The organism is Pseudohongiella sp., assembly GCF_011050365.1.
GTDB lineage: Bacteria > Pseudomonadota > Gammaproteobacteria > Pseudomonadales > Pseudohongiellaceae > Pseudohongiella.
Window position 1 is genome coordinate 1 of sequence record NZ_DRFV01000011.1, and the last position, 57,671, is coordinate 57,671.

General features: G+C 56.2%; 45 protein-coding genes, 1 tRNA gene and 1 pseudogene (1 of these 47 running past the window's edge). 30 read left to right on the plus strand and 17 right to left on the minus strand.

The annotated features are described in order from the left end of the window. The 4 genes from ENH71_RS09630 to ENH71_RS09645 form a co-directional block, all read left to right on the plus strand. On the plus strand, positions 1–278 hold a 278-nt coding region (locus tag ENH71_RS09630), incomplete at its 5' end, for an IS3 family transposase (RefSeq protein ID WP_294135342.1). Between the two features lie 153 nt (positions 279–431). After that, positions 432–1,238: an FRG domain-containing protein gene (locus ENH71_RS09635; protein ID WP_294135340.1), complete on the plus strand. Its 807-nt coding sequence runs from the start codon at positions 432–434 to the stop codon at positions 1,236–1,238. Between the two features lie 62 nt (positions 1,239–1,300). Continuing rightward, entirely contained in the window at positions 1,301–1,834 is a 534-nt protein-coding gene (locus tag ENH71_RS09640; RefSeq protein WP_294135338.1) for a hypothetical protein, read from the plus strand. A 32-nt stretch (positions 1,835–1,866) separates the two neighbouring features. Beyond that, positions 1,867–2,310: a hypothetical protein gene (locus ENH71_RS09645; protein ID WP_294135336.1), complete on the plus strand. Its 444-nt coding sequence runs from the start codon at positions 1,867–1,869 to the stop codon at positions 2,308–2,310. Between the two features lie 80 nt (positions 2,311–2,390). Here the strand turns inward: ENH71_RS09645 and ENH71_RS09650 are convergent, their stop codons facing one another. The 6 genes from ENH71_RS09650 to ENH71_RS09675 all read right to left on the minus strand — a co-directional run bounded on the left by ENH71_RS09650 (position 2,391) and on the right by ENH71_RS09675 (position 7,937). Continuing rightward, positions 2,391–3,605 (minus strand): tyrosine-type recombinase/integrase, encoded by a 1,215-nt coding sequence (locus tag ENH71_RS09650; RefSeq protein WP_294135334.1) that lies wholly within the window; start codon positions 3,603–3,605, stop codon positions 2,391–2,393. Positions 3,606–3,779: 174 nt separating this feature from the next. Next, a tRNA-Phe gene (locus tag ENH71_RS09655) sits at positions 3,780–3,855 on the minus strand. A gap of 106 nt (positions 3,856–3,961) precedes the next feature. Then, positions 3,962–4,237 carry an oxidative damage protection protein gene (locus ENH71_RS09660; RefSeq protein WP_294135332.1) on the minus strand — a complete coding sequence of 92 codons (276 nt, stop codon included), beginning with the start codon at positions 4,235–4,237 and terminating at the stop codon, positions 3,962–3,964. Between the two features lies 1 nt (position 4,238). Then, positions 4,239–5,339 carry an A/G-specific adenine glycosylase gene (gene mutY, locus ENH71_RS09665; protein WP_294135330.1) on the minus strand — a complete coding sequence of 367 codons (1,101 nt, stop codon included), beginning with the start codon at positions 5,337–5,339 and terminating at the stop codon, positions 4,239–4,241. A 2-nt stretch (positions 5,340–5,341) separates the two neighbouring features. Beyond that, on the minus strand, positions 5,342–7,369 hold the full coding sequence (locus tag ENH71_RS09670; protein WP_294135328.1) for an AsmA family protein: 2,028 nt from the start codon (positions 7,367–7,369) through the stop codon (positions 5,342–5,344). Between the two features lie 178 nt (positions 7,370–7,547). Continuing rightward, entirely contained in the window at positions 7,548–7,937 is a 390-nt protein-coding gene (locus ENH71_RS09675) for a DUF4168 domain-containing protein (RefSeq protein WP_294135326.1), read from the minus strand. Positions 7,938–8,377: 440 nt separating this feature from the next. On the opposite strand from ENH71_RS09675, the gene hisB reads away from it, so the two are divergent. The 5 genes from hisB to putA are packed head-to-tail and all read left to right on the plus strand — an operon-like array spanning position 8,378 to position 14,400. Further along, positions 8,378–8,980, plus strand: a complete 603-nt coding sequence (hisB, locus tag ENH71_RS09680) for an imidazoleglycerol-phosphate dehydratase HisB (RefSeq protein ID WP_317622405.1) — start codon at positions 8,378–8,380, stop codon at positions 8,978–8,980. Between the two features lie 43 nt (positions 8,981–9,023). Next, positions 9,024–9,677 (plus strand): imidazole glycerol phosphate synthase subunit HisH, encoded by a 654-nt coding sequence (gene hisH / locus ENH71_RS09685; RefSeq protein WP_294135324.1) that lies wholly within the window; start codon positions 9,024–9,026, stop codon positions 9,675–9,677. Between the two features lie 56 nt (positions 9,678–9,733). Continuing rightward, on the plus strand, positions 9,734–10,510 hold the full coding sequence (hisA, locus tag ENH71_RS09690; protein ID WP_294135321.1) for a 1-(5-phosphoribosyl)-5-[(5-phosphoribosylamino)methylideneamino]imidazole-4-carboxamide isomerase: 777 nt from the start codon (positions 9,734–9,736) through the stop codon (positions 10,508–10,510). Positions 10,511–10,512: 2 nt separating this feature from the next. Next, positions 10,513–11,295, plus strand: coding sequence for an imidazole glycerol phosphate synthase subunit HisF (gene hisF / locus ENH71_RS09695; RefSeq protein WP_294135319.1), 783 nt, complete (start codon positions 10,513–10,515; stop codon positions 11,293–11,295). Between the two features lie 45 nt (positions 11,296–11,340). Further along, complete coding sequence (putA, locus tag ENH71_RS09700) at positions 11,341–14,400, plus strand: bifunctional proline dehydrogenase/L-glutamate gamma-semialdehyde dehydrogenase PutA (protein WP_294135317.1); 3,060 nt, start codon at positions 11,341–11,343, stop codon at positions 14,398–14,400. Between the two features lie 2 nt (positions 14,401–14,402). On the opposite strand, the gene ENH71_RS09705 is transcribed toward putA, so the two are convergent. The 4 genes from ENH71_RS09705 to gpmI form a co-directional block, all read right to left on the minus strand. After that, positions 14,403–15,464, minus strand: coding sequence for a divergent polysaccharide deacetylase family protein (locus ENH71_RS09705; protein ID WP_294135316.1), 1,062 nt, complete (start codon positions 15,462–15,464; stop codon positions 14,403–14,405). Next, complete coding sequence (locus ENH71_RS09710) at positions 15,461–16,891, minus strand: S41 family peptidase (RefSeq protein ID WP_294135314.1); 1,431 nt, start codon at positions 16,889–16,891, stop codon at positions 15,461–15,463. The genes ENH71_RS09705 and ENH71_RS09710 overlap by 4 nt, the downstream gene beginning before the upstream one ends. 94 nt (positions 16,892–16,985) lie before the next feature. Then, the gene (locus ENH71_RS09715) at positions 16,986–18,287 is read right to left on the minus strand and encodes a murein hydrolase activator EnvC family protein (protein WP_294135312.1); all 1,302 of its coding nucleotides are present in this window, start codon (positions 18,285–18,287) and stop codon (positions 16,986–16,988) included. Further along, entirely contained in the window at positions 18,284–19,828 is a 1,545-nt protein-coding gene (gene gpmI / locus ENH71_RS09720) for a 2,3-bisphosphoglycerate-independent phosphoglycerate mutase (protein ID WP_294135310.1), read from the minus strand. Before gpmI ends, ENH71_RS09715 begins: the two co-directional genes overlap by 4 nt. A 165-nt stretch (positions 19,829–19,993) precedes the next feature. Here gpmI and ENH71_RS09725 point away from each other — a divergent pair, with 165 nt between their 5' ends. Both ENH71_RS09725 and secB read left to right on the plus strand, forming a co-directional pair. After that, positions 19,994–20,599, plus strand: a complete 606-nt coding sequence (locus ENH71_RS09725) for a rhodanese-like domain-containing protein (RefSeq protein ID WP_294135307.1) — start codon at positions 19,994–19,996, stop codon at positions 20,597–20,599. 57 nt (positions 20,600–20,656) lie between these two features. Next, the gene (gene secB, locus ENH71_RS09730; RefSeq protein ID WP_294135305.1) at positions 20,657–21,163 is read left to right on the plus strand and encodes a protein-export chaperone SecB; all 507 of its coding nucleotides are present in this window, start codon (positions 20,657–20,659) and stop codon (positions 21,161–21,163) included. Positions 21,164–21,173: 10 nt separating this feature from the next. Here the strand turns inward: secB and trmL are convergent, their stop codons facing one another. Continuing rightward, entirely contained in the window at positions 21,174–21,638 is a 465-nt protein-coding gene (trmL, locus tag ENH71_RS09735) for a tRNA (uridine(34)/cytosine(34)/5-carboxymethylaminomethyluridine(34)-2'-O)-methyltransferase TrmL (RefSeq protein WP_294135303.1), read from the minus strand. A gap of 129 nt (positions 21,639–21,767) precedes the next feature. On the opposite strand from trmL, the gene ENH71_RS09740 reads away from it, so the two are divergent. From ENH71_RS09740 to ENH71_RS09810, 15 genes are all read left to right on the plus strand, one after another. Continuing rightward, the gene (locus tag ENH71_RS09740) at positions 21,768–22,712 is read left to right on the plus strand and encodes a type IV pilus biogenesis protein PilM (RefSeq protein WP_294135301.1); all 945 of its coding nucleotides are present in this window, start codon (positions 21,768–21,770) and stop codon (positions 22,710–22,712) included. Beyond that, positions 22,712–23,320, plus strand: coding sequence for a PilN domain-containing protein (locus ENH71_RS09745; RefSeq protein ID WP_294135299.1), 609 nt, complete (start codon positions 22,712–22,714; stop codon positions 23,318–23,320). The genes ENH71_RS09740 and ENH71_RS09745 overlap by 1 nt, the downstream gene beginning before the upstream one ends. Next, on the plus strand, positions 23,320–24,015 hold the full coding sequence (locus ENH71_RS09750; RefSeq protein ID WP_294135297.1) for a hypothetical protein: 696 nt from the start codon (positions 23,320–23,322) through the stop codon (positions 24,013–24,015). Before ENH71_RS09745 ends, ENH71_RS09750 begins: the two co-directional genes overlap by 1 nt. After that, a complete protein-coding gene (locus ENH71_RS09755) occupies positions 24,008–24,391 on the plus strand; it encodes a hypothetical protein (RefSeq protein WP_294135295.1) in 384 nt (127 codons plus the stop codon). Before ENH71_RS09750 ends, ENH71_RS09755 begins: the two co-directional genes overlap by 8 nt. 79 nt (positions 24,392–24,470) lie before the next feature. After that, on the plus strand, positions 24,471–26,204 hold the full coding sequence (locus ENH71_RS09760) for a pilus (MSHA type) biogenesis protein MshL (RefSeq protein WP_294135292.1): 1,734 nt from the start codon (positions 24,471–24,473) through the stop codon (positions 26,202–26,204). A 23-nt stretch (positions 26,205–26,227) separates the two neighbouring features. Beyond that, positions 26,228–27,148 carry an ExeA family protein gene (locus ENH71_RS09765; RefSeq protein ID WP_294135290.1) on the plus strand — a complete coding sequence of 307 codons (921 nt, stop codon included), beginning with the start codon at positions 26,228–26,230 and terminating at the stop codon, positions 27,146–27,148. Positions 27,149–27,192: 44 nt separating this feature from the next. After that, positions 27,193–28,494 (plus strand): tetratricopeptide repeat protein, encoded by a 1,302-nt coding sequence (locus ENH71_RS09770; RefSeq protein ID WP_294135288.1) that lies wholly within the window; start codon positions 27,193–27,195, stop codon positions 28,492–28,494. Between the two features lie 12 nt (positions 28,495–28,506). After that, positions 28,507–30,279, plus strand: coding sequence for a GspE/PulE family protein (locus tag ENH71_RS09775; RefSeq protein WP_294135286.1), 1,773 nt, complete (start codon positions 28,507–28,509; stop codon positions 30,277–30,279). 3 nt (positions 30,280–30,282) lie between these two features. Beyond that, positions 30,283–31,584: a type II secretion system F family protein gene (locus ENH71_RS09780; protein WP_294135284.1), complete on the plus strand. Its 1,302-nt coding sequence runs from the start codon at positions 30,283–30,285 to the stop codon at positions 31,582–31,584. A gap of 19 nt (positions 31,585–31,603) precedes the next feature. Next, entirely contained in the window at positions 31,604–32,254 is a 651-nt protein-coding gene (locus ENH71_RS09785) for a type II secretion system protein (protein WP_294135282.1), read from the plus strand. A 345-nt stretch (positions 32,255–32,599) separates the two neighbouring features. Further along, the gene (locus tag ENH71_RS09790) at positions 32,600–33,391 is read left to right on the plus strand and encodes a type II secretion system protein (RefSeq protein WP_294135280.1); all 792 of its coding nucleotides are present in this window, start codon (positions 32,600–32,602) and stop codon (positions 33,389–33,391) included. Positions 33,392–33,527: 136 nt separating this feature from the next. Then, positions 33,528–34,085, plus strand: a complete 558-nt coding sequence (locus ENH71_RS09795; RefSeq protein WP_294135278.1) for a pilus assembly FimT family protein — start codon at positions 33,528–33,530, stop codon at positions 34,083–34,085. After that, on the plus strand, positions 34,078–34,653 hold the full coding sequence (locus tag ENH71_RS09800) for a type IV pilus modification PilV family protein (protein ID WP_294135275.1): 576 nt from the start codon (positions 34,078–34,080) through the stop codon (positions 34,651–34,653). The genes ENH71_RS09795 and ENH71_RS09800 overlap by 8 nt, the downstream gene beginning before the upstream one ends. Next, the gene (locus ENH71_RS09805; RefSeq protein WP_294135273.1) at positions 34,631–35,479 is read left to right on the plus strand and encodes a type IV pilus modification PilV family protein; all 849 of its coding nucleotides are present in this window, start codon (positions 34,631–34,633) and stop codon (positions 35,477–35,479) included. Before ENH71_RS09800 ends, ENH71_RS09805 begins: the two co-directional genes overlap by 23 nt. Continuing rightward, a complete protein-coding gene (locus tag ENH71_RS09810) occupies positions 35,469–35,927 on the plus strand; it encodes a hypothetical protein (protein WP_294135271.1) in 459 nt (152 codons plus the stop codon). Before ENH71_RS09805 ends, ENH71_RS09810 begins: the two co-directional genes overlap by 11 nt. A gap of 21 nt (positions 35,928–35,948) precedes the next feature. Here the strand turns inward: ENH71_RS09810 and ENH71_RS09815 are convergent, their stop codons facing one another. After that, the gene (locus ENH71_RS09815; RefSeq protein WP_294135269.1) at positions 35,949–36,242 is read right to left on the minus strand and encodes a hypothetical protein; all 294 of its coding nucleotides are present in this window, start codon (positions 36,240–36,242) and stop codon (positions 35,949–35,951) included. 199 nt (positions 36,243–36,441) lie between these two features. Between ENH71_RS09815 and ENH71_RS09820 the strand changes: the two genes are divergently transcribed. Together ENH71_RS09820 and ENH71_RS09825 are read left to right on the plus strand one after the other, a co-directional pair. Next, positions 36,442–47,547, plus strand: coding sequence for a glycine-rich domain-containing protein (locus ENH71_RS09820; protein WP_294137776.1), 11,106 nt, complete (start codon positions 36,442–36,444; stop codon positions 47,545–47,547). 176 nt (positions 47,548–47,723) lie between these two features. Continuing rightward, positions 47,724–48,794: a S1C family serine protease gene (locus ENH71_RS09825; RefSeq protein ID WP_294135259.1), complete on the plus strand. Its 1,071-nt coding sequence runs from the start codon at positions 47,724–47,726 to the stop codon at positions 48,792–48,794. Positions 48,795–48,813: 19 nt separating this feature from the next. Here ENH71_RS09825 and ENH71_RS09830 read toward each other — a convergent pair whose 3' ends face one another. Next, positions 48,814–50,769, minus strand: a complete 1,956-nt coding sequence (locus ENH71_RS09830) for an ATP-binding cassette domain-containing protein (RefSeq protein ID WP_294135255.1) — start codon at positions 50,767–50,769, stop codon at positions 48,814–48,816. Between the two features lie 109 nt (positions 50,770–50,878). Here ENH71_RS09830 and ENH71_RS09835 point away from each other — a divergent pair, with 109 nt between their 5' ends. Further along, positions 50,879–51,580 (plus strand): response regulator transcription factor, encoded by a 702-nt coding sequence (locus ENH71_RS09835; protein WP_294135252.1) that lies wholly within the window; start codon positions 50,879–50,881, stop codon positions 51,578–51,580. Next, positions 51,577–52,887, plus strand: coding sequence for a sensor histidine kinase (locus ENH71_RS09840; RefSeq protein ID WP_294135249.1), 1,311 nt, complete (start codon positions 51,577–51,579; stop codon positions 52,885–52,887). Before ENH71_RS09835 ends, ENH71_RS09840 begins: the two co-directional genes overlap by 4 nt. Here the strand turns inward: ENH71_RS09840 and ENH71_RS09845 are convergent. The 4 genes and pseudogenes from ENH71_RS09845 to glnG form a co-directional block, all read right to left on the minus strand. Further along, a complete protein-coding gene (locus tag ENH71_RS09845) occupies positions 52,884–54,818 on the minus strand; it encodes a GldG family protein (RefSeq protein WP_294135246.1) in 1,935 nt (644 codons plus the stop codon). The two genes, ENH71_RS09840 and ENH71_RS09845, sit on opposite strands and share 4 nt — an antisense overlap. A 9-nt stretch (positions 54,819–54,827) precedes the next feature. Further along, the gene (locus tag ENH71_RS09850) at positions 54,828–55,562 is read right to left on the minus strand and encodes an ABC transporter permease subunit (RefSeq protein ID WP_294135350.1); all 735 of its coding nucleotides are present in this window, start codon (positions 55,560–55,562) and stop codon (positions 54,828–54,830) included. 89 nt (positions 55,563–55,651) lie between these two features. Beyond that, positions 55,652–56,317, minus strand: a pseudogene (locus ENH71_RS09855) (ATP-binding cassette domain-containing protein); the annotation flags it as partial. Positions 56,318–56,427: 110 nt separating this feature from the next. Then, positions 56,428–57,671, minus strand: partial view of a nitrogen regulation protein NR(I) gene (gene glnG, locus ENH71_RS09860; RefSeq protein ID WP_294135241.1) — the 3' portion only. It continues 178 nt past the right edge of the window; the window shows 1,244 of its 1,422 coding nt (coding positions 179–1,422); the start codon falls outside the window, past its right edge — the gene reads right to left on this strand; its stop codon occupies positions 56,428–56,430.

A 57,671-nucleotide genomic window follows, 5' to 3' on the forward strand; every position in this document is an offset into this window, starting at 1 on the left:
TTCGCAGCGGTGATTATCAAAATTTCCTGAAGCGAAATACGCTGATCTGTTCCATGAGTGCAGTTGGACATTGTGGTGACAACGCAGCATGCGAAGGCTTCTTCGGAATGCTCAAACGGGAACGCGTAAACAGACGGAAATACCGGACATTAGATATAGCCAAAGCAGATATATTTAATTACATTGAGCGCTTTCACAATCCTCGGATGCGGCGAAGGCTAGCGAAGAGTGATTTGGAGTTCTCAGCCTTTTTAGAAACGTCCGTGGAAACGGGGTAGAACCCGAATGATATTTCTATTACGGAAAAGTCCTTAATCCGACAAGCGTAATAGATTCGCCCTAGTGGTGGGCTTGGCGTCTTCTCGCTTGTTCGTGGTTTCCGGCTTCATGCCCTGTTTGCACTCTTTACGCACTCCTTAATGTGAGGTCTTATGAATACAAGGGAAGTTCAATCAATATTCGAGCTTTTGGAGCTGATAAATAAAGTAACACCATATTGTGATCTTTGGTTCAGGGGGTCATCGAGACTTGATTTCGGATTGGTTCCCGGACTCATCTGGCGTAATGACTTGAACTTTGAATCGAACTATATTAGTAAATTTCTCGTTGGTTATCAGTCCTATTTAGGTAAGGCTTTGGAGAATCCGTGGGAGCAATATGCGCTAATGCAACACCATGGTCTACCGACAAGGCTGCTAGATTGGTCGTCTTCACCGCTGAGTGCATTATATTTCGCGCTACATCAGGACTCTCGCTGGCAAGGTGATAGAGTAGTTTGGGTGCTTAATCCCGCTTCTTTTAATGAGTATTTCCATGGTTTTGATTCAATAGTATGCCCCGCTGCCATGGCTAGTACTGCAATAATGAAGGGTGACTCAGCAGTAGAGGGTGAATTCTGGGACCTAAATAGCTATCTCCCAAAGTTGTTGGACAAAGATGACCATTACGAGCTTCCGGTGAGTCCCATTGCAATGGAATCTCCCTTTTCTAACAGAAGGCTTGCCTCGCAACATGGGCGATTTACACTACATGGGTCAAACAGTGATAGCCTCGATATTCAATTAAGAGAATGTGATAATAAAAGGGTTCTGGCTGCGTTTGTTCTGAAAACCGAGGGGAAATTGAAAGAATTTAAAGATCAGCTTTATGGGTTAAAGATTAATGGTGAAACTATCTATCAAGATCTAGATTCAATGGTTAAGGAGATAGTACGACAAGAAACGCGCCATATCTTATGAAGCTTTTGGAAATCAAACAGGCAATAGTAATCGTCGCTGAATAAATTTCTTATGGGTATATGATGGCGAAGCTAAGAAGACTAATAAATGGCCAGAAAATATCGTTTGATACCCACCAGGCTGGTGACGGACAGCAAGTTAATTGGAGAAATGTTCATCTTGAGAAAAGTGCGATTAACAAGCGTGGTAAATTGAGAGTCCCGTTATTAAGCGAGGAGAAGCCGACAAATAGAGGTATGAAAGAGAGGGACTTTCTTAAGATGGCGAAGGAAGTGAAAAAGGAGCTTCGAAAAAATAGAGATCTGTTGAATGATCTCGCGAGATCCATAGCCGAGGTGGTCTTTAGGTACGGACAAGGCGAAGCTACAATTCAAGATGCTCTGGAAGCCGCTAGAAAGCTGGCTGACTATTTTGATATTAGTGAGGAGCTAGTTGGGCTTTCGAAGGAGTACTTTGAGAAAGAGCAACTAGTTAAGTTCACGAGCTACCACATCAACCCAGCGCGCAATGTACTAGTTCGTATAGTCCAAAGTTATGATTACGTGGAAGTTGGTCAGCTTACCGCTGAAGAGGTTGAGAGTGAGATTTTGAATTAAAGAATTGGTTATCATTTGGGAGTTTTTACACAATGATTTTGCTTTATAAAAGACGAAAATTCGATACACGGCTTGAAGCAACTTGGGCTGCTTTTTTTGATTTGGCGGGTTGGAAATGGAAATATAAGCCTGAACCAATAAGAAACTGGCAGCCGAGCTTTGGGGCTTCTTTCTTTTGTGAACATTCTGAATGTGATGGGAGCCATACTATTTTGATTTCTGTCCTACCAGTAGAATCTTTAGATGGACTTGAGGGCCACCCAGCGTTGTCATATTCATATTCAGTACCAGGTACTGATGCTGATGGTGGTGCCTTGTTTGGTAGCGGCCCTGCTGCCACTAAATGGGAAATCGCCCACGGATCCGGGGGCGGTCTAGAAGACATATATTTTCGTGTGGATGATGCCGACGAAATCTGGAAGAGGGCTTTGACTATAGTGAAACGGATTCACTATCGCGCCAAGTTGGCGGGATAGTGAATTCCGCAAGGATGCGTCCCATGTACAGGCTTTTCTCATGGCAGTTGAGCACTGAATAGATGCACAAGCTGTGCTTCTCAAGCTGACCGAGGTATACCCTGTTGCATTACGAGATCCAGGTAGTCGGACCACCACTGCATCATGTCACGACGCTCAGGTAGGTGTTCAGCGCGGTTGTAGGCTGCGCGGATTTGGTTTCTGTCGACATGAGCAAGCGAAAGCTCTATCAGCTCGGACTTATGTCGATGTTCATGCAGTATGGTGCTCCCCAGCGCCCTGATTCCGTGAGAGACGAACTTTGACTTGTACCCCATACGCTTGAAAGCAACATTCGCAGTTTCCGAATTGATATGTCCACTTACATTATTCCTGCCTGGGAACACATATCGTCTATGTCCACTCAATGGTTTCAAGGTCTGCAGAATTTCGATGGCCTGTCGAGTCAGTGGCACTATGTGATCCCGTTTCATCTTCATTTTTTCATTTGGTATAGTCCAGGTCGCTCCTTCGATGTCTATTTCGCTCCATTCCGCTGACGCTGCTTCACCGGGGCGTACCAGAGTATGGAGCATCCAGTGGATCAGGCTTTTCGTTTCGAAGGACATTTTCGACCGCTCAAGACAGTCGAAGAATACTGGCAGTTCTTCTGCTTTCAGTGTGGGATGGTTCTTTGACGAGGGGGCGGGAAATGCTTTTCTAATGCCAAAGAGGCAATTGCCGGCGATTAAACCTGTATTGACAGCATAGTCCATGATTTCATTGAGCCATCTACATAGTTTCCTGACTGACTCCAGGTGCCCGTTGTCAGCAACTGGCTTGAGGACTTTTATGACCGCCGGCGCAGAGATTCGGGAAATCGGAACACCTGCAAGCTCGGGGAGTATGTGCAGACTAATGGAATTCACCATTCTTTTGAGGTACGCGTCAGATATGGTGGCGCGTTTAACCTCCAGCCAGCGATCATAAACGACTGCGAAGGTGAGCGACATCGACGCTCTTGCATGGTCTTCTGCTTCCTCTCTGAGGGCCTTGGGGTCATTTCCCGTCGCGAGAAAGACCAGATACTTATCCCTCTCGGAAATAGCGGCCTTGAGACTAACAGAGGGGTACAGGCCGATACCGAGGTTGGTCCTTTTTCCCGTATATGGCTTGGTATAGTTGAATAACCAGAGCTTCGAGCCATTCGGCTTCACTCTGAGCTGCAACCCCTGGCCAGCAGACAGGTTATACTCTTTTTCTTGGGGTTTCGCGTACTTAATTTTGGTATCTGTGAGGGTAGCTACTCTCGGCATGTCAGTTCTCCTTTGTAACATTCCCCTTTATTTATTCAATCGTGTTACTAAGGGTGTTACAAAGATTCCTGGCCGGTGCTGGATCTCATTAGACGACTACGGACCCCAAAGTCTCGTTAATCAAGAGATTAAGGGGATTGAGTAGACGTTAATGGACTGTGCTGGACGCTTAGATGGTGCCCAGGGGCGGAATCGAACCACCGACACGAGGATTTTCAATCCTCTGCTCTACCAACTGAGCTACCTGGGCTTATGCTGTCTTGCCTTGTTGGGTAAGCCAAAAAAGGGCTGCGGTCACAACAAGGCGCGTATTAAAACCGTTGCGGCGGCCTTAGTCAAGTCTCAGGATCAGAAACTTATTCGGAATCCGGGGCGACATAACCGCTGGCGCTATCAAACGACTCATTGGCAAAGAAGCGATCCATCTGTTCCTGCAGATAGCGCCGATCGTCGGCCGCAGCCATGCTCAGGTGCTTCTCATTGATCAGCATCACTTGCTGCTTCTGCCAGTCCTGCCACGCCTGGGCCGACACATTGTCATAAAGCTCCTGACCCTTGGCGCCGGGGTAGGGTGGCATGGCAAGGCCGGGTAGCTCTTTCTGGTATTTTTTACAGAATACGGTGCGGGTCATGTTAGTCCTGTTGTCCTGAGGTCAGTGGTGTTGCTGCCTGTAGTGTAAGTAAATGTTCACGTTGCTGACCGGCAAAGCGGTCCAGCAATTTTTTGACCGGTGCCGCCAGGCCCAGCTTCAGCGAATGGTCCAATGGATACCACAGGCTGCCCGCAGAATCCAGACACGAGCCGGCGTCACCGGCGCGCACCAATACCGGTGTTATGTCGAGATGGAAATGGCTGAAGGTGTGGCGTAGTGTCGGCCATTGGTCTGCCCGCTCACCGCCATAACGCTGCAGCCAGGCAGACAGGGCTTCGTCATCACTGCATTCGGGCAGGCTCCATAACCCGCCCCAGAGGCCGGTGGACTGGCGTTGCTGCAGCATGACGGTGCCATCGTCCTGATATAACAGGATCATGTAGGTTTGCTTTTTTGGCAGGGTTTTTCTGGGCTTGCTGACCGGTAGCTGTGTGGCGATACCAAGCCTGAGCGCCTGGCATCCCGTCTGCAGCGGGCAGCGCGGACAATCCGGTTTGCTGCGGGTACAGACGGTTGCGCCCAGGTCCATCATGGCCTGGGTATAGGCCGCCACCTGTTGTTGCGGTGTGGTGTCCCCGGCAATCTGCCACAGCTGCGCCAGCGTTTGGGTTTCCCCGGACCAGCGTTGAATGGCGTGGTAACGACACAGCACACGTTTAACATTGCCGTCGAGAATGACGCCGCGCTGGCCCATGGCCAGAGCCTGAATCGCACCTGCAGTGGAACGCCCGATACCGGGCAGGGCGATCAGAGCATCGATATCCTGCGGGAACTCGCCGTCATGCTGCTCGCATACCATCTGAGCGGTTTTGTGCAGGTTGCGCGCGCGGGCGTAATATCCCAGACCGGTCCACAAATGCAGCACTTCATCCGGCGGCGCTGCTGCCAGCGCGCGGACGTCGGGAAAGCGGGCCATAAAGCGTTGGTAGTAGCCGATGACGGTGCTGACCTGGGTTTGCTGCAGCATGATCTCGGACACCCAGACGCGATAGGGCGAGGTGTCATGCTGCCAGGGCAGGTCGTGACGACCGTGCTGGTGATACCACTCCAGCACGGCGTCGCTGTTTATCAGGTCCGTCAAAATCAATTCTGCAGCAGGTTCTGGATACGGTTACGTAATCGCTCGACCTGCTCGCCTACGGCTTCGCTGGCGCGCTGCTGAATTTCATCGCGGGCGATGGCTGCGAACACCTCACGCACGCGCTGCAGGTCCGGACTGCAGTATTGCAGGGCGGTATCGGTGAATGCTGCTTCACAGCGCACCGGCCAGGCGACATTCTGAAAATCTTCATTGACCCGCAGGGTCTGCAGCGCGGGTTCGCCCAGCACAGTGAAGTCGACCCGGTAGTCGAATTCGCCGGCTGCCAGATCAAGGCCGCCGGTGCCGCTGACGTTAAAGTTGTCCAGCTGCAAATTCAGTTCCTGATTTTCAGTGAAGCCGTCGTTAAAAAGCAGGTAGGCTTCGGCGTTGCTGAAGCGCACCACGTCAGGCCATTGAGCTGCGATGTTGCCGCTGGGGCTGAGCACAGAGATGGCGGAAAATACCCGCTTCAGCAGCGTGATATCCACGGAGCTATCATTGACCTGCAGGGTGCTGGCGCCATCAATGCTGTCGAGCAGGGCGTTGACGGTGTCGCCCTGCATCATGTGAGTGGTGCTGGCATTGAAGTTGCCGGTAAAAAAATCAAGACGCGGCAGGTCATCGGTCAGCGCGCTGGCGCTGATGCCGGTGAGTGCGGTCTCTATAGCCAGTTGTGCCGGAGAGCTGGTGGCATTCAGGGTCACCGTGGCGTCCAGTTCGCCATCGTAGAACCCGATAGGCTGGGTATCGATGTTGAGCACACCGTTTTGCAATAACAGACCAAATTGCACTGGCGAAAACTGCAGACCGGAGGCGGTCAGCGACGCTATTGTGTGTTCGCCGCGCACGTCCATGCTGCGCAGCAGGTCGAGCGGGAGTGGCGAGTCGTTATTGTCGGTGGCGACTGCGCTTTGCGCCGTATTCTGCCCGCTGGCTGTTGCGTCAGCGCTGGCCGATGCCGGCTCCTCTAAAGACGCCGGTAACAGGCTGTCAAGATCAATGGCGCCGGTATTCAGATTATAGGCCAGCAGTGCCTGACGTGTGTCAGTGGCGAACAGGTAGTCGCCGCGCAGCTCTGCAGTGGTGCCGTCCAGGGCCACCGTCAGTCCTCCCAGAGTGGCGCCGGCAGCATCACCGTTGGCTTCCAGGGTCTGAATGGTGAACTGCTGTTGGTTCGGTGCCGGCATGCTGTCTTCATCTACAACCATGAAGTTTGCCAGCAAATGACTCAGATTGAAGGTGTTGCTGCTCAGGTTGGTCTGCCAGCGCATATTATTGCGGAAATCGGTCACACTGACGTCACCACTTAGCACCAGCGGGCTGAGCGTAAAGCGCATATCGTTGAGGTCAATATTGCCGGCGTTGAAGTCGACCTGCGCAGTAGAGGCCAGATCCAGGGTCAGGTCCTGACCACCGGTTTCGTTGATCAGGCGCATGCTCAGCTCAAACGGGAACGGACGATTCTCCAGGTTGGTGTTCTGGCTGCGGAGATCGATATTTTGCAGGCGAGTGTCGATATTGCTGCTCAGATCGCGAATCGCGACGCTGGCATTGATCACCCGGATATCGGCAATATTGATGTCGATGGGCAGTTCATTGCTGCCCGTAGCCGGTGCGGTGACGGGCGCTGCTTCGGCGGTGTTGACCAGCCAGTTGGCCTGGCCCTGGGCATCGACAAACCAGTTAATGTACAGATCCTCGGCGACAAACTCCTGCACGGCCAGGTTGCCGGAGAGCAGGCTGCCGATGTCCAGCTTCAAGGCGATACTGGAGAATGATGCCAGTTCCTGGGGCGTGACCCCGTTGCGCAAACTGACATCCGCTATGCTCAGCCCGAACACCGGCCGAAAGGTCCAGTCGATGTCGCCATTGATACGGAGTTGCATGCCGGTTTGCTGCGATGCCGCCGCCTCCAGCGCAGGTTTGTAGCGGTTCGGATTAATGACCGTGAACAGCACAACGGCAAGCACCAGCGCAAACGCTGTCAGGCCGACCAGCAGAAAAATCAGATATTTAAATAGTTTTGACATAGATTTCGACGTCCCATACCGCGCTAAAGGGAGAAGGACTCAAAAGTTTAACGGATTAATGTAACCAATGCACTGCTCGCTGTCGCAGCCGCCGTGGTCCACAGGCCGACACAAAAAAGCCCGCGAACAGAATTCGCGGGCTTTTCAGTAGCCCGGTGCCCAGGCGTAAAGACTGACGTTACGACTCCATTTCTTCGGCAATCGCGCTTTCCAGCTCAGCCATCAGGTCTTCGTCAGCAGCCGCCAACTGAATGATCTGGTTGTACTGCTGAATGCTGATTGCGTTTGCAGTCACCGCGTCCTGCATCTCGCGCTGGGCTTCCTGCTGCAGCATAGTGGCCTGCTCCTGATCAGTGACCGTTTGCAGTCGCTCAGCGTAATCCATCTGAATTGTCATGATATCGCCGTATGCGGCGACAAATTTCTGTTTCATGTCGGCGTTAATGTCTGCCGCGCTCTGCGGAACATCTGCGTCTGCGGCGGCGGGCGCGGGCTGCTGCGCATGGGCCACGCTGGCGGCGAAGATGAGTGCGAACAGGGCGGGCAAGCTGAGTAGCTTCTTAAGCATGAATAACTCCTTGACGTTACGGTCACCGAAATTAGCCAATCGCGGGCAGTGTGTCAGTACTGCTTTTCACTAAGTTTGTTTAAATACAACAAGTTATGGCGATTTTTGGTAGCGGTGAGTGTGTGATGGTGTGCGTTTAAGCACCTTGCATTGCATGCATTACGTTAATGCATTTACGAATGGTTCGTAGTCAGACCATACTAGCTGTGCCAGTGAATGTCCAATTGGCAGGCGAGTGTGCACGCGGCTATCAGCTGCACGAGTACGCTAAAATTAGGGCTTTCTGCCGCGATGTCCGGTTGCTTCCGGCGCTATGCACGACAGCAAAGCTGGCCCCTGGGCGGTGCAAAGGCTTATAATGCGCGCGCATTTTCACGATTCTTACTTGACTGGTTTACCCGACCAGCCAATCAGCGCGGGATTTATCCATGACCACACCCATGACCACAGAAAAGCCAGATCGTCAGGCCAGCGTAGAACGCAATACCAAGGAAACCCAGATTCGCGTGAGCGTGAATCTTGATGGTAGCGGCGAACTCAAATGCCAGACCGGCCTGCCATTTCTTGACCACATGCTGGATCAGGTGGCGCGCCATGGTCTGATTGACATGGATATTCACGCAGTGGGCGATCTGCAGATTGATGCCCATCACACGGTTGAAGACCTGGGCATTACGCTGGGTCAGGCGTTTTACCAAGCGCTGGATCGCAAAGGTATCCGTCGTTACGGGCACGCCTATGTGCCGCTCGATGAAGCCCTGTCACGCGTGGTAGTGGATTTCTCCGGCCGTCCCGGCCTGGAGTATCACGTGCCGTTTACCCGCGCCTCGGTCGGTGGCTTCGATGTTGATCTGTTCTACGAATTCTTCCAGGGTTTTGTCAATCACGCACTGGTAACGCTGCACATTGACAACCTTCGTGGCATGAACAGCCACCACCAGGTCGAAACTGTGTTCAAGGCCTTCGGCCGCGCCCTGCGTATGGCGATGGAAATTGATCCGCGCAGCGCCGACGTTATTCCGTCGACCAAAGGCAGTTTGTAAGCAGGCAGTTGGTAATAAATCCGTCAGTGGGACCTCTTGTACAATGAACAACGTAGCCGTCATCGATTATGGCATGGGCAATCTGCATTCTGTTGCCAAAGCCATGGAAAGCCTGGGTAGCGACGTCCGCGTCGAGGTTACCAGTGATGCTGCGCGTATCCTGGCTGCCGACCGCATTATTTTCCCCGGCGTAGGTGCCATCCGCGATTGCATGGCAGAAATACGCAGACTGGGTGTCGACGCCATCGTCAGTGATGCATTGATGCAGGGCAAACCGGTGCTGGCAATCTGCGTTGGTATGCAGGCATTGATGGACAGCAGTGAAGAGAATGGCAGGGTAAACTGCCTGGGTCTGCTGCCGGGTTCGGTCAAACGCTTCGGTGGCGAACACAGTCTGCTTGATGCCGACGGTCAGCGCCTGAAAGTCCCCCATATGGGCTGGAACTGTGTGCGGCAAAAAACATCACATCCGCTGTGGCACAATATTGCTGACGACAGCAGGTTCTATTTTGTGCACAGCTACTACGTCGCGCCTGATGATAGTAGTCAGGTGGCAGGTATCACAGAATATGGTCATGATTTTGCCGCCGCGCTTAACAAAGACTCATTATTCGCCGTGCAATTTCATCCGGAGAAAAGTCAGCATTGCGGGTTGCAGTTGCTGAACAACTTTCTGCATTGGGATGGCAAGCTCTGAACTGCGTGTCCCGGGTGGTGCGCGAACTCCAAGTATCCGAATTCAAGGTGTGAACAATGCTGGTAATCCCCGCAATCGATCTTAAAGATGGCCAATGTGTGCGCCTGCGCCAGGGGCGCATGGAAGACTCCACGGTATTCTCCGATGATCCGGTAAAAACGGCAGGGCACTGGCGTGAACAGGGCGCGCGTCGACTGCACCTGGTGGATCTGAATGGTGCCTTTGCTGGCGAACCGGTCAACGGCGGCATCGTGGAAGCGATCGCCAAAGCCTACCCGGACCTGCCCTTGCAGATTGGTGGCGGTATCCGTGATCTTAAAACCATCGAGTATTATCTTAATGTTGGCGTCAGGCATGTGATCATCGGTACGCAGGCCGTCAAGCATCCGCCGTTTGTGGCGGAGGCCTGTAAAGCGTTTCCGGGCCACATCATTGTGGGACTGGATGCCAGGGATGGTTGGGTCGCCACCGACGGCTGGGCCGAAGTGTCCACAGTGAACGTTGTTGATCTGGCACACCAGTTTGCCAACGACGGTGTGGAAGCGATTATCTATACCGACATCGCCCGTGATGGCATGATGCAGGGCGTTAATGTTGAGGCCACTCTGCGCCTCGCGCGCGCCTCGGTGATTCCGGTTATTGCCTCGGGCGGCGTCAGTCGTATGGCAGATATCGAAGGTCTGTGCGAAGTCGCTAAAACTGATACCGGCGCTGGCATCATGGGCGCGATTACCGGTCGGGCGATTTACGAAGGTGCACTGGATCTGGCGCAGGCGCAGGCTTACTGCGACAGCCATGCAAACGGCGCCGGGCACATGAGTGGTGGAGTGTAAGCATGGCACTGGCAAAACGCATCATACCGTGCCTGGACTGCGACAAGGGTCGTGTGGTCAAGGGCGTCAAATTTCTCGATATCCGTGACGCCGGAGACCCGGTTGAAGTTGCCAGGCGATACAGCGATGCGGGAGCGGACGAGATTACGTTCCTGGATATAACCGCCTCCAGCGAAGGTCGCGAAACCACGGTTAAAACAGTTGAAGCCATTGCCAGTCAGGTGTTTATCCCACTGACAGTGGGTGGCGGTATCCGCACTCTGGATGATATCCGCACCATGCTCAACGCCGGTGCCGACAAGGTATCGATCAATACCGCTGCTGTCACCAATCCCGAGTTTGTCCGTGAGGCAGCCCAGCGCTTTGGCTCGCAATGCATCGTGGTGGCGGTGGATGCCAAAAAGGTCAGCGCCGGTGGCGAAGCTGATCGCTGGGAAATCTTCACCCACGGTGGCCGCAATCCAACCGGTCTGGATGCCATTGATTGGGTACGGCGCATGGTTGACTATGGTGCCGGTGAGATCCTGTTGACCAGCATGGACCGGGACGGCACCAAGATCGGTTTTGATCTGGCGCTGAACCGGGCTGTCAGTGATGCCGTGGATGTGCCGGTGATTGCGTCAGGCGGCGTCGGCAACCTGCAGCACCTGGTAGATGGCGTGCTTGAAGGTGGCGCCGATGCGGTGCTGGCGGCGAGTATTTTCCATTTCGGCGAATTCAGTATTCCGCAGGCGAAGCAGTTTATGGCCGAGCAAGGCATCACCATGCGACTGGATATAAGCTGACGCGTTGCGTAAAGTAGGGTTTTGGATTTCCGTCCGGAGGTTCACGTGCGCTACTTTGAATTGCCACTGGTGGCATCCGCTGCGTACCAGCCGGTCCTGAAAGCTTACCGTGTAGACGAGACCTCACACGTGCGTCGCCTGTGTCAGGCCTTGCGCAATTCAACGGCAGACAAAAACCACATTCGAGAGCAGGCCAGTGAGCTGGTCGCAACCGTGCGTGCCAACCGCGCCAGTGGTTCTGGTGTCGATGCCCTGATGCAGGAGTATCAGCTATCCAGTCAGGAAGGCGTGGTGCTGATGTGCCTGGCAGAGGCATTGCTGCGAACGCCGGATGAGGCAACCGTCGATCGCCTGATTGAAGACAAACTGGGCAGCGGTGACTGGCACAGCCATCTGGGCAACAGCGAATCGCTGTTTGTGAATGCTTCCACCTGGGGGCTGATGCTGTCGGGCAAAATCATTCAGCCCGCGCTGCCGGCAGAGCAGGGCAACAGCATTTTTCGCCGCCTGGTGCAGCGCGCCGGTGAGCCCCTGGTGCGTCAGGCGGTGCGTCATGCCATGCGCATCATGGCGCGTCAGTTCGTCATGGGTCGCACGGTGGCGGAGGCGCTTGAGCGCTCGCGCACGGCGGAAGCAAAACACTACCTGCATTCCTATGACATGCTGGGCGAAGCGGCGCGCACGCGAGCTGACAGTCTGCGTTATCTGCAAGCCTATACCTCGGCCATTCACGCCATCGGTGCCAGCGCGGTCGGCCTTGGTCCGGTTAAGGCGCCGGGTATCTCCATAAAATTATCGGCGCTGCATCCAAGATTCGAAGTGTCACAGGCGCGGCGGGTGATGGCTGAGCTGGTGCCCCGCGTGCTGGAGCTGGCCAGTCTGGCGAAACAATACGACATCGGCCTGACCGTTGACGCCGAGGAAGCTGACCGGCTGGATTTGACGCTGGCTGTGTTTGAGCAGGTGGCAGTGCACGCGTCGCTGGCCGGTTGGCAGGGTCTGGGCCTGGCAGTGCAGGCTTATCAGAAGCGGGCCTTTGATCAGATTGACTGGCTGGCAGACCTGGCCCGGCGCGGCGAGCGTCGCCTGATGATTCGTCTGGTCAAGGGTGCGTACTGGGATACCGAGATCAAGCGGGCACAGGAACACGGACTTGCCGGCTATCCGGTGTTCACCCGTAAACAGAACACTGATGTCTCCTACCTGGCCTGCGCACAGAAGCTGCTGAGCTACCGCTCGCAACTGTATCCTCAGTTCGCCACTCACAACGCCTACACCGTGGCCGCTATTCTGGAATACAACCGGGGCAATGATGATTTCGAGTTTCAGCGACTGCATGGCATGGGTGGTCCGTTATACGATCAGCTGATCCACGCCGACGAATCCGGTCCCCGTTGCCGGGTTTATGCACCGGTCGGCAGTCACCAGGATTTGCTGCCGTACCTGGTACGGCGGTTACTGGAAAATGGCGCCAACACGTCCTTTGTTAACCGTATTCTCGATGACAACACGCCGATCACCGAGCTGGTCGCTGACCCGCTGGAGCAGGTGTTGGCGCTGACTCATGTTCCGCATCCGCAGATCCCCCTGCCAGTGCAGCTGTACCCGGATCGTCGCAATGCGTCAGGGCTGGATGTGTCGAGTTTCCACACGCTGAAAAAATTGCAGTCAGACTGGCCGGAGAACAGCCTGTCAGATGCGCCGGCGTTATCGTCGAACAAGGACATCGACACCGCGCTATCGACGGCGACCGGCGCTTTTACCGACTGGGTTGCAACCGATGTTGATGTCCGCGCGCGATGCCTGGAGAAAACGGCCGACTTGCTGGAGACACGGATGCCGCAACTGATGGCCTTGTGTACCACAGAGGGCGGCAAAACCGTCACTGATGGCATCGCCGAAGTGCGGGAAGCGGCCGACTTCTGCCGCTATTACGCACAGCGCGCGCGGTGGGATTTTCAGCCACGTTGTTTGCCAGGCCCCACGGGTGAAGACAATCAATGGCGATTGCGCGGCCGGGGTGTGTTTGTCTGCATCAGCCCGTGGAATTTTCCGCTGGCGATATTTCTGGGTCAGGTCAGCGCTGCGCTGGTCGCTGGCAATACCGTAATTGCCAAAGCTGCTGAACAGACACCGCGGGTCGCTGCGGCAGCGGTTGAGTTGTTGTATCAGGCCGGCATTCCGCGAGATGTCCTGCATCTTGTGACAGGTGGCGCTGAAACCGGTGCACGTCTGGTCAGTGACAAGCGCATTGCCGGGGTGGCGTTTACCGGATCAACGGCTGCGGCCACCGCCATCAATCGCAGTCTCGCCGCTCGCAATGGTCCGATTGCGACGCTGATCGCGGAGACCGGCGGCCTCAATGCCATGCTGGTGGATTCATCGGCACTGCTGGAACAGGTGGTTGCCGACGTGTTGCTGTCCGGATTTCAGAGTGCAGGTCAACGCTGCTCGGCGCTGCGAATCCTGTTGGTGCAGGATGATATTGCTGACGATCTGATCGCACTGCTGACTGGCGCCATGGATGAGCTTTGCATCGGCGACCCCGCTGAGCTGGCGACAGATGTCGGCCCGGTGATTGATGACGATGCCCTTGCCATGCTGAATCGGCATGTCGCTTATCTTGACAGCAACGCAACGTTGCGCAAACGGGTTGAGTTGCCGCCGAACAGTCCCGGAAAACCGAAAGAGTCCTGCTTTTTTCCGCCCCAACTATACGAAATTTCTCAACTGAGTCAGTTGCGTGAAGAGGTGTTTGGACCGATTGTGCATTTGCTGCGTTTTCGTGCGGACGAGATCGACTCGTTGGTAGATGCCGTCAACGCCACCGGCTATGGTTTGACCTTTGGCATCCACAGCCGTATTGATAGCCGCGCCCGGGCAATCGCGGCGCGCATTCGGGCGGGCAATGTCTACATCAATCGCAACATGATCGGCGCGGTTGTCGGGGTGCAGCCATTTGGCGGTAATGGTTTGTCAGGTACCGGTCCCAAGGCAGGCGGCCCCCTTTATCTGACGCGTTTTGCCACCGAGCAGTCAGTCAGTACCAATACTGCGGCAGCAGGCGGCAATGCGTCGTTGATGACCCTGGGAGATGCTGACTAGATCTACGGCTGCGTAAGCAGCGCTGATGCCGGCACCAGCGTAATATTGTGTGCAGGCAAGGTGTCGATGGCCTGTTCCAGGTACTCCAGCGTGGCCGGATAAGGGTGCCCGATGGCAACAGCAAAACCCTGCTGTTGGGCGATCGCGACCGCGCGCTGAAACTCCCGATCGATGGCCTCCGCCGTGGCTTCATTATCGAGGAAGACATGGCGCTTCAGGGCAGGTACCTGATTGTCGATGGCAACTTTTGCGGCGACACTCTTACCGGTAGTCATGCTGTCGACAAAAAACAGATCCTGGGCCTTCAATTCGCGCATGACCCATTGCATGGGTTGTTCTGCTGCAGTCAGCTCACTGCCCGTATGATTATTGACGCCGGCCACATGAGGAATATCGGCGATGGCTGCGCGCAGAGTACGGATAAATTCAGCTTCCGTCAGAGTCAGTGTCAGACCGCCTTCGCCCAGGGCCATGCCTGCGAGGTTGCTCATGGGTGCGTGCAGCATCACTTCCTTGCCAGCGTCGTGAGCCATCTGCGCCAGCGCTTGGCCGTGCGGAGTAAATGGCAGCACCGCATAGGTCACCGCGCCGGGCAGGCCGACCGCGCGTTCGCCAGCTTCGGCGTTGTAACCAATATCGTCCAGGATGATGACCAGCCGGTGAGTGGGCAGCGCTGTGGCATTGACCCCGGCCGTTGTTTCGACTCCGGTGCCGGTCACGTCGGCAAGCACTGGTGCATCTGCTGGCGCCGTCACGGGCGCTGGTGCGTCCGGCGCAGCAACCGGGGTTGTGGCTGTTTCAGTGGTGTTCCCGGTGATGCTTTCGAGAGCGCTTTCGATGGTGCTGCCGTTAGCGCTTCCGGCGTCCCGGGCTGCGGCCACGGGTTCGCGCTGTTGATCATTGGCGGCGTCGCCATCAACCAGAGTCACCATCAACACCAGCCCAAGCAGCAGCGCCGCCGCCACTGCAATATGGGTATTGCCCGGTTGTGCCGAAAATTGCTGCCAGGCGTTTTTGGCTTTGTCGAGATAAGGGCCAATCAAGGTATCGGGTTCAGTGTTCATTCGTCACTTTGACGACGTTGTCGTCCGCTCGCCATGATATGCCAGCCCTTGAGCAGGGTCAGCGCTTCATTCAACTGATAGTCACTGACCACAATCTGTTCCGTGCTGGTAATGGGGGTGGGCCCATCGCTGGTGCTCTGCGCATCAGTCGCGTTTGGCAGATGGCCTTCGAGATCGCGTTCGGAATAAACACCGCGCCGGGGCATGCGACGGGTTACCAGCGCTTCATCAACCACGATGTCGGGCTCGATCCCTTGCGCCTGAATGGAGCGGCCCGAAGGCGTGAAATACAGCGATGTTGTCAGTTTTAGTGCGCGTTCGTTGTTGAGCGGCAGCACCGACTGCACTGAGCCCTTGCCAAAGCTGCGCGTGCCCATGATCACGGCCCGGCCCATATCCTGCAATGCGCCGGCGACAATTTCCGCCGCTGATGCCGACCCGGTATTGATCAGGACCACCATCGGAACACCGTCGCTGGGATCATCGACGTCGGCAAAATAGTCGCCCTCGGAATCACCAACGCGGCCTTCGGTATAAACAATCTGTCCGCTGGAGACGAATGCATCAACGACCTGCACCGATGCCTGTAGCACACCGCCGGGGTTGTTGCGCAAATCCAGTACCAGACCGTTGAGTGTGCCATCGGACGCTTTGATTTCTTCCAGGGCATTAACCACTGCTATCCCGGTGTTGGTGCGAAACTGCGCGATACGGATGTAGGCAAACCCCGGCTCCAGCATGCGATGGCGAACACTGTTGGCGGAAATCACTTCGCGGGTCAGCGTCAGGTCAATGGGTTCAGATTCAGTATCACGCATAAGCGTAATGTCGACCTGGCTGCCGGGTTCGCCGCGCAGCAGTTCCACGGCGTCGTTAATCAGCATTTCGCGTACCGGTCTGCCGTTGATTTCCACGATCAGGTCGCCGGGCATGACACCGGCTCTGGCGGCGGGTGTGTCATCGACGGGCGTAATGACTTTGATGTAGCCGTCTTCTTCACCGATTTCGATGCCCAGGCCACCAAACTCGCCTTCGGTGCTTTCCTGCAGGTTGTCGTAGTCGTCGGAGCTCAGATAGGCGGAGTGGGGGTCGAGCCCGGCCAGCATGCCGCGGATGGCATAATCGATCAGCGTTTTGTCATCAATGTCGGAGACGTAAGCGGTGCGAATGGCTTCCAGTGCCTCGGCAAACAGCCTGACTTCCTCAATGGGCAAAGGCCGCACTGAGCTGTCTGCGCTGATGTTGTTGGTGGCACCGGCCTCCGGCACAGGCTCAAGCTCTTCCAGTGTTATGACATCCAGGTCAGGGTCAGTGGTTGCCTGCGCCATGGCAATGCCGGGCGAGCTCATGGCGGTGACGAACGCGCCGAACAGCAGCGTGCGCTGAATGAAAGTGACTGCGGCGATGGCGGTGTTAGGTGACGACATGTCTGCTCCTGCGATCTTGTAGTTACATGTTAAGACCGTCCTGGTCGGCATTCTATGCGCTTGGGCCGGCGCTGGGTAGCGATTGATGACTCTGTCAGTCGCCGGGTGTAAGCCAGTCCTGCGGATCCAGTGTTCTGCTGCTTTGCCGGATCTCAAAATACAGCCCCGGGCTGCCATTGCCGGCATCGGCTCCGGATAATGCCAGCGCCTCGCCCCGGTTAACCCAGTCTCCTGTGCTTTTGGTGAAATCCTGAACATGGGCATACAGGCTGATGAAGCTGTTGCCATGATCAATCACGATAAGATTCCCCGATCCGCGTAACCAGTCGGCAAACACCACGCGGCCATTGTGTACGGCCCTGACGGTGTTGCCAGCGTCGGCGCCAATGATAATGCCCTGGCGTTGCAGGCTGCCACCAAAGCGTTCACCAAAGCGGGCCAGCACATCGCCGGTGACCGGCCAGGGCAGCTGACCACGGGCATCCGCGAAGGGCATGGCATCTTCCGGGGAGGGAATGTCTACGATGATGCGGTTGATTTCATCGATCAGTTCCTGCAAGTGCGCGCGGTCGGCGAGCAACTGCTCCAGTTCATTGCGGCGGGTTGCCATATCCGCGTTGAGACTGGCAATAAGACGGGTGCGCGCCTGTTGATTGCTTTCCAGTTCCTCTCGCTGCGTTGCCAGTGCGGCATTGGTTGCTGCCAGCGTTAGCTGCGCCTGATCAATTTCGTCGCGGGTTTGCGCCAGCGCGCTCAGGGTCTGCTGGAACCGGCGTATCTGCTGCAGGCGGTCTTCGTTGAAGGCATTGAAGTAGACCAGCATGCGCTGCGCGGTGGAGGGGTCCTGCTGCGTTAACAGCAACTGCAATTGGCTGCTGCCGCCGCTGATGTAGCTGGCGCGAAGGGCGCGAGCGACGATTTCGCGCTGGGCTTCGGTGTCTGCGAGCAATGTGTCCTGCTGCTGGTTCAGGCTGCCGAGTTCTGCGTCCAGTCGTGCAATGTTCTGTTGATTGTCAGCAATATTTTCGCTGATGGCGTCGATGCGCTGATTCAGCTCGCTGAGCGCGGCTTCTTCGCTGGAACGCTGGCTGCGCGCCTGCTGCAGCCAGGTTTCGATCTGCCCGATGCTGTCGTTAATGGTGGCGAGTTGTGCTTCGGTGGCCTGGCCTTCTCCTGCTGAAGGCTCTTGTTGCGCTGAGGGCTCTTGTTGCGCTGAGGGCTCTTCTTGGGCTGAGGGCTCCTCTTGCGCTGAAGGCTCTTCTTGGGCTGAAGGCTCTTCTCTCGCTGAGGGCTCTTGCGCTAGCGCTGGCGGTATGGGGACGCACAACACCAGCAACAGCGTGAGAAAGACTCGCGGTTGCCGGGCGATTGTGCGGAGCGCAGCGTGGTTCGTCATGGCGCCATCAGCACATGGCCGGTCATTTCCGCCGGCACCTCCATGTCCATAAGTTTTAGCAGTGTCGGCGCGATATCAGACAGGGCACCCTCCCGGGTGAAGTGCCATTGACGTTGGCCGACATAAACCAGCGGCACAGGACCGCTGGTATGCGAGGTCAGTGCCTGGCCTGACTCGGCATCCATCATCTGTTCAACGTTGCCGTGATCGGCAGTGATCAGGCACTGACCACCGGTGTCGCGGATCGCCGTCATCAGGCGGCCCAGACACACATCAAGGGTTTCCACGGCCTTGACGGCGGCATCAAAACTGCCGGTATGGCCCACCATATCACCATTGGCGTAGTTGCAGATGATGGCGTCATATTTCCCCGAGCGTATCGCTTCATCCAGCTTGTCGGTGACTTCCGGCGCGCTCATCTCTGGCTGCAGGTCATAGGTGGCGACATCGGGAGAGGGAATCAGAATGCGGTCTTCGCCCTCATAGGGTTGTTCGCGTCCGCCACTGAAAAAGAACGTGACATGCGCATACTTCTCTGTTTCGGCGATCCGCAGCTGCGTGCGACCCTCGCTGGCCAGGTACTCACCGAGGCTGTTGTGCAATGTTTGTGGCGGGTAAGCACAGCTGGCGAACTGTTTCAGGTCGGCTGAATATTCCGTCAGCATGACAAACTCGGCAAGTTTGGGCGTAGACTTGCGTTTGAAGCCATCAAAACCCGGGTCGACAAAGGCACTGGTCAGTTGGCGGGCCCGGTCGGCACGGAAATTCATGAACACCATGCTGTCGCCGTCCCGCATCGGCACTGCTGTGCCAATGCGGGTGGCTTTGACAAACTCGTCGTCTTCGTCGCGGGCGTAGGCGTTATTGAGGGCGTCCGCAACCGAGTCCGCCTCATGGCTGGCTTCACCCTGCGTGATCAGATCGTAGGCACTCTGCATACGATCCCAGCGCTGGTCCCGGTCCATCGCAAAATAACGGCCAATCACCGACACGATGCGGCCCAGGCCAGCGTCCGTGAGCGCTTTCTCGGTCTTTTGCAGCGACGCCATGGCGCTGCGCGGGGGCATGTCGCGACCATCCAGGAAAGCGTGCACGTATACCTGTTTCACGCCTGCCTCCTGCGCCAGCCTGATCATCGCCAGGATGTGGTTTTCATGGCTGTGAATGCCGCCGGGCGAGAGCAGGCCCATGATATGCATGGCTTTATCGTTGGCGGCGGCGGTGCGGGCAGCATTGCTCAGCACAGTATTGTCGAAAAAATCGCCGGTTTCGATGGCCTTGTCGATCATGGTCAGGCTTTGATAGACCACGCGACCGGCCCCCAGGTTCATATGACCCACCTCGGAGTTGCCCATCTGGCCGCTGGGCAGGCCGACGCCGGTTCCGGAGGTGGTGATCAGAGTATGCGGGCACTCGCGCCAGAGCTGGTCCCAGACCGGAGTGTTGGCGGCGGCAATGGCATTGGAGTCGGTTTCTTCACGATAACCCCAGCCATCAAGAATCAGGAGCAGGGCGGTGCGACGAGGTGTGGAATCAGTCATGAACAGTAATTTCCCGTGGTTTGGCCTGGTGCTTCAAAAGCCCGTATTATCGCGGAAACTGCGGCAAAGTACCATTGCCGGCCACAGCCGTGTATACTTCGCAGCCTTGTAACTGCGTAACACCGCATTGATACCACATCGGGATATTTCAGGGCTTTAGGCGTCATGGAGCAGATTTTAGAATTTATTGGTAACAACGTGATACTCGTGGGTGTCTGGATTGCGCTGGCGCTGGCGTTGATTATCTATCTCAGCAAGTCCGGTGCGCAGGCGATCGGCCCGCAGCAGGCGGTGATGCTGATCAACCGCAATGATGGTGTGGTGCTCGATATCCGTGACAAAAAGGATTACGACACCGGCCATATCGTTGATTCGGTGCACATTCCGCACACCAAACTCAGTGCGCAGCTCGCCGAGCTGGAGAAACTGAAATCCCGGCCCATTATTGTGGTCTGCAAAATGGGGCAGCATTCGGGAGATGCCTGCAAGATGCTACTCAGTGCCGGTTTCGAACAGGTCGTGCGTTTGCGCGGCGGTATGGCCGAATGGCGCGGGCAGAATCTGCCTTTGGTACAAAAGGCAGTGAAAGAAAAGGCTGCCAAAACCAAAACCGGCAAGGCCAAGGCGAAACCGGGCAAGAACAAGGCCGCTGAACAGGCACCAGCGCAGCTGGATCAGCCTGACAAGGCCGCGCCGGACGAGACCGGGCAGACAGAGCTCGGGCAAAAAGAGGTCGGGCAAGAAGAGGTCAGGCAGGACGACAACAAGTAGTACCGTAGCTTTTCACTTAATCCATAAACGACATAACGCAAGAGAGACTGTTTTATCATGGCAGAGAACGAAAACAACCAGAATGGTAACGCGGCCGCCGCTCAAGGCGACCAGCAACAGGGTCCGATGTTTGCACTGCAGCGCATCTATCTGAAGGACACCTCTTTCGAATCCCCCAAAAGCCCTGATGTATTCAAGGGTCAGTGGGCGCCCAAAATCACCTTTAACCTGAATACCAGCAACGAAAAACTGGCTGACGGCGTTTATAACGTTGTGCTGCGCCTGACGATCGAAGCCAAGCAGGAAGATGCCATTGCTTTCCTGGTTGAAGTTCAGCAGGCCGGTATTTTCACGCTGGATCGTTTCAATGAAGGCGATCTGGAGCGGGCACTGGCGACCGTATGCCCGAACATTCTGTTCCCGTATGCACGTGAAACCATTGATGCACTGGTGGTGCGTGGCAGCTTCCCGCCCGTCATGCTGGCGCCGGTGAATTTTGACGCGGTTTACGCGCAGTCAAAAGCACAGAAAGAACAGCAGGATCAGGCTGCGCCACAGGCGTGATTTGATCCTGTTACGTCAGGCCGGTGAAACCGGTCTGACGTAACGCCTCATACAGGCCAATAGCCACTGAGTTGGACAGATTCAGGCTGCGGCTGTTGGGCTGCATGGGGATGCGCAGGCGTTGCGCCTCCGGCAAGGCATCCCGGATGTCTGCCGGCAAGCCGCGCGTTTCCGGTCCGAATAACAACCCATCCCCTGCTTGATAACACGCCTGGCTATAATCAAGCGTTGCCTTGGTAGTGAACGCTAACAGTCGCTGCACGTCAGATTCGTTGGTGAACTGCTCCCAGCTCTTCCAGCTTTGCACCTGACTCAGTTCGTGATAATCCAGGCCCGCGCGTCGCACACTTTTTTCATCCAGGTTAAACCCCAGCGGCTCGATCAAATGCAGGCGCGCCCCGGTATTTGCCGCCAGCCGGATGATGTTGCCGGTATTGGGCGGGATCTCGGGTTGGTATAAAACGATGTGGATCAAGGCGGGATTCGATCTAATCTGTGAATTCGACCCCAAATATACCCCTGAAGCGCGGCTTTTGCTATAGAATCTGGCAACTTAAGCTTTATAATTCAACAATTTTGAGTACTTGTGAAAGAGGGCGTTTTTTTGCTGGCATGGTTTGGGAACAAAAAGCGCGCAGAGGGTCTGGTCGGATTGTCGATCACTGATCAGCGTATCGCGCTGGCTCATATCACTCGCAAGCGGGATGACGTGTTTCTGGAGAACTGTGTTCGCCGCGGTATTGCTGATGGCTCTTCAGCGCGCCAGCAGTTGGCCGACATAGTGGTAGAGGCGGGGCTGGCAGGCGCCCAGTGCAGCTGTGTACTGGCGCCGCGCGATTACAATATTTATCTGGTAGAGGCGCCGCAGGTAGCAGATGATGAGGTCAGCGCGGCCGTGCGCTGGAAAATAAAGGACCTGCTGGACATGCCGGTGGATCAGGCCGTGATTGATGTATTTGCCCTACCCGAAGATGCATTCCAGGGGCGGAGCAAAATGGTGTATGCAGTGGCAGCCTCCCGGACTTCTGTGGAGCAGCTGATTGACACTGTGGATCGCGCAGGTCTTGATTTGCAGACGATTGATATACCGGAACTGGCCATGCGTAATATCAGTTCCCATGTGATGGATGATCGAAACGGCCTGGCATTTGTTTCCCTGAAGGAAAGCGGCAGCACAATGAATGTCAGTCGCGACGGCAAGCTCTACCTGACCCGGAAGATCAATACGCTGGTGGGCCCGGACGCGTTGCTACAGGACGATTGGGAAATGGTCAGGGATCGCCTGGCGCTGGAGATTCAACGATCGCTCGACTACTACGAAAGTCAGATGGGACAGAATCCGGTAAGCCAGATCATGATCGCGCCCCGCTTGAAAGATACTGAATCGATGATGAACAGCCTGGGCGAGGCGCTGGCGGCACCGGTCGGCGTGTTGGATTATGCGGTTGAGCTGGCGTCGCCGGAAACGATCACGCCTGAGACTAAGGGGGCTTGCATGATGGCAATTGGTGCGGCCCTGCGCGTAAACCTGCATGAGGGGCGGCAGTAATGTCTGTGGCTACCCAGCAAATCAATTTATTGCTTCCCGAGCTGCGGCCGAAACGGGACTGGTTGACTGCATCGCGCCTGGTGGTTGCGCTGATGGCTGTCATTGGCGTGCTGGTTCTCATCAGTACCTGGCATGGCTGGCAGGCTGGCCGCCTGGACGCGGAATTGGTAGCCGCCCGGCAAGCGCTACAACAACAAAGTGAGCGCACTGAGGCGCTTGAGCGCGACGTGGCGAGTCGGGCGACCGACCGCGAACTGGTTCGGGAAATGGAAACCCGCGAGCAGCGCCTGGCGCAGACACGCGAATTGTATGAGTTCATGAGTACCACAGCGCTAGGGAATCTGACCGGCTATTCCGAGCATCTCAAGGACTTGTCGCGCGCTTCATTTCAGGGGCTCTGGCTGACACAGATCAGTATTGCCGGCGATGCTACCAACGTCACCTTGCGAGGCAGCGCCCAAGAGGCCGCCATGCTGCCTGATTTTGTCGGGCGACTGAGCATGGGCGAGAGCGAAATTAGCAATCAGCGCTTCAGCCGCTTGACGTCGACCCGCACGCAGGGAACCACCGGTGCCCAGGTTTACGATTTTGTGCTGGAGACCAACTGATGAGTGCAATGCAACGGTGGCGTGACCTGGAAGACAGATTTAATGATCGCTCGCTGGCCGAGAAGAGCCTGATCAGTGTGCTGGTTCTGGTCTGCCTGGTGTGGGCGGTCAGTGCCTGGTACCTGACGCCCCGGATTGAGTCCAATGACCGGTTGATGCAGCAGATCACGGTCGCAGAGTCTGAGCGTGTGCTTATGCAACAGCGCGAGCGGCAAGCAGAAATTTCAGCCGCAGAGGACCCCAATCAGGCCGCGCGCGTGCGCATTGAGCGGGCCATCGCGGCACAAGCGGATTTGCAGGGCGACATCGAACAACTGGCCGGCAATCTGGTAACGCCGCAGTCAATGACGCGTCTGCTGACGTCAATGCTGGAGAATCAGCCCGGACTGGACCTGGTGCGCGTGGAAAACCGCGAACCCGCGCCGATGCGCCAGGGCGTCGCTAACCCTGCGCCGGGCAATGACGCCGGGCAGGACAGGGACTCAGATGGCGGCGGCCAGATATTCAGGCACAGTCTGGTGCTGGAGCTGGAGGGTGATTACCTGAGCCTTATCGTGTATCTGCAGAGAATCGAATCGTTTAATGAGCGGTTTTTCTGGGATCAGATCACTTTCCAGCGCACTGAATGGCCGACAGGTCTAATGACGCTGGAGCTGCACACTCTGAGCACCGAGGAGGGTTTTGTTGGTGTTTAGAGCTATAACATGGCTTTTCCTGCTGGCGGTGTTCCAGACACAGGCGCAGGCACAAAGTGTCACGGTCATTATTGATGGGGAGGTGTTTCGGGATCCGATGCAACCCCCTTGGGCCATTTTGCCCAGCATCAATAACGTTGATGAGGTGGCGCCCGAAACAGGGCCGCGACTGAGCAGTCTGCAGCTGACCTTTGTCCGCTCTGGCGGATTGGCGCCGGTAGCGGTGATAAACGAGACCCAGGTGACGGTCGGCGATGTGATAGAGGGGGCCCCGGTGGTTGATATTCGGCCGGGAGAGGTTGTTCTGCTAATTGACGGTGAAGAACGGGTGCTGCGCAGATTTGCGCAGCCGGTAAAAACACCGGTGGAACAATGAGAAACGTGAGCGAGCCGTTTGGCGCAACAACGGAGTTGGAATGATCGAAACTGTTAAAATTGGCGCAAGGATTCGGGCAGTGTTGGCACTATCATCTTGTGTAGTGCTGCTTGCCTGCGAAGCCATGGGCGCCAGGCAGCCACCAGACGTCTCCATGATAGATGATATGCAAGTCATTTTGTCGGATGCAGAACAATCCTATATTGAGCCGGTACAGGTTGCGCCTGCGCAGGATATCGTGGATGACCTGATGCCTGACATGGCATTGAGCGACGATCTGCTGACGCCTGTAGCGGAACGCTTCAATGTGTTGGCCTCACGTCAGAACGCGCGCGATTTTTTTGACAACCTGGTGGCTGGAACTGACTATGGTGTGGCGGTCAGCCCTCAGCTGTCGGGTGAAATCAGTATTAACTTGCCCAATGTGACGATTGACGACGTGATGACCGCTGTCGAAGAGACCTATGGTTATCAGATCAGCCGACGCGATAATATCTATCAGATCCAGCCGGCTGGCATGCAGACTCGTATTTTCAACATTGATTATCTTGACGTCAGCCGCGCCGGCTCCTCCAATGTGCAGGTAACCAGCGGCGCCTCCGGTGGCAGCAGCGGTGGCAGCAGCGGTGGTCTCGGCGGTGGTGGCAGCAGCGGCGGGCTCGGCGGTGGTGGCAGCAGCGGTGGCCTAAGTGGCGGCGGCGGCGGTGGTGGTGGTGCTGGTGGTGGTGGCCAGATTTCCACCGATACCGAAACGGATTTCTGGGAAGACATACAGGAAACTCTGGAAGCCATGCTGGAGACCACTGTTACCCGGACCGGCGGCGGCAGTGGATTGCTGGCAGGTCTGGAAGGCGGCCCGGCCACCGTGACGGAGACTACGCGTGTCATCGTGCAGCCGCAGGTAGGATTGATCATGGTCACTGCATCGCCGCGAGAGCTGGACCGGGTGGCAGAGTTCCTGGAGCTTACCCAGGATATCCTGTCACGTGAGGTCACCATTCAGGTGCAATTCCTCGAGGTGGTCCTGAACAAGGGCTATCAGACCGCAATTGACTTCGATACCTTTGGTCCGGGTGGCGCCGATGCGTCGGACAACATAATTACTGGTGATTTCGGTGGCGGCAACAATGGTTCCAGTATTGATGCCATTTCCAACCCGCTGGCCCTGGCTACCAATTTCACCGACTTTGATGCAATATTCAGGATTCTGGAATCGCGCGGCACCACGCAGGTATTGTCCAGTCCCAGTCTTAAAGTACTCAACAACCAGAAGGCTGTGTTCCAGGACGGTGATTCCGAGTTCTTCCAGACGGGTGTCGGATCCAGTGTCATCAACACCGGCTCGTCGGTGACACAGACGTCCGGCAATAATCTTGAATCGTTTTTCTCCGGTATCTCGATGGACATTACTCCGCAGATCAGTGCCGATGGCGTTATCACTTTGCATGTGCACCCGACCATCACCACTGTGACCGAGCAGACCAAGCAGATTGGTGGTGAGCAGGTGCCATTGGCGCGACCCTCGGTGCGCGAGCTGGACAGCATCATTCGTGCTCAGGATGGCAGGATCGTGGTGCTGGGCGGCCTGGCTTATGAGCGGAGTCTGGATGACGCCGCCGGCATTCCCGTAGCCAATGACATCCCGCTGGTAGGTGGCGTGTTTGACCAACGTCGGCGCACTACAGTGAAAAGCGAATTTATTATTCTGTTACGCCCCCTGATTGCCAGTGATCAGTCGGAGCAACGAATTATTCGCGAGGGGAATGAACGCCTGCAGAGATTGAGAAACGAGATCAATCCGTTTGCAAACTAACATTTCAGGATAGTGCGACGCTTATGTACCTAGAGCACTTTGCCATTAAAGAGCTACCGTTTTCGCTAACCCCGAACACTGAGTTCTTTCTCAATATGGCCAGTTACCACAAAGCCTACAATATGCTTATGGTGTCCATCTCCAACCGCGAGGGCTTCATCAAGGTTGTGGGTGAGGTTGGTACGGGTAAAACCATGCTCTGCCGCAAGGTGCTCAATACCCTGGAAGAGAATCCGGATACCTATGTCAGCGCCTATATCGCCAATCCGGTACTCAGTCCCAAGGGACTGTTCCTGGCGTTTGCGGAAGAATTGGGTCTGGAAGCTGATTCAGATATCGGCCACCACAGCCTGTTAAAAAAAATAACCAAAGTCCTTATGCAGTATTCCGCAGACGGGCGCCAGGTAGTCCTGTTTATTGACGAAGCCCATGCGATGCCGGAGAAGACGCTGGAGGCACTGAGGTTGATGACAAACCTGGAGACTGAGCAGACCAAGCTTTTCCAGGTGGTGTTGTTTGCGCAACCGGAACTGGATGAGATGTTGCGCGAGAAATCACTCAGACAATTGCTGCAAAGAATTACCTTTTCCTATCGACTGGAGTCACTCGATCGCGAAGGTCTTGAGCGTTATGTTTCACATCGCCTTGCTACCGCTGGTTACAACGGTCCCAGCGTATTCACATCAGCTGCCCTGGACGATCTGTTTGCTGCCAGTAAGGGCATTCCCAGAATCGTCAATATTCTGTGTCACAAGTCGTTGATGGTGGCTTTTGGCCGGGGTGAAAGAGTGGTCGGGCGTGAGCCCATGCGCAAATCTATTGAGGACACCGAAGGTGTCGCGTTACCCAAAACCAATGCCCGACAGTTCGCGGCTGCCGGTGCGGTCATGGTGGTGGCATTTGCAGTGCTGGCGATCTATCTGGTCGGATATTATCTGCGCTGAGCGAGACAGCTGAACGGTCTCGACGAACAGGAAGATGAGTAATTATGAGTCTGGTTAATGACATGTTGCGGGACCTTGATGCTCGTCGGCGTGAAGCGCCGACCCGTGGCCTCGGCGCCGAAAAACTGGTACCCGCAGCAGAGGCTGACGCGCGCCGCTCGCGTCGCCGTTCGCTGCTGGCAGGCGTTGTGCTGTTGTGCGTACTGGCAACTCTGGTCGCAACGCTATTTTTAAGCGGCGGAGGTGTGAGTACGGGTTCACTGGCGCCGGTAAACGTGGTCACGGATACTGCGTCAGAGGGCGTAGAAGAGCAGACGGCAACAATGGCCAGGACTCAGGCGCAACCAGAATTGTCCGCACAGGCACCCGGCACTCAGGTCCCCGTTGCGCGGGATGAGGACACGTTGAATGAGCTGACCGCCAGGCTGGAACGCCTGGAGCAGCAGAATCGGGCATTGCAGGCACAAGCCTCGCAAGCGGCAAGTGGCGAGCCTGGAAGCCAGGCTGCGGTCCAGACCCATACTCTACAAAGCCAGTCGGAGCAACGCGCACAACAGACTGTCAGTGGAGCTGACCAATCCCGTGATTGGTCAGCACAGCAGGTACCTTTGGCGGGTCAGGAGACTGAGCGTGGGGAAGCGGGAAGTGGTCTGGCTGAGCAGACATCGGTTGGTGTAGCGCCAGATCTGGCGAATGTTGTCGCGCCGTCGTCCGGCGCCAATACCGGCAGTAGTTCACGCAGCCCGCGGGAACTGAGCTTTGAAGACCGTGATCGGCAACAGGTACAGCTGGCGCTGCAACAATGGAGCAGCGGGCAAAGGCTGACTGCGCTGCAAACACTGGATAGCTTTACCTTCGAGAATGCCGAGGCGCACAGGTCACGCGAAACCATGGCCAAACTGTTACTGCAACAAGGCGAAACAGAACGTGCCCTGCAAGCAGTAGAGCTTGGTTTGACCATCGCTCCTCAGTTCGACGGCTATCGCAAGGTCAAGGCGCGCGTGCTGCTTGGCCAGGGGGCTGCCGATCAGGCATTGGGGGTGTTATCCGGCAATGCGCCATCGGCCAGCGCTGATACTGAGTACCATGACCTGTTGGCCACGGCCTACCTGTCAGCGCAGCGCTATGACAGTGCAGCAGTCAGTTACCGCATGTTACTGCAGCAGGATGAATCGGTTGGCCGCTGGTGGTACGGTATGGGTTCAGCGCTGGAAGCACAGGGCAGACTTGCAGATGCTATAAGCGCTTATGACAGAGCCCTGCGCTCGGGCGGTCTGAGTGTCACTCTGCGGCAAAACAGCCAGCAAAAACTTCAGGCCCTGCGTCAAACAGTCGGTGTCAACTGAACGGAGCCAACTATGGCGATGAAACAGAAAATCCGTATTGGCGATCTGCTGGTTCAGAATTCAGTCATCACTGAAGATCAGTTGCAACAGGCGTTAACGAAACAGAAGTCCACCGGCGTGCGCCTGGGGCGTACGCTGATCAATCTCGGATTTGTTCAGGAAGACAGGTTTCTGGGTTTCCTGTCAGAGCAACTGAATATTCCCTTTGTCGATCTGCGCCGCTATCGCTTCGACGCACTTGCCGTGCAAAAACTGTCCGAAACGCACGCCCGGCGTTTCCGCGCCATAGTGTTGTCGGAGAAAGGTGGCGTGCTGCTGGTAGGCATGGCTGATCCGACTGATATCTATGCCTTCGATGCGCTTGAGCGGATACTGCAGCAGCCGATCGACCAGGCGGTTGTGCGCGAAAGTGAGCTGCTGGCGACGCTCGATATAGTCTACCGCCGCACGGATGAAATTGCCGGTTTTGCTGAGCAGCTTGATGACGAGTTAACCGATGGCCAGTTCGACCTGGCAGCACTGGCCCCCTCGGCGGATGACAGCGATGCACCGGTGGTCAAACTCCTGCAGTCCCTGTTCCAGGATGCCATCCAGATACGCGCATCAGATATTCATATTGAGCCTGATGAGCAGGTGTTGCGAATCCGTCAGCGCATCGATGGTGTGCTGCAGGAGCAGGTGGTCAAAGAGCGACGCATTGCGCCGGCGTTGGTGCTGCGCCTGAAGTTGATGTCGGGCCTGGATATCTCGGAAAAACGGCTGCCGCAAGACGGCCGATTCAGCCTTAAAGTCAAAGAGCGTCGCATTGATGTGCGTTTGTCCACCATGCCCGTTGAATACGGTGAGTCGGTGGTGATGCGACTGTTGGATCAGACCGATGGTGCGGCAGATCTGGACAACGTTGGTATGCATGGTGCCATGCTGGAGCAGTTTCGCAAGCTTGTGCATATGCCACATGGTCTGATTCTCGTCACCGGGCCTACCGGCTCTGGTAAAACCACCACGCTTTATGGTGCCTTGCAGGAATTGAACGAAGTCGGCAAAAAAATTATCACAGTGGAAGATCCTGTCGAATACCGGTTGAGCCGGATCAATCAGGTGCAGATCAATCCCAAAATTGGCTTGAGTTTCGCCAAAGTGTTGCGCGCAGCCCTACGTCAGGATCCTGATATCCTGCTGGTAGGCGAGATCCGTGATCAGGAAACCGCCGAGATTGCGCTGCGCGCGGCGATGACCGGCCACCTGGTGCTGTCAACGCTGCATACCAATGATGCGGTATCCAGCGCCATGCGACTGGTAGATATGGGCGCGGAAGGGTTTCTGGCGGCAACGGCGATTCGGGCTGTGTTAGCGCAACGGTTGGTCCGGCGTCTGTGCGACAATTGTTTTGTAGACTATACGCCTGATGAGCGTGAAAAAAGCTGGATGGCACATGTGATGGGGCCCGATAGTCCCCGCACTTATAACCTGAAGACACCCAGCGGCTGTCACCGCTGCAACAATACCGGGTACAAGGGTCGAATTGGCGTCTTTGAGCTGTTAGTGATCAACGATGACATGGCCGACGCCTTGCGTCGCTCCAGTTCTTCGGACTTCGTCAAGTCTGCACGTAAAAGCAAAGGCTACCGACCGCTGGTGGTCAGTGCTTTACAGGAAGCGTTCAACGGCGTGACCAGCCTGGAAGAGGTCTACCGCGTGGCTGAACAGGTCGATGGTGAAGGTGATTTCATGCAGGAAAAGAGCATGCCGGATCAGGCCATGATTGATCAAAGCGAGGCTGTGTAAATCATGCCGGTATTCCAGTATAAAGCCAGAAATTCCGCGGGAGCCCTGATCTCGGGCGCAGTGGATGCTGCAACGTTGGACGCGGCGGCCGGTGAATTGCTGGAGCAGGGCATGACCCCCATTGACATCAAGGCAGGCCGCAGTGGTCGCGGGCGCATAGCAACGCCGCAGGAAAGCGCCCGCCCGCGCCCTGCGGTGCGCAAAGGGGCTGGCACCAAGCCGCCAGAATCAGGCTTGCAGCAGTTAAATGATGCTCTGATGCGCAAGAAAATAGATATCACCGAGCTGATCATTTTTTCCCGCCAGATGCAGAGCCTGACCAAGGCCGGACTGCCGCTCGACAGGGCGCTCACCGGTCTGAGGGGGTCAATGAAAAACCCTCGTCTCAAACAGTTGATAGGTGAGGTGCTGGCGGATCTGGAATCTGGCCAAAGTCTGTCAACCGCGCTGGGCCATCATCCCAAAGTGTTCTCGCCACTGTTTCTGTCCCTGGTTGATGTAGGTGAGAACACCGGTCGACTGGATCTGGCGTTTGAGCAAATCAGTCGTTATCTGGAACTGGAAAAAAGCACCCGCAAACAGGTGAAAAGTGCAACGCGATACCCGATTTTTGTGATCAGCACCATGGCAGTGGCGCTGGGCATTATCACCTATTTTGTCATCCCGGCGTTCTCGCAGACCTTTGCCCGCCTGGGCGCCGAGTTGCCATTGGAGACGCGAATTCTCATTGGTATCTCTGATTTTGTGGTTAACTGGTGGCAATTTTTGCTGGGTGGCACGGTCGCGGCTGTTGTTGGTTTCAAGACCTGGGTGCGCAGTAGGCGCGGCAAGCTGATCTGGGACCATCAGAAACTGAAGATACCCCTGGCCGGACCGGTCTTTAACCGTATTGCGCTGGCACGGTTTTCCCGCACGTTTGCCATGATCCTTAAAGCCGGTGTGCCTATTGTGCATGGCATGGGTGTAGTCGCCGGCGCGGTGGGCAATAAATTTATTGCCGGGCGCATCCTGCGTATGCGTGATGGCATTTCGCGCGGTGAGTCTCTGTATAACACCGCAGTAACGGCCGACATGTTCTCGCCCCTGATCTTGCAGATGATTGCAGTTGGCGAAGAAAGCGGCACGATCGATCAGTTATTGGAGGAGGTCGCAGATTTTTACGATGCCGAAGTGGAGTATGACCTCAAGCGACTGGGTGAGGTCATTGAACCTATTCTGATTATGTTTATCGCGGGCATGGTGCTGGTGCTGGCTTTAGGTGTGTTCCTGCCCATCTGGGACCTGAGCAGCGCGGTGAACAATTGAAACGAGTCAAGGCGGGTCTATGAGCAAAGGCAAATATGGGGCCGGCATCCAAATGCCGCGCAGGCAGGCCGGTTTCTCGATGTTTGAGCTGGTGGTCTACCTGTTGGTGTCATCCATTCTGTTCGCTACGGTGATCAACCGCTACCGGGAATTCCCTGGCGAGGCGGAGCGAGCCAATTTTACCGCTGTGCTGGCGCAACTGAAGACAGGCGTTAATCTGCAGATGATGGACATGATTGCCAGTGGCAACTGGAATGGGCGTGCGGAGGCACTGGAAGGCACTAATCCCATGAGTCTGATGCTGGAAGCACCCAGCAATTACGTCGGCGAGTTCGCCATGGTGGATTTGTCGACCATGCCGCGTCGCGTCTGGTACTTTGATACCAATCGTGGAGAATTGGTGTATCTGGCTGAAAATACGCAGAATTTGTACGCCGTTGGGAGTAACGGGACACAGCCCAGCGAGCAGGTACGTTTTCGTATCAGTAGCACTCGCGCGCCAGACGCAGCGCCAGAACAGGGCTGGCAGGGTTTGAGCCTGGCGGCGGTAGAGCCTTACCAGTGGCGACGCGTGCCGCTGGATGTCGACGCTATTGCGGAAACCCAGCAGGAGGCGCAGGGTGCGCCGGAAATACCAGAGTCACTGGGGAGCCTTATCAGCGATCAGTGAGTGTGGGTAAAAATCGGGCATAAAACGCTGTAAGTTGCTGAAATAAATAATTAAAATAGAGGGCCTTGGGGTTTTTCGGCGTTTCTCCGGGCAAAATCAGGCGAAAACGCGCTGAGAAGGCCAATTTAGGGATGATTAGGCGGTTTGACGATGGCGATGCCCCATGACTGCTGTTAGCATGGCCACCAGCTAGAGGAAACGTGGTTTAAGTACGACTGTTAAGTTAATGACGGGCAAAGATTTTAGCTCGGGTTCTCTAAACCAAACCTGCCGGTATCTGCCGGAATGTAATGCAGTATCGAATGCCCGACATACGACGGGATCCATGATCAAAGGAGCAATAACATGCAAATGCAACGAGTGAACAAGCAACAGGGTTTCACCATCATCGAACTGGTGGTCGTGATTCTGCTGTTGGGCATCCTGGCCGCCACCGCGCTGCCGCGATTTATTGATGTGACAACTCAGGCGCACGATTCTGCGTTTGATGCCACTGCCGGTGGATTTGTTACTGGTACGGCTCTTTACCGAGCAGAATGGGTGGCGCGTGGTCAGCGTGCTGCTCAGACTCCGCTGAATTCCTACGGCGGCCTGCGCGGCGCTCCCGGGTATCAGACTGGCGCTTATGATGCTGACGGCGGCACCACTACAAACGACAGTGACTTCACTCCGGGAACTTTTACAGGGCCGGCTACTGGCTACCCACTGGCTACTGAAAATAGCGTGACTGAAGCCAGTTTTGACGCTGCCAACTGCGTTGAGGTGTTCTCTAATGTTCTTCAGGAAGGTGCACCTTCTATCGCCTCCACAACAGACACGTTGACTTTGACCAGCGCAACCACAATCGATACGAGCTTGACTACAGTGCTTGATACCACAACGGCTGACTTTATAGCGTTCGCGCAAGATATAACATTCGACACAGGGTTTGCTCGCCTTGGCGATGAGTTGAGTGGGACCACTGGTGATCCTTCTAACTATTCAGATTCAGCGAAGGCTTGTTTCTTTGTCTACGCGGCAGAAGCTGGTAATTATGATCGGGCCATTCTGTATGTGCCATGGACAGGACGTGTGTCGGTTTATACGACGTCAGACAACCTGATAGCCGGCGCGACCTACGACGGCCCGGTACAATAAGCTCCCAAGGCACTCTTGGAAGCTGTATGATGAGTAAAAGGCAAATGCCCTGCGGGTATTTGCCTTTTTACCTTTCGGGTTTCAAACTATGCTACAAACGTGTGAAACAGCGAGACTGAAAAGCGATGTGACGTTTATGGCTTTATCGAATGCAAGTCCTCGCAGTCACAGTGTAGGCTTCTCCATTATTGAGCTCGTCATTGTTGTCTTGTTGATTGGTATCGTCTCCGCTGTGGCCATGGCCCGAATCCTGCGCAGCGACACCTACAATCCCATCATTGCTCGCGATCAACTGGTATCAATTGCCCGTTCAGCCCAACAGAAAGCCATCGGGCGCACGGACGTCAGCCTCCAAATACAACCTATCGGCAACAACCTGCAGTTTCGCATTGAAGACGACACCGGTGTGGTGGAGTCCATTGACGTTGATCTGGCGGAGGTGATTCCTTCCGGGGACACCAACCAGCTTGCCAGCTGCAGTGTGGTAGGGGGTGCATCGGTGATTTCGCTGAGCACGCCCATGGTGATTTATTACAATAAGCTTGGCGATCTTCTGGAAGGTGGTGTTGTCGGATCACCAGGGTATCCACAGGAAGTGACCAGCGGTGCCCGCGTCTGCATCAACAACGATCCGGTGATGTCGGTGTGTTTATCGGCGGCAGGTTACGCCTACGTGGGGGATTGCATTGAATAGGTCGCCTCACAGCCAGGCAGGTTTAACGCTGATCGAGCTGGTGGCCGTCATTGTGATTCTGGCAGTCGCGCTGGTAGGGGTCAGTGCGTCTATCTCCGGTGCCATTTCTCGTAGCTCGGATGTCTTGCTGGAGACCCGCGCCGTGGCGCTGGCGCAAAGTTACCTGGATGAAATCCTGGCCAAGCGTTTTGATGAAAACACCGCGCCCAGAGGCATTCCACCGTGTCGCAGCAATTGCACTGACGAGGGTGACTTTGGTCCCGATGGTGGCGAGACGGCACGCGAAGACTATGATGATGTGGACGACTATGATGGCCTGGATGAAGGCCGTGATCAACCGACCCCTCTGCAGGATGCGGAAGGCAATGAGCGGGTGGGTTACGATAATTTTCGGGTGGAAGTCTCGGTGCGGTATCTTGAGCTTGGTGTGGGTGGTACCGAAGAAACCCTGGCCACCGAGGCGGATGATCTGACTGATGCGGAAGATGCAAAGCTGGTCACCGTCACGGTCAGCCACGCCGGGCGTTCAAGTGACTGGAGTTTCAGTGTTTATAAAGCCAATTTCTGACAGGCAGCGTGGCTTCACGCTGATCGAAATTGTTATCACCGTGCTGGTGTCATCGATTATTGCTGTCGGTATCGTGAACTATATTGGCGACTCGGTAGAGGGTTTTGCCAGCAGCAGCAATCGCAATAAGCTGGCGTCGTCAGGCCGCACCGTGGTCGACCGGCTGGCATTGGAGTTGCACAATTCGGTGCCCAACAGTATACGGGTCACGGCGGCGCAACCGGCGGGTGACCAATGCCTGGAGTTCATACCATTTGTCGGCGCCACCAGTTACCTGGACGCCCCGTTTACCGGCACCGGTGATACGGAGTTCGATGCCGTCGACTTTAATCCGACGCTGCTGTATGCCTCACCAGCCGAGGTATATGCGGTGGTGTATCCCATCAATACCGATGTTCTGTACGAGTTTGCCAATCCCGGCCCGATGGCCCTGATTGACGAGATAGAGGATACCGGCGGCGCCGATGGCATCGTGACCGTGCACCTTGACGCGCAGCACCGTTTTACTCGCCGCTCGCCGGTGAGTCGCTTTTATGTGGCACAAACGCCGGTCAGTTTCTGTATTGTGGGCAGTCGACTGTTCCGCTATAGCAACTACGATGTACCGGAGGATCAGTGCACACCGGCGACTGCGTCATGTTTGCCAACGTCGGCGCCGGATCGTGCCCTGATCAGTGACAATATTAACAATAGTGCCCGCTCAGCGTTTACCTTGCTGGAGCCCACGCTAAGGCGTAACGCAATTCTGGCAATGGATCTGAACTTTACCAGCGAAGGGGATGTGGTCAGTCTGAAACATGAGGTCTTGATGCGCAATGTGCCCTGAAAAAAGTACTATATCAAAGCTCACCGGCAGCATTGCGACCCGTCAGCGTGGCGTCGGCCTGCCAGCCGCCATCTTTGTGATTACCCTGATGTCCACGATTGCGGTCGCCATCAGTTTGCTGGTGTCGCAAAATGCCGAAACCTTTGAAGAGGAGGTGCGCCTGACACGGGCCTTCTATGCCGCCGAGTCGGGCGCTGGATTTGCCATGAATGCACTGTTCCCGCCCGATGAGTTTCCGCGTTACGACGTCACCGCCGTCTGTCCGGATAACGAAGGCAGTCCGCGGATTTACGAATTCACTGCGCCCGGTTTGTCGGTGTGCAGCGCGGAGGTCAGCTGTGCATTGGACGCCACTGTTGATGGCCTGGAGTATTACACCATCAACAGTACCGGTATTTGTGGTGATGTCAGTCGCACAGTGCAGGTTCGCACCAGTTTTGACGAATGACACCCAATGCGCTTTAGCGCTCTAGAAGGTGCCCACCAAACGGAATATGACAAGCACCACTGCCAATGTGACGAAAGTCGCCGTGCCGTAGGTGACAAAATTGCTCAAACCAACCTGGGTGCGGTAGGCGTCAACCGTGCGCGTAGCATCCCCGGTACGATGGCTGATATCACGCTGCAGACGGATCTTGTAGTTGTCGAACTTCTCAACCAGTTGCCAGCCGGACTGTGCTTCCTCGTCCAGTACCGCCTTGAGATTGCCGGATTTTGCAAAGTGCGGCGTGGTTGATTGCACGATCTTGTATTCCAGTTCCATGTTGGACTCCGTGTGGTTAGCTTGAACTGCCTGTATTTTGTGTTCGGGTGCACAAATTTGCAATCTAAACCGCCATGCCTTCGGGTAAATATGGGGACAAATTGCAGGCATATTGCTACTGTGGGCCGTTAAAACCGGCGTTAGCCGATATAATGCCTAAGTTAATAATAAACCGTTAGTTTGTTGGTACTCTTCGACTATGCCCCAACACCGGCAGTTCACCGCCAGAACCAGGAAAATTGCTGAGCTCCCTGAAAAAGGGCTTTGGCGCTGGCTCGTGCGTGGGGTGTGTGTCGGTGCTGGTTTGCTGGTGGTGGCCGGTCTGGTCATTGCCCAGGTTCCGGGTCCGGTCAGTGTCAGGGGTAGCGGCGGGATCGTTGCCCAGGTCAATACGCCGATTCTTGGCACCGGTGGCAATATCAGCACTCAGGGTGCGTACACGGTCCACGTGTTTAATGGCAATGGCACATTCGTGCCCCCCGCAGGCCTGAGCAGCCTGGACGTGCTGATTGTTGCCGGTGGTGGTGGTGGCGGTGGTTATGAAGATGGCGGCGGCGGCGGTGGTGCGGGTGGCCTGAGGTTTGTCACTGGCGTAAACGCTAACCAGCCATCTTTTAGCGTCCAGGTCGGCGCTGGCGGCGCCGGCGGCACAACCAGTAACAACCTCAGCGGCAATGGCCAGCAGGGTGGTGCGTCCTCATTTGGCGCGCTGTCAACGGTTGGCGGCGGCGGCGGTGGCCGCGGCGATCAGGGATCTGGTGGCGGCGGCAACGGTGGCTCTGGCGGCGGTGGTGGCAGCACCAGTTCGAACAACAATGCACGACCCGGTGGCGCAGCTATAGGTACACCGACGCAAGGTAACCCGGGCGGTGCCGGCAGCGAAGACAACAACAACAACCGTAAAGGTGGTGGCGGTGGTGGCGGCGCGGGTGCGGCCGGTGCTATAGGCACCGACAATGCGGGCGGCAATGGTGGCGTTGGTTTGAATTACAGCGCCCAGTTTGGCGCCGTGGGCGGGGCCGGCGGCTGGTTCGCCGGTGGTGGCGGTGGTGGCAGGCGCAACGACGACCCTGTGGGTACCGGTGGCCAGGGTGGTGGCGGTAACGGCGCGAACGAGAACGGCCCGGCCACTGCGGGCGCGGCCAACACCGGTGGTGGTGGTGGCGGTGGCGGCGAAAATTTCTTCAACACCCACCCCGGACAAGCGGGCGGCAGCGGTGTGGTCATCGTGCGTTACATCGCGCCAACTCAACCGTTTATAGTCCACAGATTCAACTCATCCGGCACATTCACGCCGCCACCGGGTGTGAGCCAGGTTGACGTGTTGGTGGTTGCCGGCGGCGGTGGCGGTGGTACCTCGCGCGCATTCGGGACTGCGGGCGCCGGTGGTGGCGGTGCCGGTGGCCTGGTGTATCGAACCGGATTCGCTGTCGGCAGTTCGGTCGCCGTCACTGTTGGCGCCGGTGGTGCCGGCGGTCCCGGGACCGGCCACGCCAATGGCATCAATGGCGGTAACTCTGTCTTTGGTAGCCTGACCGCACTGGGCGGCGGCGGCGGTGCTGGCGGCAACGCGCAAGGTAGTGCCGGCGGCTCCGGCGGTGGCTCTCGCGGCAACGATGGCGGTGTCGCCTTGCAACCGGGCGCAGCAACCACCGGCGCAGGGTTTCGGGGTGGCAACATGCCAGGGTCTCCCGGCGGTGCACCCGCAACCGGCGGTGGCGGTGCTGGCGGCGCCGGTCAGGATATCGCGGGTAATACAGGGGAAAATGGCGGACAAGGTGGTATCGGCCTGCAATACAGTATCTCTGGTACAGCCACTTTTTATGCCGGTGGCGGCGGCGGTGGCGCGGCACAGAATCTGTCTCTGCCTGGTGCCGGTGGCCAGGGTGGTGGCGGTGCCGGTGGTCGCGACAATATCACGCCGACAGCAGGCACTCCCAATACCGGCGGTGGCGGCGGCGGCGGCAACAACTCGGTCAATGGCGCGGCCGGTGGTTCGGGTGTGGTCTTCGTGCGCTATCGCCCGCCAACCCTGACCATACAAACGCAGCCGTCTGCCTCGGCCATCAGTGGTGCTGCGTTTAATCAGGCACCGGTGGTGGTGTTGCGGGACTCCAATAACAGTGTCGTCGCCAACGCCACCGTCACGGTGGCGATCGCCAGTGGTGGCGGCACGCTGGGCGGAACTACGTCGGTGCAAACCAATGCCAGCGGTCAGGCGACTTTCAACAATCTCAGCATCACGGGCGCTGCTGGCGTGCGGACCTTGAGTTTTACCGTCAACGGCACGACAGGCTCAGTGGTGTCCAACAATGTCGAAATTGTCACCTATCACTTCGAAGTTGAACACGATGATCTGAGCAGTACCTGTGCGCCGTTCACCCTGATTACCATCAATGTCGTCGACTCCAATGACAATCCGGTGCTGAATTATGAGGGCACAGTCACGATTTCCAATGATGCCAGTAATGGTGATTACGATCTGGCCAGCGGGTTTCCGGGGAATTTTACCAATCTGGGCAATGGTTCGGCCACCTATGAGTTTATTGCCACTGACACAGGCACAGTGCAGCTTGAGTTTATGACCACCACGGCTAACGCCAGTCTGTCGTTCGACGCCAATGCCGGTTCCATCGGCACTGAGAATTATGGCCCGCCGCTGGAAATTGGCCAGTGTTCGTTTGCGGTTGCACACAATATTCAGGGTGGCGTCTGTGCCGCCTCGGCCGTGACGTTCTCGGTGCTGGGCGCCGACGGTAATGTGCTCAGCGACTACCTTGGTCAGGTTACGGTCAGCAGTTCATCGAATACCGGTAACTGGAGCAACGCTTTTGGTGAGCCGGGCGTGTTCAGCAATGGCACTGCAGGTGATGGTGTTGCGACGTATACATTTGGCGCCGGCGATGACGGTGAGGTTCAATTGGGTTATACCAATGTTGCCGGTACCTATACCTTTGACATCACTTCCGTGGCCGGTGATATTGCCACGGTCAGCGACGACGATGGTCAGCTGACGGTGAGCGCCTGCTCGTTTCGCATCTTTGTCGCGGGCGATGTGACGGCCCTTGACTCCAGTGTGTGCCGTATCGAAGAAATCCGGATACAAGTGGTAAATGCGAACGCATCGGTGGTGATGAATTATGCCGGAACCCTCAACCTGAGTACTGTCGGTATCACCAGCGGCGACTGGAGTAAAACCGGTGTTGCCGCAGATGCGCTGGGCAATCTCACCGCCGGCCCTGGTGACGGCAGCGCCACGTATCCTTTTCAGACCGGTGACGAAGGTGAGATTACGCTGAATTTTGCTGTACAGGCTGCCGACGAGATCAATTTCAATATTGTTGCGGCCAATGTGGCGCAGCCATCAGGCAATTTTGATCCCACTATTGACTACGAGGCTTGCGTATTCCGGATCGTTTTCCCTGACGGTACCGACTCCGACGTATGCTCGATTGCGCAGGTTGATATCTCCATCGTCGATCGCGCTGGCAATGCGGTTACCGATTATGAGGGACAAGTGGAGCTCAGCACATCGACCGGTTTTGGCAGCTGGGAGGATATCAGCCTGTCCGACGGTACCCTGACCGATGCTTTCGAGGAAGACGGCTTTGCCACCTATGAGTTTGTCGCCAGTGATCTGGGCACCATTTCGCTGGGCTTCCGACACCGCCGGGACAGCGGGCCGGTCAATATCAATATTACCGATGATGTGAACCAGGATGCTGGCAACAGTGCCAACATGTATGACCAGAATCTCGAAATAGACCTGTGCACCTTCGAAATTATCCTGCCCGAGGCACAGAGTAATGCCTGCACCATAACCCAGGTTCAGTTCAATGTACGTGACCGCAATGCGGATCTGGCGACAGAGTTTCGTGGCACCATGCGCATCTCCAATAACGCAGGACGTGGCGACTGGTTCGAAGACGGCGGCACCTATGATGCCTTGCCGGCACCGTCGGGCGCAGATGCCGGTATCGCCGACTATGCCTTTACCGCCGGCGATGCCGGACAGGTGACGCTGGTATTCAGTAGCGAGTCACCGGCGCAATACAACTTTGATGTGGTAGACGATGAAGGCCTGATAGTTGAAGTGCCGTCAGCGGACCCCACTCTGTTCTACACGGGTTGTTTCCCGGAAATCTTCGCTGGCCCTGTGTGTACGGATCGTGATGACTTTACGACCAATCTGGCCAGCATTGCGATCCCGGCGGCGAGTCCGTTGGCCGGTACTGATTCCAGAATGGTATTGATGTCCACGCACCAGATTGAAGATCGTGCCAGCGCCAACACCGGTACGTCAGCGACCTTTGATGGTGATGCCATGTCGTTGGTGAAACGCCAGTTCAATGGCGTTGGCCCGTATTCGGATGATGTTGCTGTTGAGCTATGGACAATTTTTGGCGCCGACCTGCCCGCCGGGGCCGGTACTTACCAGGGTGTATTCAGCGGCGGCGCGGCAGGTGACAGCACTACTATCTGCCTGACCAGTGTGGTAGGCGTAGCGCAGACACTGCCAGTTGAGGCTGCAGACCCGCCAACCGGTCCGCTCAACGGCACCAACTACAGTCAGCCTGTGCAAAACGGAGAGTTCCGCCACAACGCTGTCACTACAATTTCGACCGAGTCGAACAATTCATTTGTGTTCAGTGTTACGGCTAACGATACCCAGAACGGTGCAGCCGACAATACGTATTATTATCTTGCGACACAGCCCAACCCGCTGGTCGGTCTGTGGGGCGGCTTTGATACCGGTCAGCTGAATCCGCCACCGCGCACGGCTGAGCTACAAGCGCGACCTGACAATGGTCGCTCTGGAGGTTCTGCCGGGGTTCTCAGTTCATTGGGCGTGGTTACCGTGGTGGAGCCATTCAGGTCAGGTAATTCGATAGACCTGAACATTGAACCAACGCGTAATGCCCACATCGTGGCGGCGTTTGAACCCAGAGTGGAAGGTGAGCCGCTGGCCGAAGGATTTGAACCGGTTATTCTGTATAAAACATTTTCCGGTGCCATGAGTTATCGCGCAATTGGTGCGTCGTTGCGCACACAGCCATCAGGTGCTACCGTAAATGCGGCGGTAGATTGTGCGTTTGTGGACTTTTCAGTAGGAACCGAAGCAACACTGGACATGCCGCCCAATTCCAGTGTTCGGGCTGCCTATCTTTATTGGGCTGGCCAGGGTAGTCCTGAGCAGGTGGACAATACTGTCACTTTCGAACGGGGTGGTTCTCCTTCAGAATTTCAGATAGTTGCGGATGAGGTATTTAATATTATTGGAACTTCCACCAGCGTGGTTGACTTCTTTGCAGCCTATGCCGATGTGACTGATATTGTCACCGTCAATGATGACTATCGGGTAAGTGACTTCGAGGTGTCCAGTAACGGTGATTGGGATAACAACGGCACTTGTGCGGCAGGTTGGTCTCTGATTGTTATCTACGACAACGACGACGAGCAGTTGCGCGTGGTCAATCTGTTTCACGGCTTTCAGCCCTTCCAGTGGGCCTCCTTTACTCTGGTGCCGCGTAACTTCCGAATGGCGACGTATGACAATGATCGCTACCTGCCAAACGGCCAGGTCACACATTTTACTATTGAAGGCGATTCAGGACTTGCCAACGGTGATGAATCCCTGAGTATCCAGGATGAGCCGGACTCGGTTGACTTTAATAATCTGTCGCAGGAACACTTGAATAGTTATAATCCGGTAAACAACGAGTTTAACGAGACCATTACCAGACCGTTGTATGAACTTTATGACAATGGTGTTGACCCGCCGTTCTACTCATGGATCGGCAAGGATCCTGCGCTGATTACCAACAGCCAGAATAACGATGGTTACGAAATTGACTTCGCCGGCCCGGATGCACAGCTCGCCGGTCGAAGTGGCAGTCAGATCGGTAGTAGCTATGGTGTCGATGTAGATACTCATTACCTGGGTAATGACACCCTGTTCGATTTCTCGCAACCGGGCAACGAAGCTGAGCGCATTACCACGCGGTACAGCTCGGGGCAGGACCTGGTTATGCTGGTGTCCGAAGTGATCAGTGTAACCAACTTCCCCATCGCTGATGTGGAAGTGTTCATCAGTCAGAGCGGCGATTTCAAGGTTAACGGTGATGGCACCTACGAAGTGACTGTTACCAACAACGGCAACGGCACGTCGAACGGCGGGGAGGCAACGGGGGAAGTCACTCTGGCGATGCAGTTGCCCACGGGTATGACCTTCGCCAATGCCAGTCAGGTGTCCGGCACTGGCTGGTCATGTACGGTTAACACGGCACCGGCAAACGGTGCCTTTACCTGTACCTACGATATCGGCACATCGCTGGCGCCCGGCGCTGATCTGCCTACGCTGACTGTCAATGTGGATCTGGCAGGGCCTGACGTTTTCACCCTGAACCAGAATAACCGCACGGTGACAGCGCGCATTGTGCATACCGGTGGTAACTGTTCAGCAACGACCACAGGGCTGCTGCCACTGGAAAGCAACTGTGATCGTTCGCCGCAGTTTGATAACAAGTACGATCTGCAGGGTGGCGCCATTGATGTCAATACACTGACCGCCAAGACGGACGCCAACAACAACGTTGAAAGCGTGGTCACGACCGTTCAGGGTATTCGCACTGATCTGCGTATCGTAAAGTCAGTGGTGGATACGCTGGAAGTGGATCAGACCGGTGAGTATGAGCTGGTAGTCACCAATCTGGGGCCTGATGATACAACGGTGCCGTTCACCATCTCTGATGCGCAACCCTCAGGTGTCACCTTTACCGGCACCAGCAGCGCTGACACAGAATGGACCTGCAGTACACTGACGCCGACACTGAATTGTGAGTTTGATGGCGTGCTGGCGTTGAATGAAAGCACAACGCTGACACTGGCAGTGCTGGTCACCGGCAGCGCCCGTGCCAGTGTGGTAAACACCGCCCAGGTTGTAGTTGGCACCGGTAACTTTGATACCGTTCAGAGCAACAATACGTCGACTAACAGCACCACTATTGTCGGACCGCCGGTCGGTTCTCAGGAACGCTTCCTGTTGTCGGTATCCACGCCTGGCAACGATACGTCAATCGGTGGATTGGCCAACTTCCAGAACGATGACCTGATTATTTATGATCCGGCGACCAACGAAGCCATCATGTTCTTTGATGACAGCGTGACCAATGCCGGCCGCGTCGATGACATCAATGCCGTGCATCTGCTAAAGAACGGCCACCTGATACTATCTGCCAATGGCAGCAGTGTTATTGGCACTAATAACCTGGCATTCGAGCCTTGGGATCTGGTGCGCTATGACCCTATTTCCGGCATCGCCTATATGTTCCTGCAGGGCTCAACCGTGTTCGATAACCATGAGTCGGTCAATATCAATGGTGTATACGTCAATGATGACTGCCCCACCAGTGCCGGACATTCGGAGTGTACGGTATTGATCTCGACCACCGGCGGCGCCACCACCAGTTTCGACAGCCTGACATTTACGTCATCGGATATCATTGCGCTGGACAGAAGCGGCGCCAATGTCACTGCCAGTGTTTATATGGAAGGCAGCGATGATGATGTGTTTGGTGCCACCGAAGGCAACGGCAATGTTGATGTTGACGCGTTTTACCTTCGTGTCGACCCCAATGATCCGACAGCAACCATCGACACCATAGCGCTGTCGGTTGACAACGAAACCGCAACGATCGGCGACGACCCGACTATGGATCCGGTGGACGGCACCATTGTCACCCGCGATGATGTCACGGAGCTAAACCGTACCGATGACAGCACACAGAACCTGTTCCTGGGCGATCAGGAACTGGGTGTGTTCACGCCGGATGTGCTGGCGCAACCGACAGCGGCGCAGCGCCGGCTTGACGCGCTGCATCTGGTGGAAGACGGCTATATCGGTCACTTTAGTATCAAGGTTGAGCAAAGCGGCAGCGTCTGTGCGTTTGCCCTGGTACGCATCAGCAAGCATGACGGGCTGACACACACACGCGACGACGATTACTACGGCTCGGTGCGACTTGGCACCAGCACCGGCGTCGGTAACTGGTCGACCCACACCGGTGTGCAAGGCACGCTCAACAATGGCACGCTGGATGATGGCGCGGCAATCTATACCTTTGACCCTGCCGACGACGGTTCCGTGGTACTGCGCTTGAGCTATGACCAGGCCGCGACCATCAAGATTACTGCCACCAATGGCATCGCGTCCGTGCTGGCCAGCGAGAATCCCAACTTTGTCTTCAGTGATGAACTGACCGAGATCACCTGGGAGGATCTGTTCAATACGGTGTCTTACGGCCGCAATGATGGCACACGCAACTGGGCAGCCGACTGGTCAGAGGTTGATGGCGAGAGTGCTTCCATCGGCGCCAATCCGGCAACGGGCAATGTTCAGGTCATCAATGACATCAATAACATCAGTGGTCATCAAAAGTTGCGCTTACGCTCCAACACCTATGCCGTGAACAACAGTATTCAGCCTTCGCTGGCACGCACCTTTAATCTGGCTTCAGTGCCGGCATCAGAAGATGTCGTGCTGAGTTTTGATTACAATTATACCGGTGCCGCTTCAACCGATCAGGTGGTGATAGAAGCACGAGGTACCAGCACCAGTGATCCGGCCTGGACGCAGTTGACGTCCTATACGGGCGTCAGCGGAAGCGGCAGTGGCAGCGCGTCGTTGAATCTGACCACGGCGCTGGGTGGCAACTCGAACATGACAACGACCTCGCAGATCCGCTTCCGCATCGCTAACGGTTATGCAGTGACAGGTCGCTTCTTTATCGATAATGTCAAGATTGAGACCGCCACCGATGAGTGTGGCTATACCGGCTCTGGCTCGCTTGACCATTATGCTATCCAGCACAGCGGTTTCGGCATCTCCTGCGTGGGCACGCCGGTCACCATCATTGCCCATGATGCGGCGAACAATCCGATCAATGCCAATGGCGAAACCATCAACATCAGCATCTCGCCGGGCAAAGGCGTGTGGGCCAGAGTTCTGAGCGGCGGTGGTGCGCTGACAGCGCTCGCCAGTCAAGCGGACAACGGTTCTGCTACCTATACCTTCCCGCAGGGAGAAAGCTCGGTCAGTCTGCTGCTCAATTACACCGTCCCGGCAGGTGCCGGGCAGCCGGTCGATATCAATGTGTTGGGTCAGACCAGCGCCGCTTCAGAGCGTGTCGACGAAGATCCGACACTGCAGATCGCTGAAGCTGGCCTGGTGTTCTATAACGAATCCCAGGACAATTACACCATAGGCACACAGATTGCTGGTAAGCCATCGAATGTTGCCCCGTTGGGGCAACTGCTGACCGTCCAGGGCGTCAGAAGCTCGGACCAGGACCCGCTGCAGTGTGTACCGCTGTTTGACGCCGGCCAGACCCTGCCCATCGAAATCGGTGCAGAGTGCACTGACGCCGATAGCTGTGTCAGCGGTGAGAGTTTCAGTGTTAATGGTGAGTCGGTTGCACTGGTCGATAACAACAACACGGCAGGTGCAAGCGCGTACACAGAGGTTGAGCTGGACTTTATCACGCAGCCTTCAGGTGACGTTGGTGCCACCGTCGAGCTGAATTATTCCGATGTGGGCATCATGCAGCTGCACAGCCGCTACAACATACCTTTTGGTTTCTTTGGTGATACCAACCCGATAACGTCCAATCCGATAACGTCCAACGACCCGCTGACGCCGCCGGGCGTATCAGGCGACTACATGCTCGGTAGTAGCAATACCTTTGTGGTCAGGCCGTTCGGGTTTGCCATCAATTTCCCCGGCGATGAAGGAAATGACCGGACCAATGCTGGCGGAGGATTGCTCGCTGACAATTTCGCGGATAGAGCCGGAAACCCGGCAGACTCCCTGGCAGTTGATGATGACGGTACCGTCTTTGTGTATGCCGGCGAAGGCTTTGATACTGTCGTCACCGCTATGGCCTGGCAGGCCATTGACGATGATGATGACCAGGACGGTCAACCCGATGCCGGTGCCAACCTGTATGACAACCGCCCGACACCGAATTTCTTCTACGACACAGTCGGTGCTGCTGATAACTACGCTGTCAGGCTTACCGTGCTGGAGAATCAGGCAGAGGCCCTGGGTGGCGTACGTGGGGAATTGAGCAATGACACGCTGACCTTTAACAATTTTGACAACTTCGCGGTCGCTGCCACTGGCAGTGCCAGCGTGAGTTATAACGAAGTCGGTATCATCGATCTCCAGGCTGAGCTGGTTGATGTCAACGACAACCCGCTGGCCTATCGGGGTACTGATGTCGTTCGCGGTGTTGTCAGTGATGTCGGCCGTTTTTATCCGCGCCGCTTCGATGTCCTGTCTGCCATGCTGCTGCCGCGCATTGACGCCAGCTGCACGCCGCCCTCCATTTTTACCTACATGGACGAACCGTTTGCCATAGAACTGGAGCTGGTAGCACGTAATACCCAGGGTGCAACAACCGTCAATTACCGCGGTGGTTTTGCCAAGCTCTCTGCCTATACGGACCTGAACTTCCGCGCCATTGAAGAAGTGGCCAGCGCCGACAATAATGATCTCAGCACGCGACTGGACAATGTGTCGGTACCGGTGGCATTCGAGAGCGACTGGTCGGTCGTTCAGGGTGGCGAGCTGGTGCTGGAAGGTAATCTGGCATTCAGCCGCGCCGACCCCGCCAATCCCGATGGTCCGTTTGAGGATATCAAGATCGCTTTTGTGCCCATCGATAGCGACGGAGTCACGCTGGATCCGAACGACCTTGATACCGAGATCACCCAGGCTACCCCGGAGTACAGCCTGATCGCCGAGCACGATTTCCGCTATGGCCGTCTGCTGATCAACAACGCCTTTGGTCCGGAAACTGAAGACCTGGCTATCACTTTCCGGGTGGAATATTTTGATGGCGAGCGTTTTGTGGTGAATACCGATGACAGTTGTACGGTGATTGATGCCGCCGAACTGACGCTGGTGCCCGGGACCTATACAGGCAGTCTGGAGGACGGTGACACGGGGATTGACACGCCCCAGACCACCGAGTTCTTTGAAGGCCAGGTGCAGGGCGTGGAAAGTGCGACCAGTCCCAGTGACGCAACTTTCACGGCAACGGCGCCCGGTGAAGGCAATGGTGGCACTGTGGATGTTGAAATTGATCTGGATGCGCTTAATCTGCCCTTCCTGCAGTTCCGCTGGCCCGAAGTGGATGCCGACTACAATGAAAACCCGCGCGCCCAGCTCGAGTTTGGTCAGTTCCGCAGCCACGACCGGGTCATCCACTGGCAGGAAATCTACAACGGTCCGACGTCTCCCTGACGGCTTCGATTGAACCGAAAAACAGGTGGGGCAAGGGGTAATGTGGCCCGGCCCACAAGACCCCTTGCCCCATCTGTTTTCCGGTGCATGACTCCATACCGCCCACACCAAACCTTGAATTTACGTGCAGGCGTCGCCATTATCTCTGAACGTCGACAGAGATACCGGAGTGCCCTATGAAACGCCTCATTGCCCTGCTGCTTGTCGGTTTTGCTGCCATCGCCGCCGCCACACCAGCGCTTGCCGCCGATTACGAAAGTTTCCGCACCAACGACGAAGCCAACAACATTGATGTCTTCAAGAGCGCCAGTCCGTCGGTGGTGTATATCACCAATTCACGCATGGTCAGGCGCTCGGTGTTCAATCTCAATCCGCAGGAGATACCGCAGGGGAGCGGTTCCGGTTTCATCTGGGACAAACGCGGCTACGTCGTCACCAACTTTCATGTCATCCAGAATGCTTCGCGGGTTACTGTGACGTTGCAGGATGGTACAGCCTGGGATGCGCGCGTGGTCGGCGCCGAACCGGACAAGGATCTGGCGGTGCTGCACATTGAAGCGCCAGCGGAGCAGTTGTCACCGGTGGCGCTGGGCGATTCCTCGTTGCTGGAAGTGGGGCGCAAGGTGATTGCCATTGGTAACCCCTTTGGTCTGGATACGACACTGACGGTGGGTGTGGTCAGCGCTCTCGGGCGCGAGATCAACTCGGTGACCCGGCGCCAGATCCGCGATGTGATTCAAACCGATGCCGCCATCAATCCGGGTAATTCCGGTGGCCCGCTGCTGAACTCTCTGGGGCAGTTGGTCGGGGTCAACACGGCCATATACAGCCCCAGCGGTGCCAGTTCCGGCATTGGTTTTGCCATTCCGGTCAATACTGTCAAGAAGATTGTGCCGGAGCTGATCGAATTCGGGCGTGTGCAGACGCCGACCCTCGGCATCAGCCTGTTCCCGCCACAATACGCCGACTACTATCGCAACCGCTGGCGCATCGAAGGCGTGATTGTGCTGGATGTGCTGCCCGGCGGCAGCCCGGAGCGCGAAGGCATGCGCGGATTGGCCGAGACCAACCGGGGCATTGTGCTGGGTGATGTCATTGTTGAAGTGGATGGCGTTGCTGTTGCTAACGAAGACGATCTGCTGACGGTGCTGGAATCCAAAGAGGCGGGCGACATCGTTGAGGTAGTGACGTTGCGGGATAATGCGCGAGGTCAGTATCAGATTGAGTTACAAGCCACTCGTCAGTGAGGGCGGACCGGAACAGTAGTTATTCTGAGGACAGTTCCTCAAGTTCGGTGCTCTTTTCCAGCCAGCTTTCTTCGGCCTGCGACAGCTCCGCCTTGCAGTAACCCTGCTGCCTTAGCAGCTCGGTAAGTTCGTCGCGGCGACTGTCTTCGTACAGGGTGGTGTCACCGAGCCTGTCTTCCAACGTGCTCAGTTCGGCGCTGAGTTTTTCCATGGTTTTTTCCAGTGTTCGCACTTCACGGCGCAGCGGTGCCAGCTGCTCGCGCTGGTTGGCGGCCTGTTTCCGGGCTTCCTTTTTGTCCACCACGGGAGCCGGGACGGATTTGCGGCCAGCGGAATTTCCCGCTGTTTTTTCTGCATCGCTGTCACTGCTTTTCTGGGTGCCGGGCTGGAAATCCGCGGTGTTGCCTTTGCCCTGCTCGTGCATCCAGCGTGCGTAGTCATCCAGGTCGCCCTCAAACGGTGTGACCCGACCCTGATGCACGGTAAAGAATTCATCAACAGTGTTGTTCATGAGATGACGGTCGTGAGAGACCAGCACCAGCGCGCCCTCAAACCCTTGCAGCGCGACCGTCAATGCATGGCGCATCTCCAGGTCCAGGTGGTTGGTGGGCTCGTCCAGTAGCAGCACATTGGGTTTTTGCCAGACGATTAATGCCAGCGCCAGCCGTGCTTTTTCGCCGCCGGAAAAATTGATGATGGGCTCGGACACCCGGTCACCCCGAAAATCAAAACCACCCAGGAAATTACGAATCTCCTGTTCGCGGGCCCCGGGATCGGCGCGCTGAATCAGTGTGGTCGGGCTGGCCTTCATATCAATAACATCGACCTGGTGCTGGGCAAAATAGCCAATGCGCAGGTGCTTGGAAGCCACCACTTCACCATCCAGCACCGGCAACTGCTCGGCCAGGGTTTTTAATAGCGTGGACTTGCCGGCGCCATTGAACCCCAGCAGCCCGATGCGCGTGGTGTCGTGCAGTTTCAGATTAATGCCCTGCACCAGTGGTGTATCAAAACCAATGCTGACTTTCTTGAAACTGAGCAGATCATTGGCGGTTTTATCGGGTGCAAAGAACGAGAAGCGAAACGGCGAATCGATATGCGCCGGTGCAATGTCTTCCATACGCGACAGTTCTTTCAGGCGGCTTTGTGCCTGTTTGGCCTTGCTGGCCTTGGCGCGGAAGCGGCGCACAAAATCCTCGATCTCGGCTTTGCGGCGCATCTGTTTCTCGGCTGCCGCCTGCAGCTGTGCCATGCGCTCGGCACGCTGAATTTCGTAGGCGGTGAAATTGCCCTTGTACATGAACAGGTTGTTCTGCTCAAAACTGACCACATGATCGATGACCTTGTCGAGGAAGCTTCGGTCATGCGAGATCAGCAACAGCGTGCCCTGATAACGGTTCAGCCACTGTTCCAACCAGATGGTGGCTTCCAGATCCAGGTGGTTGGTGGGCTCATCAAGCAGCAACAGGTCGGACGGCGCCATCAGCGCCGCGGCCAGATTCAGGCGCACCCGCCAGCCGCCGGAAAAAGCCGACACCGGTTGCTGAAAGCTGTCGACGGCAAAACCAAGACCGGAGAGCAGTTGTTCAGCGCGTACCTGCACACTGTAGCCATCAATCTTGTCCAGTTCATTGTGCAGATTGGCAATGGCATGACCATCGTTGCTGTCTTCAGCGCTGGCCAGTCGACCTTCGATTTCGCGGAAACGTTCGTCACCATCAATGACATAGTCCAGCGCTGTGCGCCTTGAGCCTGCGGTCTCCTGCTTCATCCAGGCGCAGCGCAACCCGTCAGGAATGAACAGATCACCAGCATCCAGCGCAATCTGCCCGGTCAGGCAGGCGAACAGGCTGGATTTGCCGCTGCCGTTGCGACCGATGACGCCGGTTTTCTGGCCTTTGTGGATGGTGATGCTGGCGCTGTCGAGCAGGGTATGCTCGCCGCGCATCAGACGGGCGTTGTTAAGACTGATCATGCGTCAACCGAGGTTTCTACCAATGTGTGTGCGTGCAAAAACGGGCATTATACGCCAGACAGCTATCACAGATTGATTTATGTCCGGCAAATTCGTAAACTCCTGCCCTATGAAGCAGATACTAATAATAGATGATGACGAAAAACTGGGCCAACTGCTGACGCAGTATCTGGACCGTTATGACATGAAGGTCACGGTTGCCCACACGCCGAGCAAGGGATTCGAATTGCTCAAGCGCTCCAAACCTGATCTGCTGATTCTGGACGTCATGTTACCGGAAAAAGACGGCTTTGAAATCTGCCGTGAAATCCGCGCCAAAACCTCTGTTTATGGTCATCTGCCAATCATGATGCTGACCGCCCATGGTGAAGTCACCGACCGTATTGTGGGCCTGGAACTGGGCGCCGACGACTACCTGCCCAAACCATTTGAGCCGCGTGAACTGGTGGCGCGTATCACCAACATCCTGCGCCGTGCCGGTGACGAGGCCAGAGCCGACAATGATCTGCCGCGCATCGAAGGGCTGGATGTTGATACCAGCCGCCGTACTGTGCATCTGGATGGTGAGCTGGTCGAGCTGACCACTATGGAATACGAGCTGCTGGTGCTGTTCATCCAGTCGCCCAACAAGACCTTTACCCGTGACGAGCTGATGAACCGCTTGCGCGGTATTGATGCCGAACTGTTCTCGCGTGCAGTCGATACGCTGGTCAGTCGCTTGCGTCACAAGCTCAAGGATACCTCCAAAACACCACGATTCATCAAGACTGTGTGGGGGCGCGGCTACACCTTTGTCGGTCAGCTGCAATGAACTCCCTGCTGCCGAAAGTGACCGGGTCTCTGTACTTCCGGCTCTTTCTGATTTTCAGTGCCACGGTCATTCTGTTTTTCCTGGTTATTACCTTTTCCATACGCCAGATTGATGAGAACTGGCGCCGTGAGCGTCTGAATCCGCTCCCGGTGTTCTATCTGGATAATGTCCGGTTGCTGGTAGACGCCATCGGTATTCCACCGGACCTGCAACGCGCCGCCGAACTGGCGCGCGACCTGTCGTTGACCATTATCATCCGCAGCCCCCATATCAATTGGCAGTCTGACGACGAATCGGATCTGGATATTTCCGATACGGTATTTGTGCGCACCCTGTCAGATGATTCACAAATGCTGGCGGCAGACAATGAACAGGTGATTCGTGTTGCCCGTGGGGGATATGAGTACTTCCTCAACCGCAAGGCACCGTCGCTCAGTGACTATGACTATATCGTCGTCTATCTGGGTCTGGGTTTTGCCCTGTTCATCCTGTTCTCTAACTACTGGCTGGTGCGCCGGTTGATGGAGCCGGTCGGCAAACTGCGCGAAGGCGCCGAGAAAATATGTGACGGCGATCTGGGTTATCGGGTTGAGGTGACGCGTAAGGATGAGCTGGGTGAGTTGACCGAAAGCATCAATCACATGGCCGACTCGTTGCAATCGATGCTGGAAGCCAAGCGGCAACTGTTGCTGGCCATCAGCCACGAGTTGCGTACGCCGGTGACACGCGCCAAGCTGCAGCTTGAGTTCATGGAAGAGGGTGATCTGCGCAACAATCTCAGCGATGACATCAACGAGATCGATTTGCTGATTTCTGATTTGATTGAAGCGGAGCGTCTGAGCACGCAGCATTCGGCATTGATACTGGATGACGTTGATTTTGCCGATTACATCCGCATGCTGTCGGAACAGTTCCAGCATTATGAAGGCGGTCTGGTGGTGGACCTGCCCGAAGCAGATCGCTCCATGCGACTTGATAAGCTGCGCATCCGCCTGCTGGTGGCCAACATCATCAATAATGCGATTCGTCATGGACGTGGCCGGCCGGTGACCGTCAAGGTCAGCTTTGCGGCAGAAGAGGCGGTATTGTGCATCTCTGACCAGGGCGAAGGCATTGCGGCCGAGCACCTGCGCCATATCACCGAACCCTTCTATCGGGTGGACAGTGCGCGCCTGCGCAATACGGGGGGATTTGGTCTGGGCCTGTATCTGTGCAACCTGATTGTGGATGCCCACGGCGGCAGGCTACAGATTGACAGCCGACCTGAGCAGGGCACTCAGGTCAGCATCTTCCTGCCTATCGTTTAACGGGCGAGCTTTCTTCTCCGGTTGCGCAGCAGCGTTGCGGTCAACACGGCGATGATGATCAGTACCGGGATCAATGCGGTATTGATCGCTTTCAGCACCGCGCCCAGTCTGTCGATCTCATTGTTGAGTTCGAACTGGACTTCACGCAGATCCCGCCGGGTTTCCAGTTGCAGCTCAATGAAGCGCTCAATTTCCGCTTCCTGCTCCGGTGATATGGTGCCGCTACCCTGATTCAACGCCTGCAGTTGTTCCTCGGTTTCCGACAATCTTTCCAGCAGGTTGGTTTCTCGTTCACGCAAACGTTCATCAGCTTCACGCTGCAGTGCCAGTACGCGGGTGAAAGGGCGGGCATAACGGCCGCGGCTGCGGATATTGATCAGCTCGGTACTGCCACTGAGATTGTCCAGAGCGTTGATGACGAAGTCACCGTTACTGGCGAAGGCATTGATCACACGTTGCCCGGCAACCTGCCGTGACTGCGCCCACATGCGATCGGCCAGTACATCGGAGTCCGCCACCACAATGACACCAATATCGCTGACAGAGGCTGTCAGGTGGTCTTGCGCTGCTGTTTCAGTCGTGTCGGGCGCTGCGTCGGGATCAGTTTCTGTTTCGGCTTCCGATGTTTCCGTGGTATCGGTATCAGCAGTCGGCGGGCCATCGGGGAATGCACTTTGCGCCGGCCCCGATACTCTGGCCGCCAGCGTGCGGTTCTGGTCTTCCGACGCAAAGTCGTCGATCAGCAGCGTTGGGTCGCCCATTTCGCGGAAAAACGCCGTACCCATCATCATGGTCTGATCGCTGGTCTGGATCAACGGCTCGAAAGTCGTTGATGAGCCTTCGGCCGGGTTCAATGCACCGGCGGAGGACAGGTTCATCACCTGCAGCTGGCCGCTGACAATATCGTTGGCGAAGTGTTCGCGGGGCACACCGAGCATGCCGTAGTGCGCGGTCGGGCGCTGACCCTGCGCCAGCGTTACAAACAGGGCAAGTTCCTGGTCAGTGACCACCTGGGTAGCGTCATAGTCGACACCCCAGGCGCTGAGCAGGCCTGGCAGATCCGAACCCAGATTGTCGCGGTAACCGCCGCCACCGACCATGATCTGGGTCTGGGTGTCCGAGTTGGGATCAACAAACACCAGGGCACGGCCGCCGCGCATGACAAACTGGTCAATGGCGTACAGCGTTTGCGCGGGTAGCTCCTGCGGGTGCACCAGCATCAGGATGTCGATGTCTTCATCAATGCTGGCGACAGTTTCCTGCAGGCGGCGCACGTCGTACATGTAACGTACGGTATCCATGATCGCCCAGGCACCGGTGGTCTGTTCGGTGGCCGGATTGAAACCGCCATCTATGTTCAGCGATGTGATCAGACCGACCACCGTTGGGTCGGGATCCAGCACCCGACTGATCAGACGGGAGAACTCGTATTCCAGAAACTCTTCCTGGTCGGGTCGCACCAGGGGGATGGCCTCATATACCTCCGCCTCTCCCTCAATACGGGTGCCGGGATCTGCCGCCACCACGCCAAAGTAGACCTCTTCGCGCCCGGCCGCCAGTGGAACTGCCTGAATGCCGTAGCTGGTTGCCAGGTCTTCCTGTTCAGAGAACGCTTCCGGGTCGATGACTGCAAGGCTCAGGTTGCCATTGCTGGCGATGACCATCTCCTGCAGCAACTCCTGCACGCGATTGCCATAGGCCCGGACCTGCGGCATCTGGCCGATGGCTTCTTCGGAATAGAAAAATGTCAGTTCGATGGGGCGCTCGAGATTGTCCAGTACTTCCCGGGTGCCATTGCTCAGGGTGTAAAGATTGTCCTGGGTCAGGTCAATACGCAGCCGGGGCAGGCTGCTGATGATGACAACGATGATCAGCAGGGCAAGGCCAATCAAGGCAAGGCCGGCAGGTGAAAATAGTGCTTTGTTCTTCATGGCCAGCTCCTAGTTCGCTTTCTTGATTTCGATGACAACCGCGCTGGCCAACAGCCAGGCGGCAATGACAGCGGCAAAGAACAGCAGGTCCCGGATATCCAGTACCCCCCGGCTGATAGCTTCAAAATGGGTCAGGAAGCTCAGCGTCGCGATGGCATCGATCAGCGTCTGTGGTGCCCAGCCGGTAAACGCATTCATGACGATGGCCGAGCCGGAGACGACAAACAGGAAGCAGATTGCCGCCGTCAGGATAAAGGCGATCACTGCGTTGCGCGTCAGTGCTGACATGCAGGAACCGATGGCCAGAAAACCACCGGCCATCAACCAGCTGCCAATATAGGCGGCCAGAATAACGCCGTTGTCGGGGTCGCCCAGGTAGTTGACGGTCAGCCAGATCGGGAAGGTCAGCGCCAATGCGCAGCCACTGAGTACCCAGGCGGCAAGGAATTTGCCGATCACCGCTTCATGTAACTGAATGGGCAGCGTCAGCAGCAGTTCAATGGTGCCGGTCTTGCGCTCATCGGCCCATAGCCCCATGGCCAGGGCAGGAATCATGAACAAATACAGCCAGGGATGGAAGTTGAAGAAGGGCTGCAGATCAGCCTGGCCTCGCTGATAAAAACCGCCCAGGTCAAAGGTGGCGATGCCGTTCATGACCAGGAAAATGACTATAAAAACATAGGCCAGTGGCGTACTGAAGTAGGCCGCCAGCTCGCGCTTGAAAATGATACCGGTGGTTCCCATCACAGTGCTCCCTGTTCAGTGATGCTGCGGAAAAAGGCTTCCAGCCGACCCGGCGCAGACGGCGCCTCTGTCAGGCCGGCAGCAGTCGGCGCTCGCGCTTCCAGCTCTTGCGGCGAGCCGTCGGCAACGATACGACCATTGGCAATGATGATGGCGCGCGTGCACACCGCACTGACTTCTTCCAGAATATGGGTGGAAACAATAACAATCTTGTCTTTGGCCAAATTGCGGATGAGCTGTCGTACCTGATGTTTCTGGTTGGGATCCAGACCGTCAGTGGGCTCGTCCAGAATCAGCACCTTGGGGTCGTGCAGAATCGCCTGAGCCAGTCCGACGCGGCGTTTGAAGCCTTTGGAAAGCGTGTCGATGCTCTGCTCGCAGACACTGCCCAGCGCCACATCATTGATCACCTGTTCAATGCGACGGGATTTTTCCTGACCACTGAAACCACGAATCTCGGCAATAAAATCCAGAAACTCCAGCACCGTCATGTCAGGGTAACTGGGCGCGCCTTCGGGCAGGTAGCCGATCAGCGCCTTGACCGCCATCGGGTTCTCGGTGATGTCGTGGCCATCAACCCTGACGGTACCAGATGAGGGCGCCAGAAAGCCGGTGATGATTTTCATGGTGGTGGACTTGCCGGCACCGTTGGGGCCAAGAAAACCCAGGACTTCGCCTTCGGCTACCGTAAAACTGAGGTCATCTACAGCGGTAAAATGCTCAAATTTTCGGGTCAGGTGACTGATTTCGATCATATTGTTATTTGCCTGTCAGTGGTTGCGGGGCAATGGCTGAGGGGCAAATATAGGTGTATGGGGGTGATTTTTCAACCTGCCCCCACAGATCGTGACAATTGAGTGTTTAATCAGTCGTCGTCGCTGCCGGCATCCTCGATATTCAGTTCCTTGATTTTACGGGTCAGGGTATTGCGTCCCCAGCCCAGCAGCAGCGCGGCATCGCGGCGGCGACCCAGCGTGTGTTTGAGTGCAACCTGTATCATGGTGCTTTCAAACTCGGGCGTGGCCTGTTCCAGAATACCCTTGTGGCCCAGGTTCAGCTCCTGGTCCGCCCACTCTTCCAGCAACTGCGTCCAGTCACGGGCGCTGCTGTTCTGCGCCTGGTGTTCCATCAGTTCCGGCGGCAGGTCATCAATACGTACTTCCCGGCTGGACGCCATGACGGTTACCCAGCGGCAGAAGTTTTCCAGTTGACGCACATTGCCCGGCCAGTTGAGCCCGGTAATGTATTTCTCCGTCTCCGGTCGCAGGACCTTGGGCTCGACGTCCAGCTCCTCGGCCGCTCTCGCCAGAAAGTGGCTCGCCAGCCGTGGAATGTCTTCGCGGCGATCGCGCATGCGCGGGATATGGATACGGATAACGTTGAGGCGGTGAAAAAGGTCCTCTCGGAACAGGTGCTGGCCTACCAGTTTTTCCAGGTTCTGGTGCGTGGCAGCAATGATGCGCACATCGACCTTGATCGGCGTGGTACCGCCGACGCGATAAAATTCACCGTCAGACAGAACGCGCAGCAGACGGGTCTGTGTGTCCGGGGGCATGTCACCGATTTCGTCGAGGAACAGCGTGCCGCCGTTGGCCTGTTCAAAACGGCCGGTGCGGTGCGCTGTGGCGCCGGTGAACGAGCCTTTTTCATGGCCGAACAGCTCTGACTCAATCAGCTCCTTGGGAATAGCGGCCACGTTGAGGGCAATAAAATGTTTGTCACGTCGCGGGCTGTGCTTGTGCAGCGCGTGCGCCACCAATTCTTTACCGGTACCGGATTCGCCGTTAATCAACACGGTGATATTGGACTGCGACAAACGGCCGATGGCGCGGAACACCTCCTGCATCGCCGGTGCTTCACCGATGATCTCTTTGCTGTTCTCCAGGATCGGTGTTGGTATGTCGATGTGCTGTTCGCGGGCATGTTCCAGCGCGCGCTGGGTCATCGCCACTGCTTCATCAATGTCGAAAGGTTTGGGCAGGTATTCGAATGCGCCGCGGCTGTAGGATGAAACGGCGCTGTCCAGATCCGAATGCGCTGTCATGATGATCACCGGCAACTGGGGAAAGCGCTCGTGTACGGTGGATAAAAGATCCAGGCCATTAATGC

Bases quoted from the DNA above. Each gene is read 5' to 3' on its own strand.
- ENH71_RS09765 (WP_294135290.1), top strand. From the start codon at position 26,228: ATGTACCTAGAGCACTTTGCCATTAAAGAGCTACCGTTTTCGCTAACC.
- hisH (WP_294135324.1), top strand. From the start codon at position 9,024: ATGAACAACGTAGCCGTCATCGATTATGGCATGGGCAATCTGCATTCT.
- ENH71_RS09745 (WP_294135299.1), top strand. From the start codon at position 22,712: ATGTCTGTGGCTACCCAGCAAATCAATTTATTGCTTCCCGAGCTGCGG.
- ENH71_RS09640 (WP_294135338.1), top strand. From the start codon at position 1,301: ATGGCGAAGCTAAGAAGACTAATAAATGGCCAGAAAATATCGTTTGAT.
- hisB (WP_317622405.1), top strand. From the start codon at position 8,378: ATGACCACAGAAAAGCCAGATCGTCAGGCCAGCGTAGAACGCAATACC.
- ENH71_RS09715 (WP_294135312.1), bottom strand. From the start codon at position 18,287: ATGACGAACCACGCTGCGCTCCGCACAATCGCCCGGCAACCGCGAGTC.
- ENH71_RS09785 (WP_294135282.1), top strand. From the start codon at position 31,604: ATGAGCAAAGGCAAATATGGGGCCGGCATCCAAATGCCGCGCAGGCAG.
- ENH71_RS09835 (WP_294135252.1), top strand. From the start codon at position 50,879: ATGAAGCAGATACTAATAATAGATGATGACGAAAAACTGGGCCAACTG.
- ENH71_RS09840 (WP_294135249.1), top strand. From the start codon at position 51,577: ATGAACTCCCTGCTGCCGAAAGTGACCGGGTCTCTGTACTTCCGGCTC.
- ENH71_RS09725 (WP_294135307.1), top strand. From the start codon at position 19,994: ATGGAGCAGATTTTAGAATTTATTGGTAACAACGTGATACTCGTGGGT.
- ENH71_RS09845 (WP_294135246.1), bottom strand. From the start codon at position 54,818: ATGAAGAACAAAGCACTATTTTCACCTGCCGGCCTTGCCTTGATTGGC.
- ENH71_RS09750 (WP_294135297.1), top strand. From the start codon at position 23,320: ATGAGTGCAATGCAACGGTGGCGTGACCTGGAAGACAGATTTAATGAT.
- ENH71_RS09815 (WP_294135269.1), bottom strand. From the start codon at position 36,242: ATGGAACTGGAATACAAGATCGTGCAATCAACCACGCCGCACTTTGCA.
- ENH71_RS09775 (WP_294135286.1), top strand. From the start codon at position 28,507: ATGGCGATGAAACAGAAAATCCGTATTGGCGATCTGCTGGTTCAGAAT.
- ENH71_RS09635 (WP_294135340.1), top strand. From the start codon at position 432: ATGAATACAAGGGAAGTTCAATCAATATTCGAGCTTTTGGAGCTGATA.
- hisA (WP_294135321.1), top strand. From the start codon at position 9,734: ATGCTGGTAATCCCCGCAATCGATCTTAAAGATGGCCAATGTGTGCGC.
- ENH71_RS09645 (WP_294135336.1), top strand. From the start codon at position 1,867: ATGATTTTGCTTTATAAAAGACGAAAATTCGATACACGGCTTGAAGCA.
- ENH71_RS09650 (WP_294135334.1), bottom strand. From the start codon at position 3,605: ATGCCGAGAGTAGCTACCCTCACAGATACCAAAATTAAGTACGCGAAA.
- ENH71_RS09810 (WP_294135271.1), top strand. From the start codon at position 35,469: ATGTGCCCTGAAAAAAGTACTATATCAAAGCTCACCGGCAGCATTGCG.
- ENH71_RS09820 (WP_294137776.1), top strand. From the start codon at position 36,442: ATGCCCCAACACCGGCAGTTCACCGCCAGAACCAGGAAAATTGCTGAG.
- ENH71_RS09780 (WP_294135284.1), top strand. From the start codon at position 30,283: ATGCCGGTATTCCAGTATAAAGCCAGAAATTCCGCGGGAGCCCTGATC.
- ENH71_RS09790 (WP_294135280.1), top strand. From the start codon at position 32,600: ATGCAAATGCAACGAGTGAACAAGCAACAGGGTTTCACCATCATCGAA.
- hisF (WP_294135319.1), top strand. From the start codon at position 10,513: ATGGCACTGGCAAAACGCATCATACCGTGCCTGGACTGCGACAAGGGT.
- ENH71_RS09825 (WP_294135259.1), top strand. From the start codon at position 47,724: ATGAAACGCCTCATTGCCCTGCTGCTTGTCGGTTTTGCTGCCATCGCC.
- ENH71_RS09830 (WP_294135255.1), bottom strand. From the start codon at position 50,769: ATGATCAGTCTTAACAACGCCCGTCTGATGCGCGGCGAGCATACCCTG.
- ENH71_RS09795 (WP_294135278.1), top strand. From the start codon at position 33,528: ATGGCTTTATCGAATGCAAGTCCTCGCAGTCACAGTGTAGGCTTCTCC.
- gpmI (WP_294135310.1), bottom strand. From the start codon at position 19,828: ATGACTGATTCCACACCTCGTCGCACCGCCCTGCTCCTGATTCTTGAT.
- ENH71_RS09670 (WP_294135328.1), bottom strand. From the start codon at position 7,369: ATGTCAAAACTATTTAAATATCTGATTTTTCTGCTGGTCGGCCTGACA.
- ENH71_RS09675 (WP_294135326.1), bottom strand. From the start codon at position 7,937: ATGCTTAAGAAGCTACTCAGCTTGCCCGCCCTGTTCGCACTCATCTTC.
- secB (WP_294135305.1), top strand. From the start codon at position 20,657: ATGGCAGAGAACGAAAACAACCAGAATGGTAACGCGGCCGCCGCTCAA.
- ENH71_RS09705 (WP_294135316.1), bottom strand. From the start codon at position 15,464: ATGAACACTGAACCCGATACCTTGATTGGCCCTTATCTCGACAAAGCC.
- ENH71_RS09850 (WP_294135350.1), bottom strand. From the start codon at position 55,562: ATGGGAACCACCGGTATCATTTTCAAGCGCGAGCTGGCGGCCTACTTC.
- ENH71_RS09660 (WP_294135332.1), bottom strand. From the start codon at position 4,237: ATGACCCGCACCGTATTCTGTAAAAAATACCAGAAAGAGCTACCCGGC.
- ENH71_RS09710 (WP_294135314.1), bottom strand. From the start codon at position 16,891: ATGTCGTCACCTAACACCGCCATCGCCGCAGTCACTTTCATTCAGCGC.
- ENH71_RS09770 (WP_294135288.1), top strand. From the start codon at position 27,193: ATGAGTCTGGTTAATGACATGTTGCGGGACCTTGATGCTCGTCGGCGT.